Source organism: Pseudoduganella ginsengisoli, from assembly GCF_009720865.1.
Lineage (GTDB): Bacteria > Pseudomonadota > Gammaproteobacteria > Burkholderiales > Burkholderiaceae_D > Rugamonas > Rugamonas ginsengisoli.
This window is the reverse complement of sequence record NZ_WNLA01000004.1, coordinates 168,250-225,920: the sequence shown is the minus strand read 5'-3', so window position 1 is coordinate 225,920 and position 57,671 is coordinate 168,250. Positions and strand designations below refer to the sequence as shown.

The following is a 57,671-nucleotide window of genomic DNA, read 5'->3' as shown; positions in this document are numbered from 1 at the left end:
AGGCTGGGCGCCGCGTTTGCCCAGCACTGCGCTGGAAGCAAACGTGCGGTAACCCGGCACGACCGGCGTCATGCCGGCATGGCCGCCAATGAATGGCGGTTCGGCCTGCTGCGTCAATTCTTGCACGCGCTGCGCCAGCATGATGCCGACGATCCCTTCCTGCAAGTCGTCGCGAAAATCCGCAAACGTCTTGCGCACCGGCTCCTTGCGGATCGTATAGCGCACCGTCACTGCATTGTTGCGGGCTTCCTTGTCCGTCACGACCAGCGCTTCCGACTGCGCGCGGGGCGGGATTTCCGCATAGGCGCGCGGGCGCGGCTGCGCGGGATTTTTCAAGTGCCCGAAGTGGCGCTGGATCAGCTGTTCCGCTTCTTGCGGCTCAATGTCGCCAACGGCCACCACGGCCATCAAGTCAGGACGGTACCAGTCGCGGTAAAAGCGCTTGACAGCGTCATACTTGAAATTTTTCAAGACTTCTTCTTTACCGATCGGCAAGCGCTCCGCATACAGCGAACCATTCAGCATCTTCGGCAATGTGGCCTGCAGCATGCGCTTTTCCACGCCGCCCCGCGCGCGCAACTCTTCCAGCACGACATTGCGTTCGCTGTCGATCGCGTCGTCTTCGAATTTCACGCCATGGGCCCAGTCTTCCAGCACCTGGAAGCCCGTTTCCACGTTGTCTTTTTTATCGGTGGGGATCGGCAGCATGTACACGGTTTCATCGAAGCTGGTATAAGCATTCAAGTCATGGCCGAAGCTCACGCCGATCGACTGCAGGTACGAAATCAATTCATTGCGCTTGAAGTGCGTGGTGCCATTGAACGCCATGTGTTCGACAAAGTGCGCCAGGCCCAGCTGGTCCTGGTCTTCCAGCACGGAACCGGCACGCACGACGAGGCGCAATTCCAGCCGCTTTTCTGGTTTGCCGTTTTTCTTGATGTAATACGTCAGGCCGTTAGCCAGTTTGCCCGTCTTGACGTCCGGCGCGGATGGCACCGTATCGTTCATGTTGATGGCGGCCTGCCCGGTCAAGGTGCAGGTCAGCATGGCGGCGGCGGCAATGCGCCGCAGTGGAGCGGAGGTCATTTTACGATCTTGCAAAATAAGAAAGTTTCCACATTACACGATTTACCGTGATAACGCTAGCAACCCCTTAGTGTAGAGCCGCCGCCGGGTTTGGCGCCAACGGGCGGCACTATTTCCCACCTAGACATGCACATGCCGGTACACAAGGCGCCACGCCAGCCCGAACGCAAGCGCCACAGCCAGGAACCCGGCAGGCAGCCGCGCACTCCACATGGGCAGCGCATGCAGCAGCGAGCCCATCAGTGCCACACCGACCAGCGCGCCGATTTGCCGGTTCGCATTCAATGCGGCTGCCGCACTGTTCGCATGGGCTTTGCCGGCGACCTGCATGGCGCTGGCCGTCATGGCGGGAATCGCCACGCCGACACCCAGGTTCATCACGACGATACAGGCCAATACCATGCCGAACGGCGCGTTGGGCATGGTCCACGCCAGCGCCAGCAATACCAGCCCCATGGCCGAGCCCACGGACAAGCCGCCCAGCAATGGCTTGCGCATGCCGATCCGTGCCGTGATGCGGCCGGCCGAGAAATTACCGGCAATAAAAGCCGCCATCATGGGCAACAGCGACAGGCCCGTCCACAGCGCATCGGCGCCCCGCTGCTGCAGATACAAACTGAGCAGGAATAACTGGCCAAACACGCCCAGGTTGATGAAAAACCCCGTGCCATTGACGGCGGCAAAGGCCGGCGTGGCAAACAAGGCGCGGGGCAGCAATGGGTGCACGGCGCGCCGTTCACGCTGCGCCAGGGTGATGCCCAGCGCCACGGCAGCGGCCAGCGCAGCCAGCACGGGAGCCGACAGCCAGCCCAGTACTGGTCCTTCAATCAACACAAAACTCAGCGCCGCCAGCGCCAGCATGCCGAGCGCATGGCTGGCCAGCGGCAAAGGACGCGCTTGGGGCGGTACGGGACGGATCAGCTTCAGCGCCATCACAATGCCCAGCGCGCCGATCGGCACATTGACCCAAAACACGCTGCGCCAGCCAAAGGCATGCACGAGGATGCCGCCCACCAGCGGGCCCACTGCCGAGGCCGTCGCTACCATGGCCGACCACGTGCCTACCATGCGGGCCCGCACCTTATCGTCTTCAAACAAGTGGGTCAGCAGGCTCAATGAACTGGGCAGAAACAGCGCCGCGCCCGCCCCTTGCAGCAAGCGGGCGGCCGTCAGGCTGACGCCGCCCGGCGCCAGCGCGCACAGCACGGAGCCCGCCAGGAACACGGCCAGGCCGGCCAGATACGTGTTTTTCACCCCATAGCGGTCGCCCAGCGCGCCGCCCGCCAGCAACAGCGCGGCAAACGTCAGCGTATAGCCATCGACCACCCAGACCAGGCCGGACAGCGGCACGTGCAAGTCGGCGGCAATGTCGGACAGCGCCGTGTTGACTGCCGTAACGTCGATCATGGCCATGACAAAACCTGCCGCCAGGGTCAGCAGCGCCAGCGCACCGGCCTGCTGTTGCCCGGCAGCACTGACGGCCCGCACTTCATGTTGCTGGTGATGCATATGTCCCCCTGTCGCTGCTGTTGTCCATGCGCAGCATGCTAGGCCGCTTGAATGATGCAGTAAAGACGCATATGATCAGCACTCTGATGCAATTTTGCATGCCATCCATGGATTGGGATAACGCCCGCATTTTTCTTGCCATTTACCGCGCCGGCACGCTGCGCGGCGCTGCAGCCACGCTCGATATCGACCAGGCCACCGTGGGCCGCCGCCTGGCCGCGATGGAAAAAGCGTTAAATGCCAAGCTGTTCCTGCGCACGCCGGGCGGCTACGTGGCCACGCCGGCCGGCGAACTGGCGATCGGTGCGGCAGAACAAATGGAAGCCGCGGCCAACCGCTTGCAGCGGGAAATGCAGGGCATCGATAACCGCCTGTCCGGCGCCATCCGCGTGGCCACGTCCGACACCATGGCGGCGCACTTCGTCATTGACGCCATGCGGCGGCTGCATGAACGCCACCCCGATATCCGCATCGTGCTGAGCGCTTCCACCCAGCTGTCGAGCCTGACGCGGCGCGAAGCGGACCTGGCCATCCGCACCGTGCGCCCCGCCGACCCGGATTTGATTTCACGCCACCTGGTGCGCCGCACCCTGGGCCTGTATGCGACACGCGGCTACCTGGAACGCCACGGGATGCCGGCGCCGGGCACCGCCTTGCATGGCCACGATATCGTGATTTACCAGGCCAGCGTGGCGCCCCGCCATGGCGACAAGCTATGCGGCGAGTCCGTTGCCAAGGCGCGCGTGGCCATGGAAGTCAATACCGGCTTGATGCTGCATGAAGCCGTCAAGGCGGGCCTGGGCATCGGCGAACTGGCCACGCACATGGCGGACCAGATGCCGGAACTGGTGCGCATCTGGCCGGAACGGGAACAGCATTACGACGTGTACCTGGTCATGCATACGGATTTGAACCGCACGGCGCGCGTGCGGGCGGCGGCGGACGCCATTCTTGAATCGTTCTCCAGCCAGTAAAAGGCGGTGCTACCATTGCCCGCATGAGTACTCCAACGTCCCGTCCTGGCCCGGCCATCTTTGCACCGCTGCGCGACATGCAGCGCTGGGCGCTGGACTGGCTGGTCAGCTGGTGGCAATTGCTGCACTTTTCCGTACTGATTGCCACGCTGGCGCTGGCGCCGGCCAGCTACAACCGGCGCGCGCGGCCCGTGCTGGCGCGTGAGATCGTGCTGGGCACGGCGCCGCACCTGCTGTGGTTTTCACTGATGACGACCTTCATCAGCCTCGTCATCATCCGCATCGTTGTCGTGACGTCGGCCAGCTATGGCTTGTCGCGCTATGCGCTGGAAATGGTGGTGCGGGTACTGGTGCTGGAATTGATTCCGTTGACGGTGGCGCTGTTTGTCGCGCTGCGCAATACCTTGCCGGCCGGTGTCGCATTTGCACAGGCGCTGGCCAGTGTACGCAACAAGGGCGGCGGTTTCCCGGTGGCGCACGGAGCGCGTGCGCCGGGCGCCGCACAGCCGACACTGGGAGAAGCCGCCGAGGCAGCGGCCGCCGCGGCGCCGGCCGAACTGGCGGCAGCGGCGGAAGGCGATGCGGAACTGCGCGGCATCAGCGGCTTGCAGCGCGAATTTTTCCCGCGCGCGATGGCGGGCATGTTCGCCGTATGGCTGCTGGGCGCCGTCAGCTGCGTACTGACGCTGATCCTGTCATACCTGTCGATTTACGGCTTCACGCCGTATGCTTTGCAAGGCTATACGCGGGTGGTGGGACAGATTTTCAACCCCGCCGTGTCGATGATTTTAATGGTGAAGATCGTGTTGTTCAGCTTTGCCGTCGGCATGATTCCGCTGGCGTCGGCCTACTTCGGCGCCAGCGCGCGGCTGCGGCACGTGCATGGCTTGTCCGACATGGTGCGCATGTTTTCCGTGCTGCTGCTGATCGAAGCGGCTTCGCTGATGGGCAATTATTACTGAGGATTTTATGGACGAACCAACGGCGCCCACCCTTCCGCCATCATTGCGCAACGCTGAACTCAAAGCGGCCCTGCTGCTGGGGCTCATGCTGGTGCTGGTGGCCGGGCTGGCCGTGTACCTGATGTATGCGCGCGGCGCATTCGACGCCACGCAGCGGCTGGTGCTGACAGCCGATGACTCGGATGGCGTCGGCGTGGGCATGGATGTGACGTTTGCCGGTTTCCCCATCGGCCGCGTGCAGCGCATCGAACTGGGACAGGATGGCAAGGCGCGCATCCTGGTCGACGTCACGCAGAAAGATGCGCACTGGCTGCGCACATCCAGTGTCTTTACGCTGGAACGGGGCCTGGTGGGCGGCGCCAAGCTGCGCGCGTTTACCGGCATTCCAGCCGACCCGCCGCTGCCCGACGGCGCCACGCGCGATTTACTGGTGGGCGACATGGCGGGCCAGGTGCCGCAATTGCTGACGGCGGCGCGCGACTTGCTGGCGAATTTGAATAACTTGACGGCCACGGATTCCCCGCTGGACATGACCTTGCGTAACGTGCAAGGCGTGACGGGCCGCTTGAATGGCCCGGGCGGCGCCATGGGGCTGATTGCCGGTGAAGACCAGAAGGCGCAGCAATTGCTGCGCAACGCCAATGCACTGATCCTGAAGGCTGACAGCCTGGTGGGCAATGCGGACAAGCGGGTGTTTGGCAAGCAAGGCGTGATGACGGATACGCAAGCTGCCGTGGTGGAATTGAAAGGCTTGCTGGCCGATGCGCGCGCCAGCCTGAAGAAAATGGATGCGGTTTTGGAAGAGGCGCAAGCGGTCGGCGCCAATGCGCGCATTGCCACGCAGGACTTGGGCGCGCTGCGCGCCGACGTCGATACCAACTTGCGGCGCATTGAACAGTTGATCAATGAAATCAACCGCAAGTGGCCATTCAAACGCGATGCGGAGATCAAACTGCCATGACTACCCTGCTGCGTCCCTTGGTCATTTCTACACTGGTGATGGCGCTTCCGGCCTGCAGCAGCGGGCCGCCTGTGCCGGACTGGAAATTGAATGCGCACAGTGCGCAAGAGCGCTTTCTTTCCGCGTATTTGTCCGGCAAGGACAACGTGGCGCAAACGGAACTGGCCCGGGCACGGCAGGAAGTAGGCAGCACGGGCAAGGCGTCGCTGGCGATCCGCATCGAGCTGGCGCGATGCGCGGCGCAAGTGGCGGCGCTCGTGTTTGAAGCGTGTCCGGGATTTGAGCGCCTGCGCGTGGATGCTGCCGCGTCGGATGTCGCGTATGCGGATTACCTGTCAGGGCAGCGGGCCGATAGCGCTGTGCTGCCGGAACAGCACCGCGCCGTCGCCAGTGCGCTGGCGGCTGCCAATGACGTGGCAGCTTCGAGCGCCGTGGCGGCCATTGCGGATCCGTTGTCGCGGCTGGTGGCGGCCGGCGCAGTCTTGCGCGCCGGGCATGGCACGCCGGCACTATTGACGTCCGCCGTGGAAACCGCGTCCGGCCAGGGATGGCGGCGGCCCTTGCTGGCGTGGCTGCAAGCGCAGGCGCTGCGGGCGGAAAAGGCCGGAGACATGCAGGCGGCAGCGCAGGTCCGGCGGCGCATGGCGCTGGTGACGGAAAGCGGCACAACCAGCGGCGCGGCCAGCAAGGGTCTATAGCTGACTTACTGCCCTTTTTCTGCCGCTGCAGCCGCCGCCTCCCGCAACTTGTCTTTCTTGCTCTTGCGTTTACCCTTGATGCCGCCATTCACCGTATCGGTGGCCGCATGCACGGCAGGCGCGGCAGTCTGCACGGGTTCAAAGCCTGCGATTTTCTCACGCGGCACCCGCACCTTTTGCCGGTTCTCGATCAGGCGGAAATGCGCTTCCGCCGCCGCGCTGACGAAGCTGACCGCCAGCCCCCTGGCGCCCGCGCGGCCCGTGCGGCCGATGCGGTGCGTGTAATCGGCCGGTGAACGGGGCAAGTCAAAATTCACGACCACCGGCAATTGCGCGATATCGATGCCCCGCGCCGCCACGTCCGTGGCCACCAGTACGCGGATGTGCGACACCTTGAAATCGGCCAGCATGGACGTGCGGGCGCCTTGGCTGTGGTCCGCGTGGAAGGCTTCCGCGTGGATGCCGTTGCGGCGCAGCTTGTCGGCCACGTGGTCTGCCGCATATTTGGTGGCGACGAACACCATGACGCGCTCCCACCCTTCCTCACGGATCAAGTGCCGCAGCAACTGCACGCGGCGCGCGTCATCCACCGAAATGGCGCGCTGCACAATGTCCGGCTTCGATTCCGGCGTGGAGGCCACTTCCGCCCGCACCGGGTTGCGCAGCATGCCTTGCGCCAGCGCTTGCACGGCGGGCGGGAACGTCGCGGAAAAGAACAGGCTTTGGCGCTGGGCCGGCAACATCGACAGGATGCGCTGCACTTCGCCGGCAAAGCCCATGTCCAGCAAGCGGTCCGCTTCATCGAGCACCAAGGTGGCGACCTTGTCCAGCTTAACGGCATTGTGGTCCACCAGGTCCAGCAGGCGGCCCGGCGTAGCGACGACGATATCGGCGCCGCCACGCAGCGCCATCATTTGCGGGTTGACCGACACGCCGCCAAACACCGTGACGACTTTCACCTGGACGGGCAAATGCCGGGCCAGTGCACGGATCGCTTCGCCCACCTGTGCCGCCAGCTCGCGCGTCGGCGCCAGGATCAAGCCATGCACGGCGGGCGCCCGCGAGTGGCGGCGCGCCAGCAATGCATGCAGCATCGGCAGCACGAACGCGGCAGTCTTGCCGGAACCCGTCTGCGCGGCGCCCAGCACATCGTCGCCCCGCAGCGCGGCAGGTATCGCGGCAGCCTGGATGGCAGTCGGTTCCGTGTAGCCCGCTTCGGCCACGGCATGTAATAACGGGGCGGCAAGGCCCAGCGTGTTAAAGGTCATGTTGAAATCCTGCGTGAACAACCCGCCAGTATAAGGGAAGTCAACACGAGGAAGTCAACATGTCCTTGCCCTTCAGCGGCGAGCCGTGGCAATATCGCCTTTCACCAATTGCGAAATCGATAACATGATCCACTGGGACGCCCATACCTGCCTGCCACAACACCCGGCCGCATCGTTTGAGCCGGTCGCGCGGCTGCACGCTGCCGGCGTGCACTACACATCGCTGAATGTGGGCGCGGACATGAACCCGCTATCGCAAGTGATGTCCGTGATTGCCGGCTACCGCGCCACCATTGCCGCCCAGCCGGAACGCTATGTGCTGGCGTCCACGGTGGACGACGTGCTGCGCGCAGCGCGCGAAGGCAAGATGGCGCTGACCTTTGATCTCGAAGGCTCGATGCCGCTGCTGGACCAGCCGGACATGGTGGCGCTGTATGCACAGCTGGGCGTTCGGCAAATCCACTTTGCCTACAACCGCAATAATTCCGTGGCGGGCGGTTGCCATGACGAGCCGCGCGGCTTGACGCCGCTGGGCCGCCGCATGGTGCAGGCCGTCAATGACGCGGGCATCATCATGGATTGCTCGCACACGGGCGGCCTGTCATCGCTGGAAATCATGGAAGTGTCCAGCAAGCCCGTCGTGTTCAGCCATGCGAATCCGTATGCGCTGGCGCAGCATGGCCGCAATATCACGGACGAGCAAATCCGCGCCTGCGCAGCCACGGGCGGTGTCGTGTGCGTGTCGGGCCTGTCGTGGTTCCTCGGCACGACGGCGCCATCGGCTGCCGATGTGGCGCGCCACGCTGCTTACCTTGCCGGCGTGGCAGGCATCGAACACGTGGGCATCGGCACCGACATCTGCTTTTCCGAGCCAGGGCTGGACGATACGCCGCCGGGTGAATTCGATCCGTCGTATTGGTGGCCCGCATCGGCCGGCTACAGCAACGATGCGCCGCCCACGTTTGTCGCGCCGGACATGTGGCGCACACTGGCATCAGAATTGCGCAACGTGGGCATGACGGACGCCGAAGCGGCGCTGGTCATGGGCGGCAATATGCTGCGCGTGGCGCAGCAAACGTGGCATGGGTAATTACATCCCCACGTCGCCGTATGGGCCGGCAATCACCACGACATAGCCATCCGGATCCCTGATCCAGATTTCCCGGTGCGATGCATTGGTATTTTCCTTCGGCCCTTCCAGCACCGTAGCCGACAGCGCCGCCACGCGCTCGACGGCGTCGTCGAAATCCTCCGTCCAAAACCACAGCAGCACGCCGTTACCGTACGGCCGCGATTCCGGATCGCCCAGATGGGCGTGGCCATGCGCATCCCACCGGTGCAATTGCAGGATCATGCGGTCGCCGTGCATGATTTGTTCATATTCACGGCCGCCGTGGCCGCTGCGGGCCGCCAGCAAAGTTTGATACCAGCGGCTGCTGGCGGGAACGTCCGACACGGCAATGAGGGGTTGCGCTTGCATGGGGATCTCCTGGCAGGATGGGAAGGGTCATCATACGCCGGTCATGGCTACCCGGCGTAGGCACGCTGCAACGCGGCGATATCGAGCTTTTTCATGCCCATCATGGCCACCAGCGCCCGCTGCGCGCGCGGCGACTGGGAATCCTTCAGCATTTCGATCAGCACGCGCGGCACGATTTGCCACGACACGCCGAATTTGTCTTTCAGCCAGCCGCACTGCTGCGCGGCCGGATCGCCGCCCTCGCCCAGCCGCGCCCAGTAGCGGTCGATTTCCTGCTGGCTTTCACACATGACCTGGAACGACACGGCTTCATTGAATTTAAATTGCGGGCCGCCATTCAATGCCGTGAAAGTCTGGCCATTGATTTCAAATTCCGCCGTCAGCACGGTGCCGGGTGCCTTGCCATGGTGTTCCTGCCCGGCTTCCGTGTAATAACTGACTTGTGTAATGCGTCCGCCGTCAAAAATGCCCGTGTAATACTTTGCTGCTTCTTCCGCCTGCGTGTCGAACCACAGGCAGGGGACAATGCTTTGTACGTGAGCCATGACTGATTCCTTTCGGGTTGATATCGAGGTGAGGACGGGGCGCCGCCCGCGTCCTTGCCACCACGACGAACGGCGCGGCAGGAAATCGACACGGCTTCAAGCGGCAACGCCGGTCATCTTACCTTGAGCCGATGCGGCAGCGCGCACGGGCAGCGACTGCGCAATGAACCACACGAATTCCGGCACGATGAACAGCCACAGCAGCGGCGCCCCCGTCTGCATCCACGTCCAGAACATCCACGTGGAAAACAGCAGGCGCGCGCAGGCGTCGTAGCGGCCATACAGCGGCTGCGGATCGCGGATGCGCAGCACGGACCAGACCATGACGACGCTGCCCATCAGGCACGCCATCAATAGATGAAACGGTTCAAACGCGGGCAACGGTGCGCCGCCCAGTTGCGAATTAACGTCCGACAGCAGCGCATGGGCGGCGGCAAACGTCCACGGCGTGGCAAACGGAAAGGTCAACAGCACGTCATAGATGGCGCTGGCGCGGACGATGCGGCGAAAGGCAGGGGAAGCGATCATGGAAGTCTCCTTAAAAACAGTGACCCATGCTAAACCGTGGAGTAAACTCCAAGGTCAAGCATTTTGTGGAGCCCGCCATGCAAATCGGAGAAATCGCCGCCGCTACCGGCATCAGCCGCGATACGCTGCGTTTCTATGAAAAGCGGGGCTTGCTGACGGCCCGCCGCAGCGGCAATGGCTACCGCGACTATCCGCCGGAAGCGGTCGACTGGCTGCGCTATATCCGCACGGCGCAGCAGCTGGGTTTTACGCTGAAGGAAATCGAAGCGGATTTGCCGCTGCTGGCTACGCCCGATACGTCGGCGGAACGGCTGCGGGCTGCGCTGCAGGCCAAAGTCGAGGAAATCGACCGCCGCATGGCGGGGCTGGCGGCGCTGCGTCAAGGGCTGCTGCGGCGGCTCAGCGAAGACATGGCAGACTGCCCGCTGCGGGGCGAATTGTGAATTTTGCATGCAAAAACCCGCCATTGGCCATATTAAATACCCCACATAGGCCGTTCCCTGCGCGCCAATTGCTTGCTGGCGCTATAATCACTGGTTCCGATCTGTAAATATGCCTCTGGTCCGCCCGTGAATCCACATCTCGACAAGCTGCAATCGTATCCGTTTGAAAAGCTCCGGCAATTGTTCGCGCAAGTGACGCCGAATGCCGCCTATAAACACATCAGCCTGGGCATGGGCGAGCCCAAACATCCGACGCCGCCATTCATCCAGCAAGCGCTGGCCGATAACCTGGACGGCCTGGCCAGCTACCCGCTCACCGTAGGCAACGAAGCGCTGCGCAAGGCGATTTGCGGCTGGCTGGAGCGCCGCTATGACTTGCCGGCGCTGAACCCGGCCACGCAAGTGTTGCCGGTCAATGGTTCGCGCGAGGCGCTGTTCGCGCTGACGCAAACCGTCGTGGATCCTGCGGCGAACGCCATCGTGGTGTCGCCGAACCCGTTCTACCAGATCTATGAAGGCGCGGCCTACCTGGCCGGCGCCGAACCGTATTTCGTCAACTCCGATCCGGCCCGCAATTTCGGCTGCGATTACGACAGCATTCCCGAAGCAGTGTGGCAGCGCACGCAATTGCTGTTTGTCTGCTCGCCAGGCAACCCGACCGGCGCCGTGCTGTCGCTGACGGAATGGGAACACTTGTTTGCCTTGTCCGAGCGCTACAACTTCGTCATTGCCGCCGACGAGTGCTACTCGGAGATTTACTTCGACGAACCGCCGCTGGGCGCCCTGCAAGCCGCGCATATCCTCGGCCTGTCCACCGTCGAACGCCCGTATGCGCGCCTGGTGGTGTTTTCCAGCCTGTCGAAGCGCTCGAACGTACCGGGCATGCGTTCCGGCTTTGTCGCCGGCGACGCCGACGTGCTGAAAAAATTCCTGCTGTACCGCACGTACCACGGCGGCGCCATGAGCCCTCCCGTGCAAGCCGCGTCAAGCGCGGCCTGGAACGATGAAACCCACGTCGAAGAAAACCGCGCGCAGTACCGCGCGAAATTCAACGCCATCACGCCGCTGATGCAGGAAGTGATGGACGTGGCGCTGCCGGACGCGGGCTTTTATTTGTGGGCCGATGTGTCCCGCACGGGGCTGTCGGACACCGAGTTCGCACAGCGTCTGTACGCCGAATATAATGTCACTGTATTGCCCGGCAGCTACCTCGCGCGTGACGCGCACGGCATCAGCCCGGGCCGCAACCGTATCCGCATGGCGCTGGTCGCCGAAACCGAAGAAGGATTGGAGGCTGCCCAGCGCATCGTCCAGTTCTGCAAAAACCTGTCCAAGTAAAGAAGACCATCATGACCCAACAACTGCAACAAATCATTGAACAAGCATGGGAAAACCGCGCAGAGATCAACCCGGCCAATGCCACGGCTGAAGTGCGCGACGCCGTGTCGCACGTGCTGGCCGGCCTGGATGATGGCTCGCTGCGCGTGGCGCAAAAAGATACCGGCACCTGGGTCGTGAACCAGTGGATCAAGAAAGCCGTGCTGCTGTCGTTCCGCCTGGAAAACAACGTGGTGCTGCCATCGGACGGCACCATGCAGTTCTACGACAAAGTGCCAACCAAGTTCGCCAACTACACGGAAGCAGACTTCCAGAAAGGCGGCTTCCGCGTGGTGCCGCCAGCCGTCGCGCGCCGTGGCTCGTTCATCGCGAAAAACGTGGTGCTGATGCCTTCCTACGTCAACATCGGCGCGTACGTCGATGAAGGCGCGATGGTCGATACGTGGGCCACGGTCGGTTCGTGCGCGCAGATCGGCAAGAACGTGCACCTGTCCGGCGGCGTGGGTATTGGCGGCGTGCTGGAACCTATGCAAGCCAACCCGACCATCATCGAAGACAATTGCTTTATCGGCGCCCGCTCGGAAATCGTCGAAGGCGTGATCGTGGAAGAAAACTCCGTGATTTCGATGGGCGTGTACATCGGCCAGTCGACCAAGATTTACGACCGCGCCACCGGCGAAGTGACGTACGGCCGCGTACCGGCAGGTTCCGTCGTGGTATCGGGCAACCTGCCTTCGTCGTGCGGCAAGTACAGCCTGTATTGCGCGGTGATCGTCAAGCGCGTCGATGCGCAGACCCGTTCGAAAACCAGCATCAACGAATTGCTGCGCGGCGTTTAATTACCTGCACATCGTCATTCCCGCTTTCGCGGGAATGACGAATCAATCTTGATCTGAGGAGGCAATACCATGGCCATGGACCGCCTGTTCCAGCTGATGAAGGAAAAAGCCGCGTCGGACATGTTTTTTGCGGTGAACTCCCCCGTCCACATCAAGATCAACGGCACATTGATCCCCATCAACCAGCAAAAGCTGGAGCCGGAAAATATCCACGCCCTGCTGTCGGAAATCTGTACTCCGGAACAGATGGAAGAACTGGAGCGCACCAACGAACTCAATTCCGGCTATTCCGTGCCCAACCTGGGCCGCTTCCGCCTGTCGGCATTCCGCCAGCGCGGCAGTATTTCCGCCGTGTTCCGCTTCGTTCCCGCCACCATTCCCGCGCTGGGCGACCTCGGCTTGCCGCCTGTGCTGTCCGACCTGATCATGGAAAAGCGCGGTTTGCTGCTGCTGGTGGGGTCCACCGGTTCCGGCAAATCCACGACGATTGCGGCCATGCTGGACCACCGCAATGAAATGAAACCGGGCCACATCCTGACCTTGGAAGATCCGATTGAATACTTGTTCAAGAACAAGAAATCCATCGTCAACCAGCGGGAAATCGGGTCCGACGCGAAGGATTTTTATACGGCGCTGCGCAATTCCATGCGCCAGGCGCCCGACTGTATCTTGATCGGTGAAATCCGCGACAAGGAAACCATGGCGGCCGCCCTCGCCTATGCGCAATCGGGCCACCTGGTGCTGGCCACCTTGCACGCGAACAACAGTTACAACGCGCTGAACCGCATCATCAGTTTTTACCCGATTGAAAACCGCGCGGCGCTGTTCCAGGACATGTCCTCGACCGTCAAAGCCATCGTGTCGCAGCGCCTGATCAAGTCCGTCAACGGCGGCACCCGCACGGCGGCCGTGGAAGTCATGGTCAATACACGCTACATCTCGGAATTGATCGAAAAAGGCGAAATCAGCCAGATCAAGGAAGCAATGGAAAAAAGTATTTCCGGCGGTTCCCAGTCGTTCGAAACGGCGCTGTTCAACCTGGTTCAGGCTGGCAAGATCAGCCAGGAAGAAGCGCTGGCCAACGCGGATTCCGCCACCAACCTGCTGTGGCTGCTCAATAACGGGCCGGATGCGAAGAAAGATGAACCGGAACAAGCCGCCTCGGCGGCGTCTGAAACGTCGTTTACGGAATTTACGCTGAACTGACCGGCGGCGCCGCGCCATGCGGCGCCGCCATTGTGTTACAGCGCGCGCACCGGTATGCAGATATCGCAGCTGAACTCGCCGGTAACCGCATCCATCGCCGTCGACGCCGAAAAGCGTTCAAAGCACGGACGCTCATCGCACTGCAACCCGCTGGACGGCAGCCACTCCCGCATCAGCCACATCCAGGCCGCCGCGATGGTGTCCGGCCGTCCTTTGAATTTTGCCACCGCGTAGCGGCCACCCGGCAACGTGGCGAGGCTGGCGTGCGCGCCCGGCTGAAAGCCTTCCGGCACCGCCACACACGCGTCGTAGCGGCACTTGCCGGCCGGCGTAATGGCGGGATCGTCGTGCGCCACGCCATAACAATCGGCCGCCATCAGGCCATGCGACTGCATCCACGGCTGCACGGTGCTGCTCCAGAATTGCGTAATCTGCGGACCGTAAGGGCCAATCTTGCGCTGGTAGGCAACGTGTGCGGGCGGCAGGGTTTCAATTGTTACTTGCATGGCGAACTCCATTAACGATATTGGGGAGCCCTCATATTCGCGCAACAGCGCTGTCCAGTCCTGATCGGGATTGCGATGTGCCTGACCAGGATTGCTTTTCAGGCGCGCCAGGTCGGCGGCAATCCGCTGCGGCGTCGCGGCAGTCCACGCCGAGGGCGTACAGCCGAACTGCAGCTTGAATGCACGGGCAAACGCTTCGCCGGAACTGAATCCTGTTGCCAGCGCCACCGCCAGCACACTCTCGCCACTACCGCGCGCCAGCATCTGCGCGGCCCGCTGCAGGCGCACCCGGCGCGTGTAATCGCCCACGGTTTCCCCCATCCACGCGGAAAACAAGCGGTGAAAGTGATAGCGCGACAGATTGGCCACATCGGCCAGTGTCGCCAGGTCGGACGGCGCATCCAAGTGGCGGTCGATATGGTCGAGAACGCGGTTCATGCGGCGCGCGTATTCTGCGCGGCTGGCACGCATATGTGCATCGTCGGGAAGGGTGTCTTGGTTCATGGTGCGCGGATTATGGCATGGCGGACCTGCCCGTAACGCACAGGAACCCATTCACGCTGAACCAGGTTCAGGCGCCACGCGGGGGAAAGTCAGGCGCACCGTGGTACCCTGCCCCTGCGCGCTGTCGACCTTGATGCCGCCGCCCAGCACCAGGGTCACGAGGCTCTGGATGATGTGCATGCCCAGGCCGGAATTGCCGGCGCTGCGCCGCGTGGTAAAGAACGGGTCCAGCACGCGCGGCAAATCATTTGGCGCGATACCGGCGCCGTTATCGGAAAACACCATGTCCACGTGGCTGCCGCCCAGTGGCCGCACGGTAATCTGTACCCGCCCGCCCTTGCCGCCAAACGCATGGTCTTGCGCATTGCTGACCAGGTTGGTGAGAATTTGCGCCAGCGGGCCGGGGAAGCTGTCCATGGCGATACCGTCATCGGCATCAATCACAGCCTCGATCCCAGCCTGCTTCAATTGCGGCTGCAAGCTGGCCATCACTTCCCGCACATAGCCGCCCAGGTTGAATTCGCGCCGCTGGCCGCTGGCGCGGTCAGTGGCGCCTGCCTTCAGCCGCCCCATCAAATCCGCGGCGCGCTGGCAATTGACCAGCAGCGATTGCGACAATTCCATGCCCACTTCAAAAAATTGCTCCAGCTTGCTCCTCTGCAACTGGTTATCGCGCATTTTTGCCGCCACCGTGCGCATCTGGTCATTCAAATGGCTGGCCGCCGACAGCGCCACCCCCAGCGGCGTATTGACTTCATGGGCGATGCCCGCCACCACCCGCCCCAGCGACGCCATGGTTTCCGACTTGATCACCTGTTCTTGCATCGTGCGCAGGCGCGCCAGCGTTTCTTCCAGCGCCTGGCTGTGGCTGACCACATCGGCCGTGCGCTCCGCCACGTCGCGCTCCAGCTGGTCGCGGTGTTCGCGCAACGCCTGTTCCGCCGCTTCCCGCACGGCCACTTCGCGCTGCAAGGCGGCATTTTGTTCCGCCATCGAGCGCTGCAGCGTGTACAGCGCAATGTGGGTGCGCACCCGGGCCAGCAATTCGCCCAGCAGCGGCGGCTTGCTGACGTAATCAATGCCGCCCACGTTGAATGCATGCATTTTGGAACTTTCATCCGCCAGCGATGTCATGAAAATCACGGGGATGTCCTTCAGCACGTCATCGGTTTTCATGCGGGCGCAGGTTTCAAAACCATTAATGCCCGGCATGACGACATCCATCAAGACCAGGGCCGGCAAGACTTCGCGGGCCTGGATCAGCGCCGCTTCGCCGTTGTAGGCGTGGCAAGTCTGGTAGCCGGCGTCTTCCAGGTACTCTTTCATGACCAGTACGCTGGAAGGCGAATCGTCGACGATGAGAATGACGGGTCCACCGGAAACAGGCTGTTCGTGATCGTTCACAGCGGTCCTTTCGCAGCAGTCCTTCAATAGGCAGACGGGACTGATCCATTGTACGCCGAACTGTTGCTAACAGATCTAAGGGTTAGCCTTATGGTATTTATCAAATTGACACCAAGTGACAAAACGGGACTACAATGATTAAAAAATATGCACTGGAGCATCAGTATGATTTCGCCCGATACCAGCGACAGCATCCCCTTTCTTGCGGAAGATGCGTGCCCTGATCCCTGTGGCGAACTCGCTCCCTGGAAAATCCTGATCGTTGACGACGATCCCCACGTCCATGCCGTCACGGAATTGATCTTGCGGCATATTTCTTTCCGCAACCGGACGCTGCAAATTTACAACGCTGAATCCGCCGCCGCTGCCCGCGACCTGTTGCAGCGGGAGCCGGATTTTGCCTTTGCACTGATCGACGTGGTCATGGAAACAGCGGATGCGGGCCTGGAGCTGGTGCACCATATCCGCGAAGAACGCAAGGACCGTGCGATCCGCCTGGTGCTGCGCACCGGCCAGCCCGGCTATGCGCCGGAACAGGATGTGGTGCTGGCGTATGAAATCGACGATTACAAATCCAAGACGGAATTGACGGCGCAAAAGCTGTTTACCAGTGTGGTGGCGTGCCTGCGCGCCTATGAATTGATCACGGAAATTAATGCGCTCAATGCGGAACTGGAAGCCCGCGTCGCCATGCGCACGGCGGAGTTGCAGAAACTTGCCATGCTGGACCCGCTGACGGGCGCGGGCAACCGCCGCCATCTGGAAGAGCGAGCCGCGGCGGAAATTGCCGATTGCCAGCGCACTGGCCGTGAGCTGGGCGTCATCATGTTCGATATCGACCACTTCAAGCACATCAACGATACGTGGGGCCACGCGGCGGGCGATCTCGTGCTGCAAAAAGTCGTGCAAACCGCAGCCGCGCAATTGCGCGCCACGGATTTCCTGGCGCGCATCGGCGGCGAAGAATTCGTCATCCTCGTGCCGGGCGATGGGCTGGCCGGCGCCGTGCACATCGCGGAGCGGATCCGCGCCGCGCTGGCCGGCTGCCCCGTCTGCGCGCAGGCGGCATCGATCCCGGTCACGTCAAGCTTCGGCGTCACCGTGGTGACGGAAACGTCGCTCGACGGGGCGCTGGTCCGCGCCGACGAAGCACTGTACCAGGCCAAGCACGGCGGCAGGAATCAAGTGGCGGCCGCCGCCTGACCGCAGCGCGCCGCCAGCCTCTCCCGGCTGTTCAAGGAAATCGGAGCGCGGGCGGCACAAACAAAAGCCGCCGGCAGCCATGGCGCGTGCGTCAAACGCTATAATGCGCACTTCGGCCACCGTCCGGCGGCCATGCATTTCTCATATCCATTCCATGATTACTCTCTACGGCATCCCGAACTGCGACACCGTGAAAAAAGCCCGCGTGTGGCTGGCGGACCAGCAGCATGACTTCACGTTCCACGACTTCAAAAAACAAGGCTTGACCTCCGATACCATCAACGGCTGGCTGGCCAGCCTGGACTGGGAAGTGCTGGTCAACAAGAAAGGCACGACGTGGCGCGGTTTGCCCGATGAGCGCAAAGCCGCCATCGTGGACGCCGCCAGCGCGCGTGAATTGATGCTGGAATTCCCCTCCGTGATCAAGCGCCCGGTGCTTGCCGGCGTGGGCAATGCCTGCCACGTCGGCTTCTCGGCCGCCCAATACAGCCAAATCTTTGCCTGACCGCCATGACCGCTTCCCGTACCCTCGCGCTGACAGAAAAACTCATAGGCCGCTCGTCCGTCACACCGGAAGACAAAGGCTGCCAGGACCAGTTGATTCATTTGCTGGAACCGCTGGGCTTTAATTGCGAAACCATCCAGTCCGGCGACGTGACGAATTTGTGGGCGCGCCGTGGCGCCGAGGGCCCGGTGCTGGTGTTTGCCGGCCATACGGACGTGGTGCCGACCGGCCCGGTCGAACAATGGTCGTCGGAACCGTTTTATCCGACGCAACGCGATGGCAAGCTGTATGGCCGTGGCGCGGCCGACATGAAAACTTCGATTGCCGCCATGGTGGTCGCGTGCGAAGAGTTCATTGCCGCCCATCCGGACCACAAAGGGTCGATTGCCTTCCTCATCACCAGCGATGAAGAAGGCCCGGCCACCGACGGCACCGTCGTCGTCTGCAATCAACTCAAGGAGCGCGGTGAAAAGCTCGACTATTGCATCGTCGGCGAACCCACGTCCGACAAGACGCTGGGCGACATGATCAAAAATGGCCGCCGCGGTTCGCTGTCCGGCAAACTGACCATCAAAGGCATCCAGGGCCACATCGCGTACCCGCAACTGGCGCGCAACCCGATCCACCAGGCCGCGCCGGCGCTGGCCGACCTGGTGGCCGAAGTGTGGGACCACGGTAACGAGTACTACCTGCCCACGTCGTGGCAAATGTCGAACATCAAAGGCGGCACGGGCGCGAACAACGTGATTCCCGGCGACGTCGTCATCGATTTCAACTTCCGCTTTTCCACGGCCAGCACGCATGAAGACTTGCAGCGCCGCGTGCACGCGATCCTGGACAAGCATGGCCTGGAATATGATTTGCAATGGACGTTGTCCGGCTTGCCGTTCCTGACGCCGCGCGGCACCTTGAGCGCCGCCATCGTGGACGCCATCCGGCTTGAGACCGGTGTCGATGCGGAATTGTCGACCACCGGCGGCACATCCGATGGCCGCTTCATCGCGCAGATTTGCCCCCAGGTGATAGAATTCGGCCCTCCCAACGCCAGCATCCACAAGATCGACGAGCACATCGAGCTGCGATTCATCGATCCGCTGAAGAATATCTACCGCCGTACCTTAGAAAACCTGTTGACCTGATTAACCGAAAGGCCAGGAAACCCCATGTCCAATACCCTATTCACCACCCCGCGCGACTTGCTGCGCTATGCCGTTACCCGCTTTAACACCGCCAAGCTGTTCTTTGGCCATGGCAGCGTGGAAGCGATCGACGAAGCGGCCTACCTGATTTTGCATACACTGAAGCTGCCGCTCGATAAACTGGACCCGTTCCTCGATGCGCGCCTGTTGCCGGAAGAAGTGCAAGCCGTGCTGGACGTGATTGAGCGCCGCACCGTGCAGCGCGTACCGGCCGCCTACATCACCAACGAAGCATGGCTGGGCACGTACGCCTTCTACGTGGACGAACGCGCACTGGTGCCGCGTTCATTCATCGCGGAACTGATCCCGCAATACTTTTCGCCATGGGTCACCGATTCCGATGACGTGGCCAACGTGCTGGAACTGTGCACGGGTTCCGGCTGCCTGGCCATCATGATGGCGGACGCCTTCCCGAATGCGCACGTGGATGCCGTCGATATTTCGCGCGATGCGCTGGAAGTGGCGCGCCGCAATGTCGATACGTATGAGCTGCAAGACCGCGTCACCCTGATCGAGTCGGACTTGTACCAGAATGTGCCTAAGAAAAAGTACGACATCATCGTCACGAATCCGCCGTATGTGAATTCCGCATCGATGGGCAAGCTGCCGCCGGAATACCTGGCCGAACCGCAACTGGCGTTGGCCGGCGGCGTCGACGGCATGGACCTGGTGCGCCGCATCGTGTCGGGCGCGGCGGAATTGCTGACCGACGATGGCTTGCTGATCGTTGAAATCGGCAACGAGCGCGAATACGCGGAACGGGCGTTCGGCGACCTGGGCCTGACGTGGCTGACCACCAGCGCCGGCGACGACATGGTCTTCCTGCTGACCGCCGACCAGTTGAAACTTTAAGACTTCCTTATGATCCGTCTGAACAATGTCAGCCTGATGCGGGGCGTGAAGCCGCTGCTGGAACAGGCTGACCTCACGCTGAACCCGGGCGATAAAATCGGTCTCATAGAGCTCCAATATGCGCCCCGCGCCTGCATGCAGCCTGACCACGCCAAACTAACACGCTAACGTATGATCCGTCTGAACCAAGTCAGCCTGATGCGCGGAGTAAAGCCGCTATTGGAACAAGCTGACCTCACGCTGAACCCGGGCGATAAAATCGGTCTCATTGGCGCTAATGGCGCCGGCAAATCCAGCCTGTTCGCCATGCTGCGCAGCGAACTGCATCCCGACCAGGGCGACATCGACTTTCCTGCCAAATGGCGCATGGCGTACGTGGCGCAGGAAACGCCGCCCTTGGAACGCGCTGCAATTGATTATGCGATCGATGGCGACGTCAACTTGCGCAAGCTGGAAGCGGAACTGGAGCGGCTGCAAGCGGCGCCTGAAACGGCTGACAATGGCCTGGCCATGGGCGAAGTGTATAGCGCGCTGGCCGACGCCGACGCGTACACGGTGCAATCGCGCGCGGAACAGTTGCTGATCGGCCTGGGCTTCACGCTGGACCAGATGAAACAGCCTGTCGCCAGCTTCTCCGGCGGCTGGCGTATGCGCCTGAACCTGGCGCAGGCGCTGATGTGCCCTTCCGACCTGCTGCTGCTGGACGAACCGACCAACCACCTGGACCTGGACGCGATCATTTGGCTGGAAGACTGGCTGAAACGCTATACCGGCACGCTGATCATCATTTCGCACGACCGCGATTTCCTCGATGCGATCGTCAACGTCATCGTGCACATCGATGAGCGCCGCCTGAAACGCTATTCCGGCAATTATTCGGCCTTCGAACGCCAGCGCGCCGCGCAAATGGTGCTGCAAGCCTCGGCGATTGAAAAGCAGCAGCGCCAGCGCGCGCACCTGCAATCGTTCATCGACCGCTTCAAAGCCAAGGCCACCAAGGCCCGCCAGGCGCAAAGCCGTATGAAGCAGCTGGCGAAAATGGAAGAACTGGCGCCGCTGCGCGCTGCCGCTGAATTCACGTTTGAATTCCGTGAACCAGTCAGCGCGCCCAATCCGCTGCTGGTGATGGAAGACGTCAACGCCGGCTACCACACGGATGGCGGCGACAAGGTGATTGTGCGCGGCATCAACTTCTCGCTGCAAAGCGAACAGCGTATCGGTTTGCTGGGTGTGAATGGCGCCGGCAAGTCCACCTTGATCAAAACCATTGCCGGTGAATTGCAGCCGCTGGTGGGCACGTCCGTCACGGGCAAGGGCCTCGTCATTGGCTACTTCGCGCAGCACCAGGTGGAAATGCTGCGGCACGATGAGTCGCCGCTGTGGCACTTGCAAAAAATCGCGCCGACCGTACGCGAGCAAGAGTTGCGCAATTTCCTGGGCAGCTTCAACTTCCCGGGCGACATGGTGACCAGTCCGATCAAACCTTTCTCCGGCGGTGAAAAGGCGCGCCTGGCGCTGGCGCTGATCGTGTGGCAGCGCCCCAACCTGTTGCTGCTGGACGAACCCACCAACCACCTGGACCTGGAAACCCGCGAAGCGCTGACGGAAGCGCTGGCGCAGTTCGAAGGCACGCTGGTGGTGGTATCCCACGACCGGCACTTGCTGCGCGCCACGACCGACCAGTTCATCATTGTCGCCAACGGCAAACTGGAACCGTTCGACGGCGACCTCGACGACTACAAGGATTGGCTGTTCCAGACCAAGCTGGGGAAAGGCACGGATGTCTTGCCCGCGGCCGGCAAGGCCAACAAGACGGACTTCCCGCAGTCGCAGCCGGTCAAACCGGCAGCAGCCGCCCCTGTTCCCGACGTGGACCGCAAAGAGCAAAAGCGCCTGGAAGCGGAGCAGCGCCAGCGTTTATCGGCCCAGCGCAAGCCCATTGAAAACCGCATCAAGCGGCTGGAAGAGCAAATGGCCAAGCTCAATGCCCGGAAAGCCGGTATCGATGAAGAACTGGGCGGCAGCGACATCTATGAAGCGGCCAACAAGGACAAGCTGAAAACCATGTTGACCGACCAGGCTTACTGCACCAGGGAATTGGAGCAGTTGGAAGGAGAATGGCTGGAGTTGCAGGAGCAATTGGAAGCGCTGGCGGCTTGACGCCACGCCATGCCGCGTCACCGCATGTTACGCGGCATGCAATTCCCTGCCTCGCCGGATCGCCATCAGCTTGTCGATATCGACGACAATCAGGCGCCGCCCCGCCGCCGTCTCACCAATTCCCAGCAAATAATCCACGTCGCGCGCCATGCCCGGCATCGGCAGGATCTGTTTGTCATCGAGCAGCACCACATCCGTCACGCCATCCGTTACCATCCCCATAATGCAGTTCGTTAATTGCAGAACAATGACATCCGTTTGCGGATCATGCTGCGGCGGGCGGGGGCCAAACGCAATGCGCATATCGACGATGGGCATGATGACGCCGCGCGACATGGCCACACCGCTCAGCACGGCGCCATCGTCGGCAAAGCGGTCCATGGCGGACAGCGGCCGCAATTCCCGCACGTTGCGGTAATCCAGCGCATATTCCAGTCCGCCCAGCCGGAAACTGAGGAATTGCCGCAGCACGGGTCTGGCGGCGCCATGCGCCAACGTCGCGGAAGTGGTGTGGGGAGTGTGCATCATGTTCCTTTCGCAGTGAGTCACGCGTTGGAACCATGCTAACCGTGCCTAGCTGCAACAAATTGATTACGCGCAACTAGGCGTGGGAACGATTACATTCGAGCAAAGAGCCGGTACAATGGGTTGCGGCGCCCGCCTCCTCCAACTGAAAGGCTGTCCATGTTCCAGTGGCTCAAGCGCATGATCGTGGGCGCAAGCCAGCCTGACGCGCCGTCCGGCGCGGCTGTTGCGGAAACGCCGCCTGCCGTGGCGCTCCCCGATGCACCGCCTCCCGCTGCAGCGGATACGGCCAGCGCCCCCAGTTACCAGCAAAAAGAACGGATCGACACGGCATTTGCCGCCTGGCTGTTTGGCGCGTGGCGCGAAGACAACCCGGCTTGCGCTGCGGCGGAAGCCAGGGTGCTGGAATCCATCAACAGCATCGCCCGCTCGCAGCATTCCGGTGCGGACTTGATGCGCCGCATGCCCGGCGTTGTGCCGCAACTACTGCAAAGCTTGCGCAGCGAAACCTTTTCCGGCGCCGATATCGCGCGCAAGATTTCCAGCGACGTCGTCATGGTGGCGGAAGTCATCCGCCTTGCCAACAGTTCAGCCATGGCGTCCGGGCAGCCCGTCACCAGCGTGCAAAACGCCGTGCTGGTGATCGGCCAGGAAGGTTTAAGGCAACTGGTGACGTCCGTGGCGTTCCGCCCCATTATCGACTTCAATGCCGGCCCGCATACGCGCCGCATCGCGCCGCGCATCTGGGACCATTCCGAGCGCTGCGCCCATGCGTGCCGCAAGCTGGCGCCGGAATTCAATGTGGAACCGCTCGACGCATTCCTGGCGGGGCTGGTGCTCAATGCGGGCTTGATGGTGTCAACGGGCATGATGGACCGCTGCGCGAAGGATGGCCAGCTGCTGGGCAGCACTGCCTTCACGGCACGGCTGATACCGGCGGCGCGGCTGGTCTCTTCCGGCATTGCAAAAGAATGGCGCTTCCCCGATGCCGTCAGCCAGGCGCTGACGGAACAGGTGGCCGTGCGCAAAGGCGCCGCCACGTCGGACATGGGCCGCTTGCTGGCGCAGGTGGAATACCTGTGCAAGGTAAAAATCCTTGCCGAACAGGGCAAGGTCTCCGTGAAGGACGATGCGGGGTTGCTGGCCGGTTTGCCGGACTGCGTGCAAGCCAGCTACGCGGATATCGTCAAGACGTCGGGGAGCTACCAGTAAGTCCGCCGGTAGCGGTCCAGTCCACCGTGCCGGCGCTGCCCATGAATAAAGGCGCCGCACGGTGCGCGGTCGCGCGCAGCCGGGCCTTGATTTCCCTGGCAGGGTGATCATACGCGGCGCCATGGTCCGGGCTGTATTCCATGGTCCGCACCACCATGTCGCCCGTCACCAGATCGACCTTGCACGCGCCCTGCCCCATCACGGCCAGCTTGCGCTGGCGCACTTGCGCCGCCTGTTCCTGCACCTTCGCCTGTTCGGCCTGCGCTTCCTTGACACCCAGCGACAGCTTGCCGACCGCGCGCAGCGCCGGCCCCACTTGCACGGCCATTTTCTGGAACAGCGCCAGCTGCTCCGGCGTCAGCACGACTTCCTGCTTGCGCACGCGGGTAGCCAGGGTCAGGTAATTGCGCACGTCGGGCGCATTGGTCAGCGTCTCGATTTCCGCCTTGATCTTCGCAGCCGCCGCGCCATGGCGCGCCGCCTTTTCTTCCAGCTCGGCGATATTCTTGTCGTACTTGGACGTATCCGGCACCAGCGGGAACAGCAGCATTTCAATTTGCTTGCGGGGCCCGGCGCTGCCGATGGCGATGCGGCGCGCGGCGATGGCGCAGCCTTCGGCAGTCTTGATTTCCACTTCATCAGCCATGATTTCGCAATTCGACGCTTCGCCGATGACGACTTTCGTGCCCGTGATGATGCAGCTTTCAGCCCGCCCCAGGGTCACCACGCCCCGCTTTGTTTGCAGCACGGCGCCTGACGCGACGCCTTTGACTTCAATGTCGCCATCGGCATTCATGGCGGCGCCGCCTATCAGATTGCGCCGCAGGCTGATGATGCCGCCGCGCGAATTGATGTTGCCAAACACGTCGCCATGTATCGTGATGTTGCCGCCATCAACGCTGCGCTGTTCCTGCACTTCGCCGAATTCCTCGTATTCGCCCGTCAGCTGCAAATTGCCCGTGGTGCGCACGCTGACGCCTTCGCGGCTGATGATCTTGGGGCCGATGGAAATGCGCTTGCTGCCATCGATCGATAAAAAGCCTTCCGTCGTCGAGACAAGGAATTCCACGCCATTGACTTCTTCGACAGCCGTGCCGGGACCGCACATGGCGGCGAGATCAATATCGCGCGGCTGCGGCGCTTCCAGCGGTATGCCGGACAATTCATAGCCCCGGATCCCCGGCACGCGGGGCACCTTGCGCAACAGCCGCACGTTGGGCGGCATTTGCGGAAAGCGGTTCTGGAACGTATTCAAATCAAAGCGGCCATTGGACATTTCGCGCGGCGCATTGCTGCGGTGGATGTTTTGCGCGACTTCCACCACCACGGCGTCCCTGCCCGGCGTGGCGTTCAGGCGGCGCGCGGCGATCAGGCGCGTAATGCGGCCGCTGGCGATCGTGGCTTTCACGGCCGGCGCATCAATGCCGAAACGGATGCCCTTGACCCACATGTCCGCGACGAATTCATCGAAATTCAGGCGCGCCGGCGTGGGCGGCATGTCGGGCACCATGAAGAAAACCGGCTCGAAATAATATTCCGCTTCGCCATTGATGATGCGCACGGATTTATACAATTCGCGCCGCTGCGCATGGAATGGCAGGATGCTGTCGGCAAAGCGGATCAAGTCCTTGCCCTTCAGCGACGGCGGCAATTCCGCGCCGGCGTTGTACAGTACGCGGATAAAGACAGCGTAATCGAGTCCGGAAAAATAGCCGTTGGCAAGGAACACTTGATTGACGGCGGCCTGGCTGGCTGCCGCCGTGGCATCGGCGCGAAAATACACGCCATCCTCGCGCTGCACCAGCGACGATGGCAATCCGCCGTCGGAGGGCGTAACAACCGCCTTCACTTGTTCAGCCACCGCTTACTCCTCTTCCGCCTGGTCCATCTCATCCGCATCGGGCCCCGCCTCGTCCGCAGGCTGGACCGGCTGCAGCGCCTGGATGCCGTGGCAATCCACGGAGCCGGTGCTGTCGGAAAATATCAGGGTGGCGCCAGGCAGCGGACCGCGCAGGAATGCGCGCACTTCTTTGGGCGCCGCCGTGGCAGGCGATGGCACGCCCGGCGCCAGCGCCAGGCTGCGCACCGTGACGTCGCCCGACACCAGCTTGATTGTACAGTGGGCTTGCGCCACCAGATCGTCCTTTTGCTTGCGCAGCTCCGCCAGCTGCGCGCGCCGCACCGCCACCTGCGACTCGGCCGCTTTCATTTTCTGCAACAACTGGCCTACCTGCTTCAGTTGCGGCTCCACCAGCGCGGCCATTTTCTTCAGCTGCGGCGCCTGTTCCGGCGTCAAGGTTGCCTCGCCTTTGCGCAGGCGCGCTGTCAAATTCATGTAGGCGCGCACTTGCGGCACGGACGTGATTTGTTCCGCTTCCCGCTGGAATTGCGCGCGGTAGCCTTCCAGCGCGCCCACCTTGCCTTCCAGTTCCGTCAATTGCGCGTCGAGGTGGCTGGTGTCGGGGATGTGCACCAGCACCAGCATTTCCGTCTGGCGGCGCGGTCCCGCACTGTCGATATCAATGCTGCGCGCCGCCACGGCGCAGCCTTCCGCCAGCACGATATGCACTTCATCGGCAACGATATCGCAATTCGACGCTTCTTCCACGGTGACTTTGGTGCCGATCAGGACGCAGTTCTCCGCCCGCCCCTTGAGGACAATTTCCCCGTCTTTCGTGTGCAGCGTGGAACTCGACGCCACGCCTTTGACTTTGATGTCGCCCTTGGCATTGATGGCGCTGCCGCCGACGATATTGCCCCCCAACAGGATCTCGCCGCCGCTGGAATGGATATTGCCGAACACATTGCCACGGATGGTGATGTCGCTGCCATGCACGTCGCGCAATTCCTGCACGTCGCCGAATTCTTCAAAAGCGCCCGCCAGTTCCAGGTTGCCCGTCGTGCGGCCACTGACGCCTTCGCGGCTGACAATCTTGTCGCGCACGGATATCGTGCCTGCCTTGGCGTCCACGTCGAGGAAGCCATCCTTGTCGGCAATCAGGTATTCGCCCTGCTCGCCCCGGTCGATGCTGGTGCCTTCACCGATCCAGCGGCGGAAATCCAGGTCGGCCGGCGGCGCCGACAGTAACACCGTGCCCGTGACTTCCAGCCCCCGCGCACCTTGCACACCCGGCATTTTGCGCAGCAGGCGCATGCCTTTGCGGATTTGCGGGAAGCGGTTCTGGAAGCTCGCCAGATCCACGCGGCCATCGGCGCGCGTGCGGGGCGCGTCGCTGCGGTGCAATTCTTGCGACACTTCCACCACGTGCGCATCGACCGACGGTTCCGGATCGAGCCGGCGCGCCACCGTCACCCGGTCGCCCTTGGGCGAATTGATGCCGTGGCGCACTGCGGCCTCATCGATGCCATAGCGCACGCCTTTGCCCCACATGTCGGCCACGAATTCATCGAAATCCAGCTTGACGGGTGTTTCTGGAATCATCGTGCCATCAGGCAATTCCTGCTCTTCATAAAACAAGGGTTCGAACACGTACTCGGCCAGTCCGCGCCCCATTTTCAAGCCCCGGTACAGGGCCCGCCGGCGCGGGTCCATTTTCTGGACCGACGACGCGACCCTGACGCACGTATCGCCAGGCGCGCCCTCAGGCAAGGGCGGCCCCACCTGGAACAATGCGCGGATAAACACGGGATAGGCAATGTCTGCCAGGTAAGCGCCGGCGGCAAACATTTGCGATACGGACGCGGCCAGCTGCGACGGCGGCAGCGATACATCCAGGTAAACGCCGTCCTGGCGCAAGGATACGCCATTCGGTAAAGCTGTCGCGGCGGCTTCAGCTACTTTGTCTACCACAAATATTCTCCTGACGGGCCAATACCAGCGCCAATATCATCCATTGCAAGCAACATTCTTGCAAGGAATAAATATTACGGATAAGCCAAGCCGATGGGAAATGGTGAAAAGTGATGCAGCAATGCTACGCCGATGGCGAAAATGCCGCCACTCGGCAGTGTAGCCTGTGGCGGATAGTGATCAGGCGGGAGGGAGCGTGGTCAGCGGCGCTGCGGACGGACGTAAATTTCCTGGCCCGCTTCATTGATCTGGCGGCGCAAGTCGCGGCGCTCATCGGCCGTCATGCGGTCGACACGGCGCGACATTTCCGCATTGCCGGATTCCTGCATCATGCGGCGGCGCTCTTCCCCCCGTTCGAACGCGCGGCTGTCGCGGTCACGGTCGCGCTCGCTGCGGGCATTGTCGCGGTTATCGCGCTCTTCGCGGCGGGGTGGTTCGCGGTCGCCGGGACCAAAGGCATGGGCGGGTACGGCCGTGGCCAGCAACGTGCAGGAAGCAAGAACGATTCCCACGACACGGCGGCCGAACGGGGTCACGCGCACAGTTTCGTGCCGTGCCTGGTTCGTATGGTGGGATTGCTTGCTCATGGATGTCCTTTTGTCTGTACTACTGCCTTAGTTCGCAGTGTATGGGCAATTGCCGTACAGGGTAATGCTTATAGGGTAAAGTTTGTAACGATTTGTAATGGGTTGGTGCGAACGTTTGCTCGAAGCCAATATGACGTTACCATAGCAAGTACGTTTTACACAATTCCCGAACATGATGACGAATACCAACGAACCAGGCAACACCACCCCGGGCCACCAGGCCAAGATCATGGTGGTCGACGACGACGTGCGCCTGCGCGATTTGCTGCGCCGCTACCTGACGGAACAAGGCTTCAACGTCTTCACAGCGGAAAACGCGACGGCCATGAACAAGCTGTGGCTGCGTGAACGTTATGATTTGCTGGTGCTGGATTTAATGCTGCCGGGCGAAGACGGCTTGTCGATTTGCCGCCGCCTGCGCGGCGCCGGCGACCAGACGCCGATCATCATGCTGACCGCCAAAGGCGAAGACGTGGACCGCATTGTCGGCCTGGAAATGGGCGCGGACGATTACCTGCCGAAACCGTTCAATCCGCGCGAACTGGTGGCCCGCATCGGCGCCGTGCTGCGCCGCAAACAGCCGGATGAAATCCCGGGCGCACCGTCGGAAACCCCGCAAACGTTTGAATTCGGCCAGTTCGTGCTGGACCTGGGCACGCGCACGCTGAAGAAAAACGGTGAAACCGTGCCGCTGACCACCGGTGAATTCTCCGTGCTGAAAGTGTTTGCCCGCCATGCACGCCAGCCGCTGTCCCGTGAAAAACTGATGGAACTGGCGCGCGGCCGCGAATATGAAGTGTTTGACCGCTCGCTGGACGTGCAGATTTCCCGCCTGCGCAAATTGATCGAACCGGACCCGTCGAGCCCACTGTACATCCAGACCGTCTGGGGCCTGGGCTACGTGTTCATTCCGGAGGGCCAGCCGCGCTAATGGGCGGCCATGATGCAATCCCGTTTTTCCCGCCTGTTTTCACTGGCCGCCCTCAAAAGTGGCCTGTTTTGGCGCACTTTCCTGCTGCTGGGCGTGCTGACGACGCTGTCAATGTCGGCCTGGGTCTACATGATCAGCGTGGTGCAGCGCGAACCGCAAGTGCAGCAAATTTCCGCCCAGGTGATATCCGTCGTCACCATCACGCACGCGGCCCTGACCCACTCCGCGCCGGAATTGCGGCGCGAATTATTGTTTGAACTGGTGTCGAACGAAGGCATCCGCATTTTCACGCTGGAAGACGACGATGAAGTGGAGCCGCCGCCCGACAATGCGCTGATGCCGGAAATCGAAGCCCTGGTGAAAGCCAAGCTGGGGCCGCACACGCGCTTTTCGTCCAGCGTCAATGGCATGCCCGGCTTCTGGGTCAGCTTCAATATCGGCGAAGACAGTTACTGGCTGATGCTGGAGCGCGAACGCTTGCGCGGCTTGACCGGTATCCAGTGGCTGGGCTGGGCCGGTGTCGTGTCCGTTCTGTCGCTGCTGGGTGCGGCCGCCATTTCCAGCCTGATCAACCGGCCGCTGGCGCGTTTGACGTCGGCCACGCGCGACGTGGCGGAAGGCCGCCGTCCCGACCCGCTGCCGGAAAAAGGCCCGGCGGAAATCGCGCAGGCAAACCGCAGCTTCAACCAGATGGTGGAAGACCTGGCGCAAGTGGAATCGGACCGCGCCGTGATCCTGGCCGGGATTTCCCACGACTTGCGCACGCCGCTGGCCCGCATGGGCCTGGAAGTGGAAATGGCCAACCTGTCGCCGGAAGCGCGCGACGGCATCCAGTCCGATATCGCGCAAATGGACGCCATCATTGGCCAGTTCCTTGATTATGCGAAGCCGACGGAAGCATCCAGCTTCGTCAATGTCGACATTGCCGCCCTGCTGCAGGAAACCGCAAATGAAACCGCGCGGCTGCCGGACGTGAAAATCACCACGCACATCGATGAGCGGGCGCACGTGCTGGGCAATGGCACGGATTTGAAACGGGTATTGAACAACCTGGTGGAAAATGCGCGCCGCTATGGCAAGACGCCGGGCACGGACGTGACGGAAATCGACATGCGCTGCGACGTCAAAGGCATGGGTGCATTCAAGCGCGTCATGATCGAAGTGCAAGACCATGGCGCCGGCGTACCGGATGAACAGATTGCGCAACTGTTGAAACCGTTTACGCGCCTCGATGCGGCGCGCAGCCAGGCCAATGGCGCCGGCCTGGGGCTGGCCATCGTGGACCGTGTGCTGCAGCGCCATGGTGCCGAACTGACCGTGAAAAACCGCGATGGCGGCGGCCTGGTTTTCCAGATCACAATGAAAGCGCTGTGACCATTCGTGCGTTTCCAGCAAACGCATGAACCGCAAGAAAACCACAAATATTTTTTTTCTGCCTTGTCGATCTGGCGTTTCGCCATCCGTCGTGTGAGTATGAGCGCCCGGACTTGTCTTTATCACCACGCTCTGCTACTTAACTTCAGGAGATAGTCATGACTCAAGTTGCACCGATCCCAGCAGGTTTCTCTACTGTCACCCCGCATCTCGTGTGTGAAGGCGCGGCGGATGCCATCGAGTTTTACAAAAAAGCATTTGGCGCGGAAGACATGGGCCGCATGCCCGGCCCTGGCGGCAAACTGATGCACGCTCAAATCAAGATCGGCAATGCCGTCGTCATGCTGGTCGACGATTTTCCCGACTGGGGCAGCCTGGGCCCGAAAGCATTGAAGGGTTCCCCCGTCGTCTTGCACTTGTATGTGGACGATGTGGACGCGTGGTTCAAGCGTGCTGTCGAAGCAGGCGCCACGGCAAAAATGCCGCCTGCCGACATGTTCTGGGGCGACCGCTATGGCCAGGTCACGGATCCGTTTGGCCACACGTGGTCGATTGCCACGCACAAGCGCGATATGACGCCGGAACAAATGCAGGAAGAAATGATGAAGCAAACCCCGGGCTGCCCAGGCCAATAAGGAGACCACCATGCGTTTCATGATCATCGTTAAAGCCAGTCCGGAATCCGAAGCAGGCAAGATGCCCAGCGAAGAATTGCTGACCGCCATGGGCAAGTACAATGAAGAATTGGCCAACGCGGGCGTGATGCTGGCCGGCGAAGGCTTGCACCCCAGCTCGAAAGGGGCGCGCGTGCACTTTTCCGGCACCAAGCGCACCGTCATCGACGGTCCTTTCTCGGAAACCAAGGAATTGATCGCCGGTTTTTGGCTGATTCAGGTAAAGTCGCTGGACGAAGCCATTGAATGGGTCAAGCGCTGCCCCAACCCGATGGAAAGCGATTCCGACATTGAAATCCGCCAGGTGTTCGACCCGGACGATTTCGGTGCGGAATTCACGCCGGAATTGCGGGAACAGGAAGCGCGCACCATGGCCAAGGCTTCCGCCAATGCAGCTTAAATAATCACTTCAGGAGGGATGTCATGCAATTCATGGTATTGCGCAGGTCTGACCAGACGACGGAAGCGGAAGACTTTCCGCTGCCGCAACTGGAGCAAGCCTTGCCTGACGTGAAGTGGCTGCATCCTTCGGCGTCCGGCGTGCGCATGCAGCGCGCCGGCGGCCAGTGGAGCGTAACGGAAGCTCCGTTTGCACCAGCCGGCGAGTTGGTCGCCGGTTATACCTTCATTGAAGCGGACAGCCGCGAACAGGCGCTGGCCTGGGCGGCAGGCTGGCCGACAGCCGATGGCGAAGGCAACGCCGTGCTGGAAGTGCGGGAAGCAGGATGCCCCGGCGGCTGCGTGGGCTTTGATACCGGCGCGGCGCCGGCCACGAACGCCTACGCTGTCTTGCTGCGGTCCGACGACGCCACGGAAGCCGACCTGGAGCCGCCGCCCGCCGTCATCGACACGATGAACCGCGCCAACCAGGCCGGTGTCATAGCGGGGATAGCGCTGGCCGGTGAAGGGCTGAAGTCCACGGCCCGTGGCGGACGCGTAAAATTTTCCGGCGGCAAGCCTGCCATTATCGACGGCCCGTTTGCCGAAGTGAAGGAACTCATTGCAGGCTATTGGCTGATCCAGGCTGACACGCTGGAACAGGCGATGGCCTGGGTGCGCTCCTATCCCTTCCCTCATCCGGATGCGCTGACCGTTGAGTTGCGCACCGTGCATGTGCCGGCCTCCGCGTGACGCGGCGGGACATGCAGCGGGACATCCAGCGCACCATCGAAGCCGTATGGCGGATTGAATCCGCCCGCATCATTGCCGTGGTGGCGCGCATGCTGCGCGGCGTGGGCGAAGCGGAAGAAATCGCCCAGGATGCGCTGGTGGCAGCCATGGAAAAATGGCCGGAAACAGGGACGCCCGATAATCCCGCCGCATGGCTGATGGCCGTTGCCAAGAACCGCGCGCTGGATTTGCTGCGCCACCGCCAGCTGCAGCAAGACAAGCAAGCCGAACTCACCTACGAAATCGAAGGCCAGCTGCAAGACACGGTGCCGGACGTGGCGCTGTCGGTTGAACAGGCGCTGGACGACAATATCGGCGACGACTTGCTGCGCCTCGTGTTTATCTCTTGCCACCCGGTGCTTTCCATGGAAGCGCGGGTGGCGCTGACCTTGCGCCTGCTGGGCGGCCTCACCACCGATGAAATTGCCCGCGCTTTCTTCGTGCCGGAACCGACAGTCGCACAGCGCATCGTGCGCGCCAAGCGCACGCTGGCGGAAGCAAAAGTGCCATTCGAAGTGCCGCGCGGCGCGGAACTGGGCGAACGGCTGGCCGCCGTGCTGCAAGTGATTTACCTGATTTACAACGAAGGCTATGCCGCCAGCGCCGGTTCCGACTGGATGCGCCCCGCCCTGTGCGATGAAGCGCTGCGGCTGGGCCGCGTGCTGGCCGGGCTGGCGCCGGATGAGCCGGAAGTGCACGGCCTCGCCGCGCTGATGGAAATCCAGTCATCGCGCATGCGGGCCCGCCTCGACACCCAAGGCAACCCGGTGCTGCTACTGGACCAGGACCGCACGCGCTGGGACCCATTGCTGATCCGCCGCGGCCTGGCCGCACTGGCCCGCGCGGAAGCGCTGTGCGAACGCCAGCAGCGGGGACTGGGCCCATACGCGATGCAAGCCGCCATTGCCGCCTGCCACGCACGCGCACGCCGCCCCGGCGATACGGACTGGGGCCGCATTGCCGCCCTGTACGACGGCCTGGCGCAACTGACGCCCTCCCCTGTCATTGAATTGAACCGCGCTGTCGCGTTATCGATGGCGTTTGGTCCCGCCACGGGGCTGGAAGTGGTGGACGCCTTGCTGGAAGAACCGGCATTGAAAAATTATCATTTGCTGCCCAGCGTGCGGGGCGACTTCCTGTACAAGCTGGGCCGCATCGCGGAAGCGCGCCAGGAATTCGAACGGGCCGCCGCGCTGGCGCAAAATGAACGGGAGCGCGATTTACTGCTGGCCCGCGCGGCGGCCTGTGTGCCGGCCTTGCCATAACCGGCTATCATGGATGCATGCAATACTTCGATGAACTGTACATCGTCCGCAACCCGCCGGTCACGCCTGCGCAGTGGAACGCACTGATCAGGCAGCGCAGCGATTTCAGCTTGCCTGGCAACAGCATGGATTGCCACGTCTATGTGGGCGACGTGGAACTCAATGCAGCCGGCGTATATATCTGGCTGGGCCACAGTTCCGGGCAACAGCTTCCCGTGCAATTAACGCCGCGCCACCTGTACATCCCCGGCATTGACAGTGAAACCGTGGTGTTCGTGCAAAGCCTGGCGTTCCAGCTTGATGCCTGCGTAGTCCACAAGGTGCATCCGATGAATGTACCGGCAGCGGCAACGCCATAGGCCATGAACTGATAGCGCGCACATTTCCCCGCCTTGCGCGATAATAGTCCCCTTGAAAATCGTTCAAACCCGGGGAGACCGCCTTGCTCAATTTTGATTTTTACAATCCCACGCAGATCCTGTTCGGCCAGGGCCAGATCGCGGCCATCACGCCGCTGGTGCCTGCCGGCGCGCGCGTACTGATGCTGTATGGCGGCGGCAGTATCAAGCGCAATGGCGTCTATGATGAAGTAAAGGCCGCGCTGTCCGGCCACACGGTCTTTGAATTCGCCGGCATCGAGCCGAATCCGCACTTTGAAACGCTGATGCAAGCCGTCGAACTCGTGAAAGCGGAAAAAATTGATTTCCTGCTGGCGGTTGGCGGTGGTTCGGTTATTGACGGCACCAAGTTCGTGGCAGCGGCGGTGCAGCATGACGGCGACCCATGGCTGATCCTGGAAAAAGGCGGCAAGACCATCACGTCCGCCATGCCGTTCGGCGCGGTATTGACGCTGCCCGCCACGGGTTCGGAAATGAATGCGGCCAGCGTCATCACGCGCGCCGCCACGCAGCAAAAGCGCGCCTTCATGCACCGCGCCGTGTTCCCGAAATTCTCCGTGCTGGACCCGGCCAAGACCTTCACCTTGCCGCTGCGCCAGGTTGGCAATGGCGTGGTCGATGCGTTCGTGCACACGATGGAACAGTACATGACGTATCCGGCCGACGCGCCGCTGCAAGACCGCTGGGCCGAAGGCATTTTGCAAACGCTGATCGAGCAAGGCCCGCGCACTTTGGCGGAACCGGAAAACATCGGCGTGCGCGCCAACATCATGTGGTGCGCAACGATGGCGCTGAACGGCATCATCGGCGTCGGCGTGCCGCAAGACTGGGCCACGCACATGATTGGCCATGAATTGACGGCGCTGTATGGCCTCGACCATGCGCAGACGCTGGCTGTCGTCCTGCCCGGCATCCTCACGGTACGCAAAGATGCCAAGCGCGCCAAGCTGCTGCAGTATGCGGCCCGCGTGTGGAACATCACGGAGGGCGGCGAAGAGACGCGCATTGCACAAGCCATCGAGCGCACCCGCGGCTTCTTCGAGCAGATGGGCGTCAAGACCCGTTTGTCCGGCTACAACCTGGGCCAGGAAGCCATCGATGCCGTCGTGGCGCGGCTGGTCGAACACCGCATGGTCAAGCTGGGCGAACACCGCGACATCGACGCGGACGCGAGCCGCGCCGCGCTGCAAATCAGCCTGTAATACCTGCTATCAAGGCGCCGCCCGGCGCCCGCCTTGTGCAGGTTGTGTTAAACTCCACGCTTCGCTAGGGGTCCTGGCCGTTCAAAAAACGTCCGGGTGAGAGATACCCTCCGTACCTGATCTGGATAATGCCAGCGAAGGAAAGCGTCGTGATGATCCCCTCCGCCGTTTCCCCCTCCCCGCTGGCTCCAACGTTTTTAGAGCCACTATGTTCAAACGAGAATTTGCAGTATCCGCCGCCGCCCTGGCGGTTGCCCAAGCCTTTGCCGCCAACGCCTGTGCCGGCGAGCAGGCCATGGCGGAAGTCGTCATCACCGGCGCCAAGCCGGCCGGTACCCACGCTCAAGTCGGCGGCTTTGCCGATCTGCCGCTGCTGCTGACGCCAGCATCGGTCAATGTGCTGGACCGTGAAAAAATGCAGGAATTGAATATCCGCACAACGACGGACGCCGCCAAGTTCGACGCGTCCATCAGCGATGCGTACAACGCGGTCGGCTATGCCGAGCAATTCTCCATCCGCGGCTTCAAGCTCAATAACGCCAACAGTTACCGCAAGGATGGCCTGGCGATTTCCGGCGACACGCAAATCCCGCTGGAAAACAAGGAAGCCATCGAAGTGCTCAAAGGTCTGGCCGGCATGCAGGCCGGCGTGGCGGCGCCTGGCGGCATGGTCAATTACGTGACCAAGCGCCCGACCAGGGAAGCACTGCGCAGCGTGACGGTCGAAGCCAGCGAGCGCGGCACCCTGCTCGGCCACGCCGACCTGGGCGGCCGTTTCGACGACACCCGCTTTGGCTACCGCATCAACGTCGCGGCCGAACGCCTGCGCTCGTACATCAAGGGCGCCGACGGCCACCGCAACTTCGTCTCCGGCGCGTTTGACTGGCAAATCTCGCCGGACGTGCTGCTGCAGGTCGATGGCGACTACCAGAAAAAAGCGCAGGTTTCCGCGCCCGGCGTCCAGCTGATCAACAATGCCACGCTGCCCGTGATCCCGGCCGACATCATGCTGAACCGCCAGCCGTGGAGCAAGCCGGTCACCACCGAGAGCAGCAATATCGGCATGCGCCTGCTGGCACAACTGAACAATGACTGGAGCGCCACGTTCTCGGCCAACCGCCATGCATTCAAGCGGGATGACTACGCTGCCTTCCCGTATGGCTGCGGGGCTGAAAACCTGTATCCGGGCTTCTGCGCCAATGGCGACTTCGACGTCTACGACTACCAGAGCCTGGGCGAGCGCAAAACGCCGCAGGCTGCGCAAGCCCTGCTGCAGGGCAAATTCGCCACTGGCGCCGTCAGCCATGCGCTGAGCGCCGGATGGTCGTGGTTCAAGAACAGCGAAGAATGGGGCGACTACCTGTACCTGGGCCTCGATACGCCGAGCAACCTGTACCACCCGGTCGTGGTCCCGCAAAAAGGCGGCACCAGCGGCCCCGTGTCCGAACGCCGCGCCGACCGCGAACAAGCCGTGTTCGTCCAGGACGTGGCCGGCCTGACCGACAAGCTGAAATTGCATGCCGGCGTACGCAGCGCACACGTCAAGCGCGACGAAGCCGGCGCCACGCCGGTCGATGAAACCTTCCTGCTGCCGAACGTGGCGCTGGTCTACTCGCCGAAAGCCAATGCCACCGCCTACGCCAGCTGGGCCAAGGGCCTGGAATATGGCGGCGTGGCGCCGATCGGCACCAGCCACCCGGGCCACGCCCTGGCGCCATCGGCATCGAAGCAAGTGGAACTGGGCGTGAAAGCCGACATCGGCGACGACATCAGTTTGGCCATGGCCGTATTCCAGATCCGCACCGGCCTGGAATTCATCAATGCCGCGAATGACTATGTGCGCGGCGGCGAGCGCCAGCACCGCGGCCTGGAAATGCGGGCCAACGGCCAGCTCACGCGCGACGTGAAGCTGTGGTTTACCGCCATGGCGCTCGACACCGAACAAAGCGGCACCGGCGACCCGTCGATGGATGGCAAGCGCGTCACCAACGTGCCGAAGTTCCGCACCTCGCTGTGGGCCGAATACGCGCTGCCGCAAGTGGATGGCTTGAAGCTGAACGCGAACTGGCAATATGCGAGCCGCAAGGCGTTCGACAACTTCAATACCGTGTTCGTGCCGGGCTACAGTGTGCTGAACCTGGGCGCATCGTATGCAGTGAAAGCCGGCGGCGTGAAGACCATCATCCGCGCACAGGTCGCCAACGCCACCAACAAGTTCTACTGGCGCGACGTGACGCCGGACTTGGGCGGCTACCTGTTCCCGGGCGCCGAGCGCACTTATAAACTGTCGGCGCAAGTCGACTTTTGATGCCGGAGCGGGCGCTTGCCTGAGCTGGCGCCCGCGTACCGGTGCTGTTGAACCGGTAAAAACAACAACGCCGCAGGCTGCGGGCCTGCGGCGTTACTGTTGCGTCAAGCCGGGTCAGACCGTGCCGGCGGCCTTGCGCACCTTGGCCAGGCACTTCTCCAGCACACCGACATCACTGGCCGGCTTGCCTTTGTCCTGACCCGTCAGCCAGCGGTCAAGGCCACATTTCATCACGGCCAATCCCTCTTCCGTCAAGTCATGGGCACGCAATTCAAAGCCCTCCCAGCCGCCGGCCGGCAGCACTACGCTGGGCGCCAGCAATGCATGCTGCTTGAGGAAACCGCACAGTGCATCAAACACCGCCGCTTCCTCGGCGATATCGATGCCGGCGCCCAGCCGAAAATTGGGACCGGTGCGTATCAATAAATAGTTATCCATTCAAACTCCATCCATCTTCCATTAATTACGGCGTACCAGTTCCGTGGGGACATTTTCGAAATCCACCAGCCGCTTGGTTTCGCGGTCGCGGATAAAGGTACCTCCCTGGCTGCGTATTCTATCTTCTTTGGCCGCTTGCGCCTTCTTGCTCGCGCCCATGCTGGTGGTTTCCACGGCCTTCACGGCCTTGCCATCCTTGATGACGACGTGGTCGATGCGGCGCGCTTCGCCGGTCAGGCCATCCTTGACGATCTTGCCTTCGGCATTGCGCAGGTATTGCTCGCGCTGCACGGCTTTTTCGCCGAATTGCTGGACCAGTTCCCTGCCCGTCTTGATTTCACGGGCGGCGCCCGCGGCCCGCGAAGCCTGCACCCCATGTTCGACCACGCGCGCGGCCTTCATGGCCTGCCCCATGCCCGGCACCGGGCTCAATACCCCGATCGTGCTGAGTGCGACATCGGCCGCAGCCGCCCCCACCCCGACGCCGGAATACAGTGCGCCGCTCAGCTTGGCGAGGTCCCACACCAGGAAGGCCACGTCCAGCGGGCTGTGGCCATCCGGGTCCACGTAGCGGTAAGGATTGTTGTTGGCGTACGCGTAGCGGTTGAAGCTGTGCAGGTTGTTCGGGTCGAAGCCGCGCGGATCGGCGCCCATGAAGCGGCTGACCAGCGGATCGTAGTAGCGCCCGCCCATGTATGACAGTCCCGTGTTGGAATCATACGGCTTGCCGGCAAACCATAAACCGTTGTTGGCGCCCGCCGCCGGGTTGGCCAATTTATCGCCGTAGGGCTGGTAGTACTCCTTCCACAGCAGGTTGCCGTTGGCGTCGCTGGCCATCAGCGGCGTTCCCGCCGCGTCGTTGTGGTAATACGTGATGGCGTCACTGGTACCCACTGCCACGGCAACGTTGGTGGAATATTCCCCGAACCACTCGATGAACTCCTGCACCATGCGCATCTGGAAGTTGTACACGCCAGGCGTGGTGGGCGCAGTGATGTTGAAGGTGAACGTCTTTTGCTGGCCTGGCGCGATGCTGTCGCCGGCGCCAAGCAGCACACGCCCGGCGTTAAAGGTCATGTTGTCGCCGGGATTCTGCGACCCCAGCTTGTAGTTGCCGGCGGCAGTCCAGGTATTGGTGCCCGTGTTTTTCATGACGATGGACACCGTCGCGTTTTGCCCCGGGGCCAGCGTCAATGGGACCGACTGTGAAACCAGCGCCGCGTCATTCGGCGCGGCAAACGCCGGCAGGCAAAAACTGAATAACAGCCATAAGACCGCGATTGTTCTGCTATAGAGATGTTTAACCATGGGTTGTCCAGAGTGAGTGTTTACTGTGTGGAGGTACGCTGGGCAATCCGCTTGCCACCCAGGTAGATATATTCAGTAAGCTTGTTCGATTGCGCGGGCGTGTACTCGACCAGCTGGTTGCCGTGCGAGCCATACATTTCGTATGACTTCACTCCGGCCTTGGTCACCGATACTCGCTGATTGAGGCCGTCATACACGTAATCGACTTTATTGGTGGAGCTTGCGCAGTTGGCGCATTTCAAGTTGAACGCGCTGTCATACACAAAGGTATTCCCCGGCGCGGCAATCACGTTCCCCAGCGCGTCATAAGCAAAGCTGCCGGCGCGCTTGCCGGAAATACTGCTCAGGCGGTTATTGGCGTCATAGCTGTAATACAGGCTGGAGCCGCCCAGCACCTGGCTCTTGATATTGCCGGCGCCGTCATAGGCGATGGCGCCGGCGCCCCAGGAACCGGCCGCGCTGACCAGCCGGTCTATGCCGTCATACCCCAGGGTGCGGTTGTAGGCGCCGTCGGCGGAATCCGACACGGCCGTCAAATTGCCATTGCCGTCGTAGGTATAACTGCTGTTGATGAAATAAGCGCCGCCCTTCTGGGTGCTGAACGACGATGGCCACAGGCGGTCGTTCTGCTGGTAGGAGGTCACCATGCCGTTCGCGTAGGTCAGTTGCTTGACCTGTCCGGAAGGCCAATACGCGATGCTGGAAATGTAGCCGGAGACCTTGGTCGGCCGGCCATACACATCCGGCGCATAGTCGACCACGTGGTTGGCGCGCGGATAAGTGATTGAGCTTAACTGGTCCACCGTGTTATAGCCGTATCCCACCGTCATCGCCACGCCGTCCACCGTCTGGGTTTCGCTGACCAGGTTGTCGTTGGCGTCGTAGACGTAGCTGCGCGCGGCTGCCGAGGTGGTAACGGACTTCAGCTTGCCGGTCTTCGAATACGTCTTGGTCACCGACGGTGTGCTGTCCGGATAGGTGATCGATTGCAGCCGGTTCTGGCCGTCATACGCAAACGTCGTGGTACCCGACGTTCCCACCTGGCGGGAAGTCATGTTGCCGGCGATATCGCGTCCCATGACGGTGGCGCCGGTTTCCGGGTTCGTCACGCCGGTCAGATACTGGTTGGCATTGTAGGTGTAGGTCCGGGTCACGCCGCCCTGCGTCACCGACGTGATCAAGTCCGCGCTGTTGCGGACAATCGACACGTTGGCGGCCGGCTCCGGCGTGGTGATCGCCATCACGTGGTTGTCGTTAGGGTCGCCGTAAGCGCGGTACGTGTGCGTGGTGGTCTGGTTGCGCTCATCGGTGACGCTCACGGAGCCGGCGCCGTACGTGGTCGACTCGACCGAGCCGTCGGCGTTCGTGACGGTTTTGACGCGGCCGAACTGGTCATAAGTATAGCGGGTGCCGACCGCGCTGCCGGGATTGGACTGGAACGTCTTGTTGCCGAACGCGTCATGGGCATAGGTGGTGACGATGCCGCCCAGCGACACCTGCAGCGGCAGGCCAAAGCCGTCAAAGTCGGTGCGCTCGACCAGGTAGCCGCGCGTCACGGTCTTCCAGTTCGGACCGTACGAAAACGCCTTCGTGCTGCCGATTGGGTACGTGATGTAAGTCGGACGGTTCAACTTGTCGAAGGTCGTGGTGGTGGTCTGGCCTTCCCCATTGGTTTCCGAGGTCACATTACCGGCGGCATCGACCACGCGGCTGATCGTGATATTTTCCGGCTGGTTTTCCGTCTGCGCGATGCCGCGCATGTAGTTCGAATAGCTGTGCACCAGCCCGCGCGGATGCGTCACGGTGGCCAGGTTGCCGCCCGCATCGTAGGTATAGGATGTGGTGACGCCATCGTTGGTCACGGACGCGACCTTGCCGTTGCTGTTGAAGACGCGCGTGGTCGACTTGCCGGCGTGGATTTCATCCTTCACCTGGCCGATCAGCCACTTTGCCGTGTCGATGTTGTAGGTACGGGTCGTGGTGCGCGAACCGCCGTTGGGACCGCTCTCCACAATGGTGCCGGCGTTGCCATACTGGTCGTAGTTGGAAAACGTCGTCGTATAGGTGGCGCCGTCGCGGTAGATGGTGCGGCTGGCCATGTCGGCGGCCCAGGTTTTCGCATCCCACACCAGCTCCGGGCCCTGGAAGCGCCGCCGGTCGGCGGTAATTTCACGCTGGCTCCACGTGTACGTTTCCTTGTTGCCCAGATTGTCGCTTTTCTCCATCAGGCGGCCAAGCATCCAGCCGGTGTTGGAATTGACCAGGTAGTCGCACGAATTGGCATAGCCGGCGCCCATGTGCTTGTAAGTGAACTGCACGCCGTCCGGGCGGCTTTCCACGGTGGAGTCGTATTGCCCGGCGCCGCCATGGGTGTACGCGTAATTCCACGTGCCGCCGGTCGACAGCGAACGCGATTTCACGCGCGGATAGTACGTGTCGCTGCCAGGCAATCCGCCGCAGGAAGGCGCGGTCTGTTTCGCCGCCTCCAGCGTATAAGTGACGACCCCGCCTTCCGGATACGTGATGGTGGCTAGCTTGCGGGACAAGGCGCTGACCTGGTAATCCGAGCTGGCGATCGGCCCCGGAACATAGGTGAAGCGCCAGGTCCGGCCTTCCGGCAGGGTGACGCTGATCAAGGCGCGCCCGGTGGTGTTTTGCGTGGCTGGCGAATACTCGTAGCTCCAGGTGCGGCCCGTGTTATCCGACATGGAAACCAGCCGTCCGGTCACCGCGTCGTGCGTGAAGTTGACCTGGCGGCCGTCGCTCGAGGTAATCGACACCGGCAGGCTAACCCAGCCGCTTTCGCCACCGCCCGCGCCTTCCACGTTTTCCGGTGCAAAGGTCTTGCGCTCATAGGTGTACGCAAGCCAATTGCCGTACTGGTCGGTGGCTTTCTTCGCCACCAGCAGCTGGGAATTGCCGGTACTTCCATACAAGGTGTCCCACACGGTTTCCTGTGGTGAGATGTTGCCGAAGTCATAGTTGATGCCATCAGGCGACGTCACCGTCACATTGCCGGCGCTGCACACGGCGCGCCAATTGTTTTTCGTACGCGCCGTGTAGTTACCGACGAAGAACAGGTGTTCGTGGCTGCCGTTGGGTAATTCCAGGTAGGCTGTCAGCGACGATTCGAACGGCTTGGAAAACGGCTGGTTATTGCACAGGTTCGTCGCGTCGAAAGGGGGCCGCACGCCGCCCGTGGCAGGCGACGCCATGGTCTTGGTGTCGATCCAGCGCGGCGCCGGCAGCATTACCCAGCCGGCGCCCAGCGAACGCCAACGGAAGGAATTGACGAACGCGTTAGCCTTGCCGCCGGCCGCGCCCTGAGCGCTGTAAATCCGGTTGAGGACGATATCCATGCCGCCATTGCCGCGCCACGTCAGATCGTTATGTTCCACCAGCAAGTCGCCGGTATGGGGATTGACCCGGTCCCCGATCGGCGTGGCGCGCTCGGGCGTATTGTTGCGGTTAATGTCCTGCACCAGGACTTCTTCCGCCCGCGTTACGGCCGGGAGCGCCAATGCCGCGAGCAATAATGCCGGGTATCGCCGCTTATTTCTTTCTTGCATAAAAACTCCTTTGAGTTGAACAAAAGAACAAGTATTCGAATGCAACTCCAATTCCTACAGGCGTGACAATCCAGTCCGCGTTCGATGGCAGATTGCAATGTCAAAGCCAGGGAATAATCGTGAACCGCTCGCCTGTCCCGGGCGTCGGAACAGTGGAAAATCAGGTCGGCCGGATTGGGAGGTGCATTATTTTTCGCAAAGAGAATGTTTCAGATATTAAAATCTTATATATAAAACAATGACACATTCTCACAGAAAGTCACACCCGGACAAATTATTTGGGGTACATGGTCAGGCGGGCGGGCGCTTACCGGAACAGGTATTGCACCCGCATGGTGAAACTTTGCGCACTGCGCGCAGCGTTTTTGCCGATCAGCCACGCCGCGTCATATTTGATTTCCTGGCCCGCCCCCACGTCCACCTCGCCAAACACGGCAGGCCCTGCCCGGTGCGACTGCTTATTGCGCGGCAGCCAGTGATTCCACTTGCCGACTTCGCCAAAGCCTTGCACGCCGGGCTCCAGCCAGCTTTTCCAGCGCTGCTTGATTTGCCACTGGTAGACCAGCTGCGTCTGCGCGTCCGCCGCGCCTTGGATGTCGCGCTGCAGGAACAAGTTCGCGTTGAATTGCGTGCGGTAATACTCGGTCTGCATCGCGGGGCCGATCTCCAGGCTTGTCACATGGGGCCGGGAATGGCTGCGTCCCAGTTCCGTATGCAGCGCCACATCCGCCGCATACTGCCCTTGTGTCAGCAGCACGTCGTTTTGCCAGCTGTAACCTGACAAATGGCTGCCATCCTTGCCATGCTGGCGGAACCACTCGGCATTGAATTCCGTGTACCAGCGCGGCGTCACGCTATAGCTGATGCCGATTTCCGGCGCCGACTTGCTCGATGCATTGGTAAAGTCGGCATTCCAGTATTTGTAATCGATGCCCAGCTGGCCTTCCTCGTCATACATGGAGACTAGGTAATAACCCGTTCCAGCCTGCGCGCACGGCAAGCTGCTTGCGAACAGGGCAGTGATTGCTATGAGGAATTTTTTTGTCATTTCCTCACTGTAGCAGGCTTGCCCAGCACGTGCTCGACTTTCAGCAAGCGCTGCGCAGCGTCGCCCGCCACCAGTGAGTAGGCAATATTGCGTTTGTCCAGTTCATCGAACAGCAAGCCTGCAATGACGGCGCATTCATCCAGCGTTTCACGCATGCCGTCCGGCTCCCATGGGATATCGGACGCGCACACCAAGGTCACGTCATAGCGGGAACGCTGCACCAGTTGTTCCAGTTCGTCATCGATGCCGCCGAAATAGTGGCGGCTGTAGACGGCCGTCATCAGCGGCGTGGTATCGCAAAACAGGTAGCCGTGGGCTTGCGCCAGCGCCGCCTGCTCGCGCGCCACCTGGGTACGGGCAATCACGATCTGGTCACTGGCGGCCGGCATGCGGCCCTGCGTATCGACGAATTCACGCAAGTATTCCGGCACCCACACGGTGCCATAATGCGCGGCCAGGCGCGCGGCCAGCGTGGACTTGCCGGCCGACGCGGCGCCCACGATGGCCACTTTTTGAGTCATTTCAGCACCACCGCGTCTTCCGCGTCGCCCGCCCCTTCCGCGGCGCGCTTCCACGCAGCCAGGCCGGCCACCGCCATCAGCACGAACAAGCCATACAGCACGGCGGTCAGGATCAGGTGTTTATGGACGTACAGCGCGACATAAATGATGTCGACGATGATCCACACGTGCCAGTTCTCGACTTTTTTACGCGACAGCAGCACTTGCCCCACCAGGCTGCCCGCGGTCAGGAAACCATCCATATTCGGCACGTCGGTATCGGTATAGCGCTTGAGGAACCAGGCGAGAATGGCAAAGCCGGCCAGCCAGCCGGCTGCGGACCATGCGATACCGCGCCGGTCCAGCTCCGTCACCGTCAATTTGTCGTGCGACACGCTGCCATACAGCCACTGGTACCAGCCCCAGAACGACACGCTGATGAATACCAGCTGCAGCGCCATGTCGCCATACAGTTTGGCGCCCGCAAACACGATGCCGTACGTGGCGGACGACACGATGGCAAACAGCCACGCCCAGTGGTTTTGGCGGATGTTCAACAGCACTGTCGCCACGGACAGCAGGAAGGACAGCAATTCAAGCGGCGTCGTGGACAGGCCGAGCAGGGAGATGGAATCGTTCATGGTAGCCTGCGATTATAAGGAAAACGGCGGCCATCGGGGCCGCCGTCAGTTACTGACGCGTCATTCCCAGCGGGGGCGCCGAGCCTTTCGCTGGAATGACGGCACATTGTTTAGCGTTTGGGATACTTGATGGTCATTTCTTTCAGCACGTTATCCGCGTGGTCGACTTCCTTCATCACCCACAGCATATAGCGGATATCGAGGTGAATCGCGCGCGTGATGGCCGTGTCAAAGTACCAGTCCTTGGTGATGGATTCATACGTCGAATCGAAATTCAGGCCGATCAATTCTCCATGTTTGTTCATCACGGCCGAACCGGAATTGCCGCCCGTCGTATCGGCGCTGGACAGGAAATCCACCGGCACGGTGCCGAGCACCGGGTCCTTGAACTGGCCATAGCGTTTGGCTTTCACGGCTTCGATCAGTGCCTGCGGCGCCACGAACGGTTCTTTGCCCGTATGCTTTTCCACGATGCCTTCCACCGTCGTGAACGGGCCCTTGGTCACACCATCTTTCGGCGAGTAGGCGGACACCGTGCCATAGGTCACGCGCAGCGTGGAATTGGCGTCCGGATAAACCGGCTTGCCCTGCGACTTTTTCCACGCAATGACAGCGGCCATGTATTGCGGCACGATGCGCTCCAGGTTGCCGTCCACTTCCATGCGGCGCTCTTCCAGCGACATGCCCAGTGCATGCAGCTTCACGGCCAGCTTGACGAAGGCGTCATCGGACGCGGCCAGGGACGCGGCATCCCGGTCCATCAGCGCCACGCGCTGCGCCGTATCGCCGAGGAGCGATTGCTGGTACAGCGCCGCCACGCCGGCCTGCGATGGCAACAGCGCATCGAGCCCTTGCGGGCGGCTGGCCGCGTCCAGCTTCGCATAGCGCGCCAGCCCCGCCGCAAAGCGCGCCTGGTCGACTTTGGCGTCATACGACTGTTCCAGGCGCGTCATGCGGGCCTTGATGAAAGACATGTCGCGCAGCTGGTAGCCTGCCTTGCGGTCTTCATCGGGCTTTTGCTTTTCCAGCGCCAGGCGGTACAAGGTGCGGGCGCTCTTGAACAAATCGCTGTTGGTGGCGACCGTATACGCGAATTCCTCGTTCGACAGCGCCATGTCGGCGGCAATCGCGGCATCGAGTTCCGCCAGCATCGTGGCCGACTTGTTCGGCTGCTGCGCATACCATGCGCGGAATTGCGCATCCTGGCCATCCTTGATGGCTGCCAGGTCTTTGCGGGCAAAGCCATCGAGCAAGCCCTGGGTCTTCTTCATCTTGTTGTTGATGCCCTTGACCACGCTGGCGTAGCGCACCTCAGCCGCATCATCGCCTTTGGTCGCGGAAGCGATCGTATCCAGGTCGGCCTGGTATTCCGCCACCTGCAACGGATAGGCATGGTCGCGCGCATAGCGGATTTCCACCGGCAGCTTGTAGCGGCTGGTGCGGCCCGGATAACCGGCCAGCAGGATAGGATCGCCCGCCTTCAAGCCTTCGGCCGAGACGACGAGGAAGTCTTTCGATTGATACGGCACATTGTCCGGCGACGGGTCGGCCGGACGGCCATCCTTGCCCACATACGCGCGCAGGAACGAATAGTCGCCCGTGTGGCGCGGCCATTCATAGTTGTCGATGTCGCCGCCATAATTGCCGATCTTGTCCGATGGCGCGTACACGAGGCGCACGTCGCGGATCATCATCTGGCGGATACGGTAATACTCGGCGCCGCGGTGGAAGCTGGGCACGGAGCAGCGGTACATCTTGTCGGTTTCGCATTCCGCGATCAGCGCCTTGATGCGCTTTTGCGCTGCTTCATGGCGCTGGCGCCCCGACATCGCATCCAGCCCTTTCAAAACGCGGGCGCTGACGTCTTCCACCTTGTCCGTCACGTAGACGCGCAAGTTCGGGCCGCCCGGCAGTTCGGCGGCACGGGTCCTGGCCAGGAAGCCATTGGCAATGTAATTGTGCTCCGGCGTGGAATTGCGCTGGATTGCGTCGTATGCGCAGTGGTGGTTGGTGACCACCAGGCCGTCCGGCGACACGAACGATGCCGAGCAGCCATCCGTCGACACGATGGCGCTCATCGGGTGTTTCGACAGGTCGGCCAGTTTTTCTGCGGGGATGGCAATGCCGGTTTTCTTCAGTTCAGCCTTGAGCTGCAGCAGCTGGTGCGGCTGCCATTGCCCTTCGTCGGCGCGGGTAGCGCCCGACACGGCCAGCAGTGCGGCCGGAAGTACTAGCAATTTATACAATTGGGGTCTCCAGAGGGTGAAGCCCCGGCAGTATATCAGGCCCTTCCCTCACAAAGGCGGCGCTGCCGCAGCGGACGAAAACGGCATGCGGGCAATGAAACGGCATCCTTTTCCAGGCTTGTTCGCCTCCAGGATTAACTCTCCCCGCATGCCGGCCAGGCATTCCGCCACCATTTGCAAGCCATACGCATCGGGCTTGCCCCGCTGGCCGGCAGCGATGCCGATGCCATTGTCGGCAACGGACAACTCCACCCAATCCCCATCCGTCTTCAGCACCACTTCAACCAGTGTCGCATGGGCGTGGCGATGCACGTTTTCCAGCGCTTCCCGCAGTATCCGGTATAACGCCAGTTCGGCCGGCGGCGCAATGGCATTGCACGCGGCATCGTCCGGCACAGCCAATGTACAACCCAGCAAGGTCTCGCGGCGAAAACGCGCCGTCAGCCACTCCATCGCCGCCAGCAAGCCCAGTTCCAGGACAGGCGGATGCAGCTCGTTGATGAGGCCGCGCGCATTGCGGATCGCCACATCCACGTGGCTCAGCACCTGCTCGGTACGCTCATGCAAGCGGCCATGGGCGCCAGCCGTGCGGGACGCAAACATCGCCACATCGATACGCAAGGCCAGCAGGTTTTGCGCCAGCGCGTCATGAATGTCCTGCGCCAATTGTTCGCGCTCTTGCTCGCGTTTATGCATCAGGTGGCTGAACAGTTGCTGTTCCCGCCGCAATTCATCAGTAAGGTGATCAAAGCGCTGCTGCAATTCAATCAGCGCCACAGTCCGCGCGCCCAGCTGAACCTTGGCGGCCTCAAGCGCATGCCGCAACCACGTCACTTCGTCTTGGACACTTCTGTCTGATTCCGGAGCAATACCGCTTTCTGGCTGGCCTCGTAAATCTTCTGTCACTGCCCGCATGCCTATTCCCGCTTCGTTAAACCTGAGGAGGCGCCGCCGGCAGATGGGTCTCTACCGGGCAGCAAAGGTGGACATCGCGAATAGAATTATCCGCGCACCGGCATACAAAGGTGCGCACGATACTCGAACGCCATCGTCCGATGATACGAGCCGATACAAAAAGGGCAAGCACGGCCATGCGGCCTGCACCGGGCATCAAGGCATCAGGGCGCCGCCCGCCACCCGCCCCCCAGCGCCTGGACCAGCGCCACCGCCACACCCTGCCGGTCGGACTGCACCTGAAGCAATGCCCTGCGGGCGCTGAGCGCTGTCGCCTGCGCCTGCACGACTTCCGTATAGCTGACCTGGCCTGCACGGTAGCGGTTGACCATTTGCTGTTCCACCTGGTCTGCGGCAGCGGACGCGCTGGCGCGCAATGCCTGCTGCTGTTCCAGTATGCGGCTCGCGGCAAGCTGGTCTTCGACGTCGGCAAATGCCGCCAGCACGATCTGGCGGTAGCGGGCAACGGCCGCGTCGCGCGCGGCTTCCGCTCCCGCCACGCGGGCCCGGGTGGCGCCGGCATCAAACAAGGTTTGCGCCGCGGCCAATCCCAGCGACCACAGGCTGTGCGACGCACTGAACAGTCCCGCCGCCTGGCTGGCGCCAAACCCGTACGACGCGCTCAGCGTCAGGCTGGGGAAATATGCGCTGCGCGCGATGCCGGCCTGGGCATTTGCCGCCGCGACACGGCGTTCCGCTGCGGCAATATCTGGACGGCGCTGCAACAGCTCCGAAGGCACCCCGGGCGGTATGGCCGGCACAGGCGGCAAGCGCGGCACGACAGGCCCCACGGCCGCGGCCCCGCCTGCCTGCCCCGTATCCGCTGGCAGCGGCGCCAGCGCAAACGCCGCCGGCGCCTTGCCCAGCAGCACGGCAATGGCATGTTCCAGTTGCGCGCGTTGCCGCGCCGTCGTCAAGCGGTCGATACGGACATTGTCCAGCTGAGTCTGCGCTTGCAGGACGTCGGCATGCGTGCCGATCCCGGCAGCGAAGCGGTTGCCCGCAATCCGCAGCGATTGTTCATAGCCCGCCACCGTGGCGTCGAGCAGCGCGCCCTGTGCGTCAGCGGCACGCAGCGCGAAATAGCTGGCGGCCAGTTCGCCCTGCGCGGACAAGGCCGCGGCAGCGAGGTCGGCCGCCGACGCCTGCGCGCCGGCCTGCGCGCCGACGGTGGCGGCGCTCAGCTTGCCCCACACATCCGGTTCCCACGTGCCGCCGATATTGACGCGGTATTGCCCTGCCGCGCGCGTCGTCCCACCGCCGCCGCTGCGCGACGCGTTGGCGCCCAGGTCCACTTGTGGAAACATTTGCGCGCGCTGTTCCGCCACCAGTGCGCGGGCTTGCGCATACGCTGCCGCGGCAGCCGCCACATTCTGGTTCGAAACCGTCACGGTACGCATCAGCTCATCCAGCACGCGATCGCCAAACAAGGTCCACCACGGCCCCTTGTCCAGCGCATCGGCCGGCGCGGCAGGCGCCCAGCCTGGCGCTTCCTTGAATGCGGCGGGCGCCGTCACGGCAGGCGCCTGATAAGGTGGTGTCACGGCGCAGCCGCTCATCAGCAGTGCCGCCGCCACGGCGGCGGCGATGGGTTTGATGTCATGATTCATGGCGCAACCTCGGGATCGCCGCTTATGTGACGGCTCAAATGTGTTTCGGACTTGCCGGGCTTGCGCAGCTTGTCCATCAATATGTAGACCACCGGCGTGGTCAATAACGTCAGCATCTGGCTGGCGATCAGGCCACCGATAATCGCAACGCCCAGCGGACGCCGCAACTCCGACCCTTCGCCAAAACCAATGGCCAGCGGCAGCGCGCCCAGTACGGCAGCCAGTGTCGTCATCAAGATCGGGCGGAAGCGCAGCAAACAGGCTTCGCGCACGGCTTGCACGGCCGTCAGCCCCCGCGCCCGCTCCGCGTCCAGTGCGAAATCGATGATGAGGATGGCGTTCTTCTTCACGATACCGATCAGCAGGAATACGCCGATCAGCGCAATGATGGAAAACTCCATCTTGAACATCAGCAGCGCCAGCACGGCGCCCACGCCGGCCGATGGCAACGTCGACAGCACCGTTACCGGATGCACGAGGCTTTCGTACAGCATGCCCAGCACGATGTAAATGACGACGATCGCGGCCAGGATCAGCAAGGGCTGCTGCCGGTTCGATTCCTGCGCGCTGCGCGCCGTCCCCTGGAAACTGCCCCGCACATTATTCGGCATGCCGATCGTGTTTTCCGCTTCCCTGACGGCCTTTTGCGCTTCGCCAAGGCTCACGCCCTCCGGCAAATTGAACGACACGGTGGTCGCCAGCTCGCCATCCTGGTGGTTGACCGACGCGGGAGTCGAGCGCTCGGCAAATGTGGCCATGGCCGTCAGCGGCGCCATGGCTTTGACAGCCGTGCTGAGCGCGGAACCGGTCGACAGGTCGCGCGCCGCCGCCACATTATTGGCGCTGCTGTTGGCGCCGCCGCTGGCTGCCGTGCCTTTCACCGGCACATAAACATCCTTCAGCGCTTGCGGGCTTTGTGCGTAATCGGGCGCCGCTTCCAGCACGACTTTGTACTGGTTCAATTCATCGTAAATGGTCGCCACCTGGCGCTGGCCAAATGCGTTGTACAGCGCATTGTCCACGTCGCGCACGCCGATGCCCATGCGCGTCATCGTATCCTTGTCGATATCGACAAATGTTTCCACGCCATTTTCCGCCTGGTCCGTATCGACGTCCGTGAATTCCGGACGCTGTTTCATTTCATCGGCCAGCTTGGCGGCCCACGTTTTCAAATCCACGCGGTTATCGCTTTGCAGCGTGTACTGGTAAGTGGCATTGCTGGAACGCCCGCCCATGCGCAAGTCCTGTACGGGATTCAAAAACAGCGACACGCCCGTGACTTTTGCCAATTGCGGCCGCAGCCGGGCAATGACGGCCTGGCCGGAATCGCTGCGCTCCGGCGCCGGCTTCAAGTTGACGAACATGAAGCCGCCCCCGGCCCTGCCGCCGCCGGTAAAGCCGACCACCGTGGCCACGGCGGGATCGCTCTTGATGATATCGACCAGCTGTTTCAGCTTTTGCTGCATGGCCTGGAATGAAATGCTCTGGTCCGCGCGCAAGCCGCCATTGATCTGCCCCGTATCCTGTTGCGGGAAAAAGCCTTTCGGCGCGGCGGAAAACAGGTAGACGTTCAAGCCCACGACAAACACGAGGATCGCCATCACCAGCCAGCGCATCGACAGCGCCCAGTCCAGCGAATGTTCATAGCTGCGCAGCACCACGCCAAACGCGCGCTCAAACCAGCGCGCGAGACGCCCTGGCTGTTGCTGGACATGCTGCCCTGGTTTCAGCATCCACGCGCACATCATGGGCGTCGTGGTCAGCGAAATCACCAGCGAAATCAGCACGGCGGCCGACAGCGTCACGGCAAATTCGCGGAACAGCCGCCCCACCTGCCCGCCCATGAACAGCAGCGGAATAAACACGGCCACCAGCGACAGGCTGATCGACAACACGGTAAAACCCACTTCGCGCGCGCCCAGCAGCGCCGCCTTGAAGCGGTCCATGCCCCCTTCCACGTGGCGCGCCGTATTTTCCAGCACGACAATGGCGTCATCGACGACAAACCCGGTCGCCACCGTCAGCGCCATCAGGCTGAGGTTATTCAATGAAAAACCCAGCATGTACATGGCGCCAAAGGTCCCCAGCAATGACACGACGGTGGCCACGGCAGGAATCACGGTGGCGCGTGCGCTGCGCAAGAATGCGCTGACCACCAATACCACCAGCACGATGGAAATCAGCAGGGTCACTTCGATTTCATGCAGCGACGAACGGATGGAATTGGTGGAATCGGACGCCACCTGCAGCTTCACGTCCGGCGGCAATTGCGCCTGCAACTGCGGGATCAGCGCGCGCACGCCATCGACGGTTTCAATCACGTTGGCGCCCGGCTGGCGCGTCACCAGCACAATGACGGCGGGGTCGCCGTTGAACAGGCCCAGCGTATTGCGGTTTTCCTGGCCATCGGTGATGGTGGCCACGTCGCGCAGGCGGATGGCGGACTCTCCGCGCCAGGCGACAATGAGGTCGCGGTAATCGGCGGCCGTGGCGCGCTTGCCCGTGTCCGGCCCGGAATGCGTATAGATTTGCAGCCGCCGGCCTTCGTTTTCCAGCGCGCCTTTAGGGCGGTTCGCGTTGGCAGCCTGGATCGCGGCCCGCACGTCTTCCATCGCAAGGCCATAGCGGTTCAGCGCATATGGCAGCATTTCCACGCGCACGGCAGGCAGCGAACCGCCGCCGATTTCCACGTCGCCCACGCCCTGCACCTGCGCCAGCTTTTGCTGCACGACGTTGGCCACGGCTTCATAAATCTGTCCCGGTGACCGGGTGGGCGATGTCAGCGCCAGGATGATGACGGGGGCGTCCGAAGGATTGGCTTTGCGGTACGTGGGATTGCTGCGCAAGGTGGCGGGCAAATCCGCACGGGCCGCGTTAATGGCGGCCTGCACTTCGCGTGCGGCGGAATCGATCTTGCGGTTCAAGTCAAATTGCAGGCTGATACGCGTGGAACCATTGCCGGAATTCGACGTGATTTCATTGACGCCGGCAATCACGGCCAGCCGCCGTTCCAGCGGCGTCGCGACGCTGGACGCCATGGTGTCCGGACTGGCGCCCGGCAAATTCGCGCTGACGGAAATCGATGGGTAATCCACTTGCGGCAGCGGCGACACGGGCAGCGCGAAGAAAGCGGCAATGCCGGCCAGCGCCAGCCCGATGGTCAGCAAGACCGTGGCGATCGGCCGGCGGACGAAGGGTTCGGACAGGTTCATGCCGCCATCTCCCGTGCCCGTCCCCGCCACCGCTGCCCCAGCCGGTCGAACGCCAGGTAAATTACGGGCGTCGTGTACAAGGTCAGGATCTGGCTGACAATCAGCCCGCCGAATATCGCCAGACCCAGAGGACGGCGCAATTCCGCCCCTTCGCCCCAGCCAAACATCAGCGGCACGGCGGCAAACAGCGCCGCCAGCGTGGTCATCAGGATGGGCCGGAACCGCAGCAGCGCCGCCTGGTGGATGGCGTCACGCGGCGCTTTCTTTTCATCGCGCTCGGCTTCGATGGCAAAGTCGATCATCATGATGGCGTTTTTCTTCACGATGCCGATCAGCAGGATGATGCCGATAATGCCGATCACGCCAAGATCCTGTCCCGTCACCAGCAATGCCAGCAGCGCGCCCACGCCGGCCGACGGCAGCGTCGACAAGATCGTCAGCGGGTGGATATAGCTTTCGTACAGCACGCCCAGCACGATGTACACGCACACGACGGCAGCCAAAATCAGCCATAGCTGGTTGGTCAGCGACGCCTGGTATGCGCCGGAAGCGCCGAGGAACGTCAGCGTGACCGAGGGCGGCAAATTGATCTCTTGCGCCGCTTCCTTCACGGCTTCCACGGCCCGCCCCAGCGATACCCCCGGCGCCGTATCAAAGCCCAGCGTCGTGGCGGGGTATTGCGCCACGTGCGTAATTTGCAGCGGCGCCGGGCGCTCCGCCACGGTGGCCACGGCCGACAATGGCGCGGGCTTGCCGGAACCCGTGCGCAATTGCAGGTTGCCCAGCGATTCCGGCGTGGACAGCGCGCCCGGCTGCGCTTCCAGGATCACGCGGTACTGGTTGGTTTCCGTGAAAATCGTGGACACGATGCGCTGGCCAAACGCGGAATACAGCGCGTCGTCGATGGCCGCCGCCGTGATTTGCAGGCGCGACGCCGTATCGCGGTCGATCGTCACGTGCGCCGCCACACCCATGGCGCCCGCGTCGGATACCACGTTGCGCAACGGGTCCTTGTGCCGCATCTGCTCCGCCAGCCTGTTTGCCCAACGCGTCACCGTGGCGTTATCCACCCCTTCCAGCGAAACGCGGTATTGCGTGGGGCCGGATTCCGCATCGATGGTCAAGTCCTGCGTCGGCTGCAAATACGCCGTCACGCCCGGCACTTCCGCCGCGCGGCGGCGCAGCCGTTCCATGATCGCCTGCTGGTCTCCCCTGTCCCGTTTCAAGTTGACCAGCACGCGGCCTGTGTGCAGCATCGTATTGTTGGCGGCGTCAACGCCCGCCACGGAGCTGAGGCTTTCCACATCCGGGTCTTGCAGCATGGCTCGCGCGGCAGCCTGCTGCAATTGCGCCATGCGTTCATACGACACGGCTTGCGCGGTCTCGATGCGCACTTGCAGCTGGCCCGTATCCTGCGTGGGGAACAAGCCTTTCGGGATGGCGACGTACAGCACGACCGTCAATGCCAGCGTTGCCAGCGCCACCAGCAGCATCATGCGCTGCCGCTCCAGCACCCATTGCAGCGACGTGTCGTAGCGTGCAATCACCTTGTCGAAAAAGCGCTGGATGGCATCGCCCATTTTTGAACCGGTTTCACCATGCGCATGGCTTGCCAGCCAGCGGCCCGCCATCATCGGCACCAATGTCAGCGACACGACAGCGGAAATCAAAATCGTGATGGCCAGGGTCACGGCAAATTCCCGGAACAGCCGCCCCACGACGTCGCCCATGAACAGCAGCGGAATCAGCACGGCGATCAGCGACACCGTCAGCGAAATAATCGTGAAGCCGATCTGCGTGGCGCCTTTTAGTGCGGCCTCCATCGGCGATTCGCCTTCTTCGATATAGCGCGAAATATTTTCAATCATGACGATGGCGTCGTCGACGACAAACCCCGTGGCGATCGTCAGCGCCATCAGGCTCAGGTTATTCAGGCTGTAGCCCAGCAAGTACATGACGCCGAACGTACCGACCAGTGAAATCGGCACGGCCAGGCTGGCAATGACGGTGGCGCGCAGGCTGTGCAGGAAGGCAAAAATCACCAGCACCACCAGCACGACGGCCAGCACCAGTTCCATTTCCACGTGTTCGACGGAAGCGCGGATGCCGTTGGTACGGTCGCTCAGCACGTCGACCTTCAATGCGCCGGGCAAGCCGGCCTGCAATTCCGGCAAGCGTTCGCGGATCGCATCAACGGTGGCGATCACGTTGGCGCCCGGCTGGCGCCGTACTTCGACGATGATGGCCGGGGTCAAGGCGCCCCTGGCGCCGGACCACGCGCCCAGCCGCACATTTTCCGCGCTATCGGCGACGCGCGCCACATCTTGCAGGCGCACCGGCGCTCCATTGCGCCAGGCAACAATCAATTGCCTGTAATCGGTGGCTGTCAATAACTGGTCATTGGCGTTGATGGTGAACGAACGCGTGGGGCCGTCAAAGCTGCCCTTCGCACTGTTGGCGTTGGCCGATGTGATCGCAGTCCGCAACGTGTCCAGGCCCAGGCCGTACGACGCCAGCGCCTGCGTATCGGCCTGGATGCGGACGGCGGGACGCTGTCCGCCGCTCAGGGTGACCTGGCCCACGCCGGACACTTGTGAAATCTTCAATGCCAGCCGCGTGTTGACGATGTTTTGCACTTCCGTCAGCGGCATCTGGCTGGATGTGACGGCCAGCGTCATGACGGGCGCGTCGGCCGGATTCACCTTGGCGTAGACCGGCGGCGCCGGCAGATCCGTCGGCAGCAGCGAGCCGCCTGCATTGATCGCGGCCTGCACTTCCTGTTCCGCCACGTCCAGCGTCTGGCCCAGTGCAAATTGCAGCGTGATGATGGACACGCCTGCCGCGCTGGTGGAACTCATGCGCTGCAAGCCCGCCATTTGGCCAAACTGGCGTTCCAGCGGCGCCGTCACGGTTTGCCCCATCACTTCGGGGCTCGCCCCCGGATATAGCGTCTGCACCTGGATTGTGGGGAAATCCACTTGCGGCAGCGCCGACAGCGGCAAGAACTTAAAGCCCACCAGCCCGGCCAGCACGATGGCCAGCATCAGCAGCGACGTGGCTACCGGGCGCTGGATAAACGGGCGGGACGGACTCATGGCGCCGATCCCGCAGGTGCACTGGCCTGATCGCGGCGGTGGCGGTGCTGGCCGCCTTCACGCTTGCCATCGCCGCCCTGCGGCGGCCTGTCGCCGGGCAGCATCACCCTGGCGCCATCCTTCAACCGGTCCGCGCCTTCCGTAATCACCTGTTCACCCGCCTTCAGGCCCGTGACAATCTGCACCTTGTCCGCCGTCGCCTGTCCGCGCGTGACGGCGCGCTGCGACACCGTGCGGTCCTGCTTGAGCACATACACAAAGTCGCCGTTGCCGCCGTGGCGCAACGCCGTCACCGGCACCATGACGGCATCCTTGATGGTGCGCAGTTGCAGCCGCACGTTGACGAACTGGCTGGGGAACAGGGTATTGTTTGCGTTGGCAAAGCGCGCCTTGGCCTTGACCGTGCCGGTCTGCGTATCGACCTGGTTGTCCAGCGCGGCAAAGGCGCCCCGCTCCAGCTCCTGCGTGCGGGTGCGGTCGTAGGCGACAGCCACCAGCCTGTCACCGGCATTGGCGCCCGCCATCACATCCGGCACGCGGTCTTGCGGAATTGCGAATTCCACATCGATGGGCGCCAGTTGCGTGATGACGGCAATGCCGTTGGCGTCACCCGTACTGACCAGATTACCCACGTCCACCACGCGCAAGCCAACCCGGCCACCAATGGGCGCCACGACCTTCGTATAGCCGAGGTTCAGCCGCGCCGTGCCTTCGCTGGCCTTGTCCGTCATGACCGTCCCTTCCAGCTGTTTGACCAGCGCCGCCTGCGTATCGACATCTTGCCGCGCAATGGAATCCTGCGCCAGCAGCGTGCGGTAGCGCTCCAGCGTCAGGCGGGCGTTTTCCAGCTGCGCTTCATCGCGCTGGCGTTGGCCTGTAGCCTGCATCAGCGCCATGTCAAACTGGCGCGCATCGATCTGCGCCAGCACTTGCCCGGCCTTCACCATCTGGCCTTCCTTGAACAGCACTTTTTGCAGGATGCCGGACACTTGCGGGCGCACCGTCGTCGTGGCTGCCGCCGTCACGGTACCCAGCGCATCGAGCGACACGGGAATATCGGCAAGTTCCGCGGTGGCAACACCTACCGTGGTGGCGCCGCCGCCCCTGCGGCCCCCTCCCGGGCCGCCAGGACCGCCGGGCGCGCCCGCTGCCGGCTTGTCGCCTGCCGCGGGATGGGTCAAGTGCCAGGCCAGCGCGCCCAATCCCGCCATGGCGGCAACGGCGATCAGGGCGCCGATGATGGCGGAACGGCGGCTGCGCCGGGGCTGTGCTGCGGGTGGAGTGGCTGGTGTCGGTGCTGGCATGGTCGTTTCCCAATGGATCGAGAGGATCATGAGTGGACACTAGCACAGGGTAATTTTTGCAATGCTTCTGGCGGAAACAATCGGACGCCGGGAGCACGATAGAAGGCCCCTTCAGGCGC

49 protein-coding genes and 1 riboswitch (1 of these 50 running past the window's edge) are annotated in these 57,671 nt (G+C 62.3%); of the genes, 25 read left to right on the top strand and 24 right to left on the bottom strand.

Annotated elements, in window-relative coordinates; all coding sequences use genetic code 11:
- Positions 1-1,086, bottom strand: the 5' portion of a protein-coding gene (locus GM668_RS09365; RefSeq protein ID WP_155438679.1) for a M16 family metallopeptidase. 1,743 nt of this gene lie to the left of the window's left edge; the window shows 1,086 of its 2,829 coding nt (coding positions 1-1,086); its start codon is at positions 1,084-1,086; the stop codon falls past the left edge of the window.
- Between the two features lie 120 nt (positions 1,087-1,206).
- Entirely contained in the window at positions 1,207-2,595 is a 1,389-nt protein-coding gene (locus GM668_RS09360) for an MFS transporter (RefSeq protein WP_155438678.1), read from the bottom strand.
- 107 nt (positions 2,596-2,702) lie between these two features.
- Here GM668_RS09360 and GM668_RS09355 point away from each other — a divergent pair, with 107 nt between their 5' ends.
- Genes GM668_RS09355 through GM668_RS09340 form a run of 4 tightly spaced genes read left to right on the top strand, consistent with a single transcriptional unit; the run spans position 2,703 to position 6,190 of the window.
- Complete coding sequence (locus tag GM668_RS09355) at positions 2,703-3,569, top strand: LysR family transcriptional regulator (RefSeq protein ID WP_155438819.1); 867 nt, start codon at positions 2,703-2,705, stop codon at positions 3,567-3,569.
- A gap of 23 nt (positions 3,570-3,592) precedes the next feature.
- Positions 3,593-4,531 (top strand): ABC transporter permease, encoded by a 939-nt coding sequence (locus GM668_RS09350; RefSeq protein WP_229499090.1) that lies wholly within the window; start codon positions 3,593-3,595, stop codon positions 4,529-4,531.
- 7 nt (positions 4,532-4,538) lie between these two features.
- Positions 4,539-5,492 (top strand): MlaD family protein, encoded by a 954-nt coding sequence (locus tag GM668_RS09345; RefSeq protein ID WP_155438677.1) that lies wholly within the window; start codon positions 4,539-4,541, stop codon positions 5,490-5,492.
- Positions 5,489-6,190, top strand: coding sequence for a hypothetical protein (locus GM668_RS09340; RefSeq protein WP_155438676.1), 702 nt, complete (start codon positions 5,489-5,491; stop codon positions 6,188-6,190). The genes GM668_RS09345 and GM668_RS09340 overlap by 4 nt, the downstream gene beginning before the upstream one ends.
- Before the next feature lie 5 nt (positions 6,191-6,195).
- On the opposite strand, the gene GM668_RS09335 is transcribed toward GM668_RS09340, so the two are convergent.
- On the bottom strand, positions 6,196-7,458 hold the full coding sequence (locus tag GM668_RS09335; RefSeq protein ID WP_155438675.1) for a DEAD/DEAH box helicase: 1,263 nt from the start codon (positions 7,456-7,458) through the stop codon (positions 6,196-6,198).
- A gap of 85 nt (positions 7,459-7,543) precedes the next feature.
- Between GM668_RS09335 and GM668_RS09330 the strand changes: the two genes are divergently transcribed.
- Positions 7,544-8,548: a dipeptidase gene (locus GM668_RS09330; protein ID WP_371868668.1), complete on the top strand. Its 1,005-nt coding sequence runs from the start codon at positions 7,544-7,546 to the stop codon at positions 8,546-8,548.
- Here the strand turns inward: GM668_RS09330 and GM668_RS09325 are convergent, their stop codons facing one another.
- From GM668_RS09325 to GM668_RS09315, 3 genes are all read right to left on the bottom strand, one after another.
- Positions 8,549-8,938, bottom strand: a complete 390-nt coding sequence (locus GM668_RS09325; protein ID WP_155438674.1) for a VOC family protein — start codon at positions 8,936-8,938, stop codon at positions 8,549-8,551.
- 47 nt (positions 8,939-8,985) lie between these two features.
- Positions 8,986-9,483, bottom strand: coding sequence for a VOC family protein (locus tag GM668_RS09320; RefSeq protein ID WP_155438673.1), 498 nt, complete (start codon positions 9,481-9,483; stop codon positions 8,986-8,988).
- A gap of 96 nt (positions 9,484-9,579) precedes the next feature.
- The gene (locus GM668_RS09315; protein ID WP_155438672.1) at positions 9,580-10,011 is read right to left on the bottom strand and encodes a hypothetical protein; all 432 of its coding nucleotides are present in this window, start codon (positions 10,009-10,011) and stop codon (positions 9,580-9,582) included.
- Positions 10,012-10,088: 77 nt separating this feature from the next.
- Between GM668_RS09315 and GM668_RS09310 the strand changes: the two genes are divergently transcribed.
- From GM668_RS09310 to GM668_RS09295, 4 genes are all read left to right on the top strand, one after another.
- The gene (locus GM668_RS09310) at positions 10,089-10,454 is read left to right on the top strand and encodes a MerR family transcriptional regulator (protein ID WP_155438671.1); all 366 of its coding nucleotides are present in this window, start codon (positions 10,089-10,091) and stop codon (positions 10,452-10,454) included.
- A 126-nt stretch (positions 10,455-10,580) separates the two neighbouring features.
- Complete coding sequence (gene dapC / locus GM668_RS09305; protein ID WP_170305563.1) at positions 10,581-11,792, top strand: succinyldiaminopimelate transaminase; 1,212 nt, start codon at positions 10,581-10,583, stop codon at positions 11,790-11,792.
- 11 nt (positions 11,793-11,803) lie between these two features.
- Positions 11,804-12,631 (top strand): 2,3,4,5-tetrahydropyridine-2,6-dicarboxylate N-succinyltransferase, encoded by an 828-nt coding sequence (dapD, locus tag GM668_RS09300; protein WP_155438669.1) that lies wholly within the window; start codon positions 11,804-11,806, stop codon positions 12,629-12,631.
- Positions 12,632-12,700: 69 nt separating this feature from the next.
- Positions 12,701-13,837, top strand: a complete 1,137-nt coding sequence (locus GM668_RS09295; RefSeq protein WP_155438668.1) for a PilT/PilU family type 4a pilus ATPase — start codon at positions 12,701-12,703, stop codon at positions 13,835-13,837.
- A gap of 35 nt (positions 13,838-13,872) precedes the next feature.
- Here the strand turns inward: GM668_RS09295 and GM668_RS09290 are convergent, their stop codons facing one another.
- Both GM668_RS09290 and GM668_RS09285 read right to left on the bottom strand, forming a co-directional pair.
- A complete protein-coding gene (locus tag GM668_RS09290; RefSeq protein ID WP_211923368.1) occupies positions 13,873-14,847 on the bottom strand; it encodes an AraC family transcriptional regulator in 975 nt (324 codons plus the stop codon).
- Between the two features lie 51 nt (positions 14,848-14,898).
- Positions 14,899-16,251, bottom strand: a complete 1,353-nt coding sequence (locus tag GM668_RS09285; RefSeq protein ID WP_155438667.1) for a response regulator — start codon at positions 16,249-16,251, stop codon at positions 14,899-14,901.
- 165 nt (positions 16,252-16,416) lie between these two features.
- On the opposite strand from GM668_RS09285, the gene GM668_RS09280 reads away from it, so the two are divergent.
- The 6 genes from GM668_RS09280 to GM668_RS09255 all read left to right on the top strand — a co-directional run bounded on the left by GM668_RS09280 (position 16,417) and on the right by GM668_RS09255 (position 22,170).
- Positions 16,417-17,454 (top strand): GGDEF domain-containing response regulator, encoded by a 1,038-nt coding sequence (locus GM668_RS09280; RefSeq protein WP_170305562.1) that lies wholly within the window; start codon positions 16,417-16,419, stop codon positions 17,452-17,454.
- A 154-nt stretch (positions 17,455-17,608) separates the two neighbouring features.
- Positions 17,609-17,959: an ArsC family reductase gene (locus GM668_RS09275; RefSeq protein ID WP_155438665.1), complete on the top strand. Its 351-nt coding sequence runs from the start codon at positions 17,609-17,611 to the stop codon at positions 17,957-17,959.
- 5 nt (positions 17,960-17,964) lie between these two features.
- Complete coding sequence (dapE, locus tag GM668_RS09270; protein ID WP_155438664.1) at positions 17,965-19,098, top strand: succinyl-diaminopimelate desuccinylase; 1,134 nt, start codon at positions 17,965-17,967, stop codon at positions 19,096-19,098.
- Between the two features lie 24 nt (positions 19,099-19,122).
- Positions 19,123-20,010 (top strand): 50S ribosomal protein L3 N(5)-glutamine methyltransferase, encoded by an 888-nt coding sequence (gene prmB, locus GM668_RS09265; protein ID WP_155438663.1) that lies wholly within the window; start codon positions 19,123-19,125, stop codon positions 20,008-20,010.
- Positions 20,011-20,019: 9 nt separating this feature from the next.
- A complete protein-coding gene (locus tag GM668_RS09260) occupies positions 20,020-20,178 on the top strand; it encodes a hypothetical protein (protein WP_155438662.1) in 159 nt (52 codons plus the stop codon).
- A 3-nt stretch (positions 20,179-20,181) separates the two neighbouring features.
- Positions 20,182-22,170, top strand: coding sequence for an ATP-binding cassette domain-containing protein (locus GM668_RS09255; RefSeq protein ID WP_155438661.1), 1,989 nt, complete (start codon positions 20,182-20,184; stop codon positions 22,168-22,170).
- Positions 22,171-22,197: 27 nt separating this feature from the next.
- Here the strand turns inward: GM668_RS09255 and GM668_RS09250 are convergent, their stop codons facing one another.
- The gene (locus GM668_RS09250) at positions 22,198-22,698 is read right to left on the bottom strand and encodes a chemotaxis protein CheW (protein WP_308506819.1); all 501 of its coding nucleotides are present in this window, start codon (positions 22,696-22,698) and stop codon (positions 22,198-22,200) included.
- A 156-nt stretch (positions 22,699-22,854) separates the two neighbouring features.
- Here GM668_RS09250 and GM668_RS09245 point away from each other — a divergent pair, with 156 nt between their 5' ends.
- Positions 22,855-23,907, top strand: coding sequence for an HDOD domain-containing protein (locus GM668_RS09245; protein ID WP_155438660.1), 1,053 nt, complete (start codon positions 22,855-22,857; stop codon positions 23,905-23,907).
- Here the strand turns inward: GM668_RS09245 and GM668_RS09240 are convergent.
- The 3 genes from GM668_RS09240 to GM668_RS09230 form a co-directional block, all read right to left on the bottom strand.
- Positions 23,882-25,768: a flagellar assembly protein A gene (locus GM668_RS09240; RefSeq protein WP_371868667.1), complete on the bottom strand. Its 1,887-nt coding sequence runs from the start codon at positions 25,766-25,768 to the stop codon at positions 23,882-23,884. The two genes, GM668_RS09245 and GM668_RS09240, sit on opposite strands and share 26 nt — an antisense overlap.
- 3 nt (positions 25,769-25,771) lie before the next feature.
- The gene (locus tag GM668_RS09235; RefSeq protein WP_155438659.1) at positions 25,772-27,718 is read right to left on the bottom strand and encodes a flagellar assembly protein A; all 1,947 of its coding nucleotides are present in this window, start codon (positions 27,716-27,718) and stop codon (positions 25,772-25,774) included.
- Positions 27,719-27,918: 200 nt separating this feature from the next.
- Positions 27,919-28,305, bottom strand: coding sequence for a hypothetical protein (locus GM668_RS09230; RefSeq protein ID WP_308506818.1), 387 nt, complete (start codon positions 28,303-28,305; stop codon positions 27,919-27,921).
- A 172-nt stretch (positions 28,306-28,477) separates the two neighbouring features.
- Between GM668_RS09230 and ompR the strand changes: the two genes are divergently transcribed.
- From ompR to GM668_RS09185, 9 genes are all read left to right on the top strand, one after another.
- The gene (gene ompR / locus GM668_RS09225) at positions 28,478-29,236 is read left to right on the top strand and encodes an osmolarity response regulator transcription factor OmpR (RefSeq protein WP_308506817.1); all 759 of its coding nucleotides are present in this window, start codon (positions 28,478-28,480) and stop codon (positions 29,234-29,236) included.
- A gap of 9 nt (positions 29,237-29,245) precedes the next feature.
- On the top strand, positions 29,246-30,610 hold the full coding sequence (locus GM668_RS09220; protein ID WP_371868666.1) for an ATP-binding protein: 1,365 nt from the start codon (positions 29,246-29,248) through the stop codon (positions 30,608-30,610).
- A 158-nt stretch (positions 30,611-30,768) separates the two neighbouring features.
- Positions 30,769-31,245 carry a VOC family protein gene (locus GM668_RS09215; RefSeq protein WP_155438658.1) on the top strand — a complete coding sequence of 159 codons (477 nt, stop codon included), beginning with the start codon at positions 30,769-30,771 and terminating at the stop codon, positions 31,243-31,245.
- A 10-nt stretch (positions 31,246-31,255) separates the two neighbouring features.
- Positions 31,256-31,684: a YciI family protein gene (locus tag GM668_RS09210; protein WP_155438657.1), complete on the top strand. Its 429-nt coding sequence runs from the start codon at positions 31,256-31,258 to the stop codon at positions 31,682-31,684.
- Between the two features lie 23 nt (positions 31,685-31,707).
- A complete protein-coding gene (locus GM668_RS09205) occupies positions 31,708-32,415 on the top strand; it encodes a YciI family protein (protein WP_155438656.1) in 708 nt (235 codons plus the stop codon).
- Between the two features lie 11 nt (positions 32,416-32,426).
- Positions 32,427-33,719 carry an RNA polymerase sigma factor gene (locus GM668_RS09200; RefSeq protein WP_155438655.1) on the top strand — a complete coding sequence of 431 codons (1,293 nt, stop codon included), beginning with the start codon at positions 32,427-32,429 and terminating at the stop codon, positions 33,717-33,719.
- 17 nt (positions 33,720-33,736) lie between these two features.
- Positions 33,737-34,078, top strand: coding sequence for a hypothetical protein (locus GM668_RS09195; protein ID WP_155438654.1), 342 nt, complete (start codon positions 33,737-33,739; stop codon positions 34,076-34,078).
- 83 nt (positions 34,079-34,161) lie between these two features.
- Complete coding sequence (locus GM668_RS09190) at positions 34,162-35,319, top strand: iron-containing alcohol dehydrogenase (protein ID WP_155438653.1); 1,158 nt, start codon at positions 34,162-34,164, stop codon at positions 35,317-35,319.
- A gap of 56 nt (positions 35,320-35,375) precedes the next feature.
- Positions 35,376-35,479, top strand: a riboswitch (TPP riboswitch).
- 48 nt (positions 35,480-35,527) lie between these two features.
- Entirely contained in the window at positions 35,528-37,627 is a 2,100-nt protein-coding gene (locus tag GM668_RS09185; protein ID WP_155438652.1) for a TonB-dependent siderophore receptor, read from the top strand.
- A gap of 114 nt (positions 37,628-37,741) precedes the next feature.
- Here GM668_RS09185 and GM668_RS09180 read toward each other — a convergent pair whose 3' ends face one another.
- From GM668_RS09180 to GM668_RS09125, 12 genes are all read right to left on the bottom strand, one after another.
- Complete coding sequence (locus tag GM668_RS09180; protein WP_155438651.1) at positions 37,742-38,065, bottom strand: hypothetical protein; 324 nt, start codon at positions 38,063-38,065, stop codon at positions 37,742-37,744.
- Between the two features lie 21 nt (positions 38,066-38,086).
- On the bottom strand, positions 38,087-39,373 hold the full coding sequence (locus GM668_RS09175; RefSeq protein WP_155438650.1) for an RHS repeat-associated core domain-containing protein: 1,287 nt from the start codon (positions 39,371-39,373) through the stop codon (positions 38,087-38,089).
- 20 nt (positions 39,374-39,393) lie between these two features.
- Complete coding sequence (locus GM668_RS30900) at positions 39,394-42,942, bottom strand: RHS repeat domain-containing protein (protein ID WP_211923367.1); 3,549 nt, start codon at positions 42,940-42,942, stop codon at positions 39,394-39,396.
- A gap of 307 nt (positions 42,943-43,249) precedes the next feature.
- Positions 43,250-43,900, bottom strand: a complete 651-nt coding sequence (locus tag GM668_RS09165; RefSeq protein WP_229499088.1) for a hypothetical protein — start codon at positions 43,898-43,900, stop codon at positions 43,250-43,252.
- Between the two features lie 86 nt (positions 43,901-43,986).
- Positions 43,987-44,511 (bottom strand): AAA family ATPase, encoded by a 525-nt coding sequence (locus GM668_RS09160; RefSeq protein WP_155438648.1) that lies wholly within the window; start codon positions 44,509-44,511, stop codon positions 43,987-43,989.
- Positions 44,508-45,131 carry a nicotinamide riboside transporter PnuC gene (gene pnuC / locus GM668_RS09155; RefSeq protein WP_155438647.1) on the bottom strand — a complete coding sequence of 208 codons (624 nt, stop codon included), beginning with the start codon at positions 45,129-45,131 and terminating at the stop codon, positions 44,508-44,510. The genes GM668_RS09160 and pnuC overlap by 4 nt, the downstream gene beginning before the upstream one ends.
- A 110-nt stretch (positions 45,132-45,241) precedes the next feature.
- Positions 45,242-47,377, bottom strand: a complete 2,136-nt coding sequence (locus GM668_RS09150; RefSeq protein WP_155438646.1) for a S46 family peptidase — start codon at positions 47,375-47,377, stop codon at positions 45,242-45,244.
- Between the two features lie 48 nt (positions 47,378-47,425).
- The gene (locus GM668_RS09145) at positions 47,426-48,211 is read right to left on the bottom strand and encodes a sensor histidine kinase (protein WP_170305561.1); all 786 of its coding nucleotides are present in this window, start codon (positions 48,209-48,211) and stop codon (positions 47,426-47,428) included.
- A gap of 284 nt (positions 48,212-48,495) precedes the next feature.
- On the bottom strand, positions 48,496-49,941 hold the full coding sequence (locus GM668_RS09140; RefSeq protein ID WP_155438644.1) for an efflux transporter outer membrane subunit: 1,446 nt from the start codon (positions 49,939-49,941) through the stop codon (positions 48,496-48,498).
- Positions 49,938-53,153, bottom strand: coding sequence for an efflux RND transporter permease subunit (locus tag GM668_RS09135; RefSeq protein WP_155438643.1), 3,216 nt, complete (start codon positions 53,151-53,153; stop codon positions 49,938-49,940). The genes GM668_RS09140 and GM668_RS09135 overlap by 4 nt, the downstream gene beginning before the upstream one ends.
- Positions 53,150-56,248 carry an efflux RND transporter permease subunit gene (locus tag GM668_RS09130; RefSeq protein WP_155438642.1) on the bottom strand — a complete coding sequence of 1,033 codons (3,099 nt, stop codon included), beginning with the start codon at positions 56,246-56,248 and terminating at the stop codon, positions 53,150-53,152. Before GM668_RS09130 ends, GM668_RS09135 begins: the two co-directional genes overlap by 4 nt.
- The gene (locus GM668_RS09125) at positions 56,245-57,552 is read right to left on the bottom strand and encodes an efflux RND transporter periplasmic adaptor subunit (RefSeq protein WP_155438641.1); all 1,308 of its coding nucleotides are present in this window, start codon (positions 57,550-57,552) and stop codon (positions 56,245-56,247) included. The genes GM668_RS09130 and GM668_RS09125 overlap by 4 nt, the downstream gene beginning before the upstream one ends.
- Positions 57,553-57,671 lie beyond the last annotated feature (119 nt).

Coding starts and splice junctions, on each gene's coding strand:
- GM668_RS09360 (WP_155438678.1), bottom strand. CDS start 2,595: ATGCATCACCAGCAACATGAAGTGCGGGCCGTCAGTGCTGCCGGGCAA.
- GM668_RS09355 (WP_155438819.1), top strand. CDS start 2,703: ATGGATTGGGATAACGCCCGCATTTTTCTTGCCATTTACCGCGCCGGC.
- GM668_RS09350 (WP_229499090.1), top strand. CDS start 3,593: ATGAGTACTCCAACGTCCCGTCCTGGCCCGGCCATCTTTGCACCGCTG.
- GM668_RS09345 (WP_155438677.1), top strand. CDS start 4,539: ATGGACGAACCAACGGCGCCCACCCTTCCGCCATCATTGCGCAACGCT.
- GM668_RS09340 (WP_155438676.1), top strand. CDS start 5,489: ATGACTACCCTGCTGCGTCCCTTGGTCATTTCTACACTGGTGATGGCG.
- GM668_RS09335 (WP_155438675.1), bottom strand. CDS start 7,458: ATGACCTTTAACACGCTGGGCCTTGCCGCCCCGTTATTACATGCCGTG.
- GM668_RS09325 (WP_155438674.1), bottom strand. CDS start 8,938: ATGCAAGCGCAACCCCTCATTGCCGTGTCGGACGTTCCCGCCAGCAGC.
- GM668_RS09320 (WP_155438673.1), bottom strand. CDS start 9,483: ATGGCTCACGTACAAAGCATTGTCCCCTGCCTGTGGTTCGACACGCAG.
- GM668_RS09315 (WP_155438672.1), bottom strand. CDS start 10,011: ATGATCGCTTCCCCTGCCTTTCGCCGCATCGTCCGCGCCAGCGCCATC.
- GM668_RS09310 (WP_155438671.1), top strand. CDS start 10,089: ATGCAAATCGGAGAAATCGCCGCCGCTACCGGCATCAGCCGCGATACG.
- dapD (WP_155438669.1), top strand. CDS start 11,804: ATGACCCAACAACTGCAACAAATCATTGAACAAGCATGGGAAAACCGC.
- GM668_RS09295 (WP_155438668.1), top strand. CDS start 12,701: ATGGCCATGGACCGCCTGTTCCAGCTGATGAAGGAAAAAGCCGCGTCG.
- GM668_RS09290 (WP_211923368.1), bottom strand. CDS start 14,847: ATGAACCAAGACACCCTTCCCGACGATGCACATATGCGTGCCAGCCGC.
- GM668_RS09280 (WP_170305562.1), top strand. CDS start 16,417: ATGATTTCGCCCGATACCAGCGACAGCATCCCCTTTCTTGCGGAAGAT.
- GM668_RS09275 (WP_155438665.1), top strand. CDS start 17,609: ATGATTACTCTCTACGGCATCCCGAACTGCGACACCGTGAAAAAAGCC.
- dapE (WP_155438664.1), top strand. CDS start 17,965: ATGACCGCTTCCCGTACCCTCGCGCTGACAGAAAAACTCATAGGCCGC.
- prmB (WP_155438663.1), top strand. CDS start 19,123: ATGTCCAATACCCTATTCACCACCCCGCGCGACTTGCTGCGCTATGCC.
- GM668_RS09260 (WP_155438662.1), top strand. CDS start 20,020: ATGATCCGTCTGAACAATGTCAGCCTGATGCGGGGCGTGAAGCCGCTG.
- GM668_RS09255 (WP_155438661.1), top strand. CDS start 20,182: ATGATCCGTCTGAACCAAGTCAGCCTGATGCGCGGAGTAAAGCCGCTA.
- GM668_RS09250 (WP_308506819.1), bottom strand. CDS start 22,698: ATGATGCACACTCCCCACACCACTTCCGCGACGTTGGCGCATGGCGCC.
- GM668_RS09245 (WP_155438660.1), top strand. CDS start 22,855: ATGTTCCAGTGGCTCAAGCGCATGATCGTGGGCGCAAGCCAGCCTGAC.
- GM668_RS09230 (WP_308506818.1), bottom strand. CDS start 28,305: ATGAGCAAGCAATCCCACCATACGAACCAGGCACGGCACGAAACTGTG.
- ompR (WP_308506817.1), top strand. CDS start 28,478: ATGATGACGAATACCAACGAACCAGGCAACACCACCCCGGGCCACCAG.
- GM668_RS09220 (WP_371868666.1), top strand. CDS start 29,246: ATGATGCAATCCCGTTTTTCCCGCCTGTTTTCACTGGCCGCCCTCAAA.
- GM668_RS09215 (WP_155438658.1), top strand. CDS start 30,769: ATGACTCAAGTTGCACCGATCCCAGCAGGTTTCTCTACTGTCACCCCG.
- GM668_RS09210 (WP_155438657.1), top strand. CDS start 31,256: ATGCGTTTCATGATCATCGTTAAAGCCAGTCCGGAATCCGAAGCAGGC.
- GM668_RS09205 (WP_155438656.1), top strand. CDS start 31,708: ATGCAATTCATGGTATTGCGCAGGTCTGACCAGACGACGGAAGCGGAA.
- GM668_RS09200 (WP_155438655.1), top strand. CDS start 32,427: ATGCAGCGGGACATCCAGCGCACCATCGAAGCCGTATGGCGGATTGAA.
- GM668_RS09195 (WP_155438654.1), top strand. CDS start 33,737: ATGCAATACTTCGATGAACTGTACATCGTCCGCAACCCGCCGGTCACG.
- GM668_RS09185 (WP_155438652.1), top strand. CDS start 35,528: ATGTTCAAACGAGAATTTGCAGTATCCGCCGCCGCCCTGGCGGTTGCC.
- GM668_RS09180 (WP_155438651.1), bottom strand. CDS start 38,065: ATGGATAACTATTTATTGATACGCACCGGTCCCAATTTTCGGCTGGGC.
- GM668_RS09175 (WP_155438650.1), bottom strand. CDS start 39,373: ATGGTTAAACATCTCTATAGCAGAACAATCGCGGTCTTATGGCTGTTA.
- GM668_RS30900 (WP_211923367.1), bottom strand. CDS start 42,942: ATGCAAGAAAGAAATAAGCGGCGATACCCGGCATTATTGCTCGCGGCA.
- GM668_RS09165 (WP_229499088.1), bottom strand. CDS start 43,900: ATGTATGACGAGGAAGGCCAGCTGGGCATCGATTACAAATACTGGAAT.
- GM668_RS09160 (WP_155438648.1), bottom strand. CDS start 44,511: ATGACTCAAAAAGTGGCCATCGTGGGCGCCGCGTCGGCCGGCAAGTCC.
- pnuC (WP_155438647.1), bottom strand. CDS start 45,131: ATGAACGATTCCATCTCCCTGCTCGGCCTGTCCACGACGCCGCTTGAA.
- GM668_RS09140 (WP_155438644.1), bottom strand. CDS start 49,941: ATGAATCATGACATCAAACCCATCGCCGCCGCCGTGGCGGCGGCACTG.
- GM668_RS09135 (WP_155438643.1), bottom strand. CDS start 53,153: ATGAACCTGTCCGAACCCTTCGTCCGCCGGCCGATCGCCACGGTCTTG.
- GM668_RS09130 (WP_155438642.1), bottom strand. CDS start 56,248: ATGAGTCCGTCCCGCCCGTTTATCCAGCGCCCGGTAGCCACGTCGCTG.
- GM668_RS09125 (WP_155438641.1), bottom strand. CDS start 57,552: ATGCCAGCACCGACACCAGCCACTCCACCCGCAGCACAGCCCCGGCGC.